Genomic DNA, 57671 nt, shown 5'->3' on the forward strand with positions numbered 1-57671 from the left:
AGTAAAAAGATGGATGGGATGCTGAGCAATCTTCCAGAATCGATCGATACCTATGTTAAGGATAGTTCCAATACAAAGAAAAAAATCGAGGGAAATGAGATATCACCAATAATTCGGTCTAACATAAAGCCAGGTAAAAGACCGTTGTTTTATTTCGGCAATGATGGTGAGCTCACTGGCGAGTTGGAAGAAGAAGTGTTGATGGAGGAGCTTAAGCGCATCCTGATGGGGTTAGCTCCTATCCATGAATACCTTGAAGAAGATCAAAATGAGTCTTTTTATGCTAATAAGATTTTCTCTTTATTTATGGAAGCGAACGAAAGTCGAGAAATATCTGTATTGGGACTAGCTTACCGTCTTGAATACGGAGAAATGGAAAAATATAAAAACCAGGGACACCGTCAGCCTTTTTACCTTTACGATCAAGACCAAATGGTTGTAAAAGGCAATATTCAGTATTTAATATTCTCTGAAAAAGGTTCTCCAACTCATCGCTTGGCTGTAAAAATTGATGGTCATACTCACATATTTGCAAAAGTACGAGAACTTTTAGGAGACGGGAAAAGCAAGTGGTGGATTTCCAAAATGTTCGCAACTCACAAGCTTGATAACCATCAGATTTTACAAGAAGCGTTCAATCATTTGAATAACTTTGGGATTGAAACATCCGATTCTCGTTATTCACCAGCTGTTTATGATAATGAACAAGAACGTTTTGAAGAGGACACAGATGTTGTGAAGTCAAAATTAGTAATGGCTGCGCTGATTTTTGCCCATGTAAGTGAGAAGTTGGTTCTGCCAGAACAAGATGAGGGTACTAAGGGAGACGAACTTGCAGGTGAAGAGTCAGTAGAGCTGGAAGAGACATTTGAAAGCAACTTTGATTTTAATTCAATTTTGGAATTAGTTAATACATCAGGGTTGACTTTCAAAATGCCCGTCATTCGTGATTTTCATCTAAATTTAACGGCATTGGACGATAAGCATTTTGTTTTATTAAGCGGGATATCAGGAACAGGGAAGACGCAATTGGCAAAGTTGTACGCAAATGCAGTGTATGGACTTGATTATGAAGAGGACAACCCTTATTTGTCGATCATCCCAGTGCGTCCTGACTGGATGGACTCCACCGCTTTATTTGGCTATTATAGCTCTTTTGATAAACGGTTTAATACTCCAGAATTTCTGAGGATGGTATTAAAAGCTAGAAAGGAACGGGACAAACCTCACTTTATTCTTTTGGATGAAATGAACTTAGCTCGCGTGGAGTATTATTTGAGTGACTATTTAAGCGCAGTGGAGTCGCAGAAGGCAATCCCCCTTCATGATCGAGATGATATTCATGAGGTGCCACAAACGATTACTATTCCTCCGAATATTTATGTAATTGGAACGGTTAATGTAGATGAAACGACCCATTCTATTTCTGATAAAGTGTTGGACAGAGCTTATGTGATGACGTTATCAGATGTGAACTTTGATCCTTTTTGGGATGCAGTCAATCGTTCTACACAGGATAAACTTCAAGGTGAATTTGAGGTCCTCAAGGAAATTCATAAACTATTACTACCATACGACCTGCACTTTGGATACCGTGCTATGAATGAAATGGTGCGAAAGCTGATGCGCAACTTGGAGCTAGACTATCGTTATCAAATGAATCGTAATGAAGCCTTAGATGTGGTGGTTAGAGAAAAAGTTCTTCCAAAAATTCGTGGTGATGAGCGTATTGCGCCTCTGTTTGATGAAATGAAGGATTTGATCGCGCAGAAAATTGGCAATGAAGCTGGTTCGTTGACTGAACTAAAGAGAATGCAAAAGGAGCTAGACCGTTATGGAGCCACTCAATATTGGCGCTGATGTCTTGATCCGCATCCCTGGAGAGAATTGGCAACCTATTTGTGAAGCATATATGACGGAAGGAACCACCTACGAATGGCTTCTACATAGAACGGATGTCCACAACCTTAGCTTTGCTTCCATCCCTCTTACTTTTAAACGCGCAGACGGTGGAATTCATGGGAATTTAGTCACTCCTTTTCAAAGTGGCGAAGTTAAGTTTAACGTTGATGAGAAGTCTTTCACTACTTTTTTGTATCCTGATTCGAGAAAGATGACCGAATCGCAATATGAACAGATGTTGTCTGATGTATTGGATGAGGCAGCTGTCTGCTATCAGTACTCTGGATCAACACGCGCGCTAGATGTATCCGGCTTTCAAAGAGGCATGTCATGGCCGCAGTGGAAATATATTACCAGTTCGTTTTCCAGTCTGAAAATGATCATAAGTAAACTATCTGACCGGCCTTACCGAATTCTTCATAGTCGAACTGAATTTGTAAAAAGGGAGAAGGTTAAGGTAATGTCTCCCCACGCAGAACGCTGGCTTGAGCAGTCCTATGGAAAAGGAAAAAAAGAGGGGATTCCTGACCAGATTCAGACATCTGTTCGAAAGGAAGCCATCGATGTCTATGAAAACCAGTTCATAAAAAGCCAGCTGAAAGATTTGGAACGATTATTGCTGGGATACTGTGAATGTGGCTATGAACAGGTTGAGTCTGAAGCAAACTGTTTTCTGTCGAGAGTAAGATACTGGTTACGTCATACCTTTCTAAAGGAAGTTAGTAATTTAAAAGGAAACAGAGTGATTACACAGGTAATAAGGAAAAACCCGGTTTACCGGATGACCCACCAGTGGTTCGACCGATTAAATCATCACGGTCAACATAAAATCGGCTTTGCCTACTCCATGCCGTTGAAGGACACCTTTGATTTGTACGAAATGTGGTGTTATTTTCAAATTATTAAATCGTTGAGAAAATACGGATTTATCGAAGACACATCGGCTCTTTATCGATTTGAAAGCGATGGGATTTTCCTTGATTTGAGCGTGAATCACGGAAGTACGGTACGGCTAAAAAATCAATGGAAAGTCTCTTTTCAAAGAGTGTATCAATCCAACTCACCAGCATTTTTTACATATACTCACCGCATGGTCCCGGATATTGTCATCGAAGGGGAAGAGAGTATTGTTATTTTTGACCCGAAGTACCGAGTACCTTCAAACTTGTCGAACGCCCTCGGAGAAATGCATAAGTATCGAGACGGTATTCTAGCAAAACAAACAGAAAAACCTGCTGTAAAAGAAGTATATATCCTGACTCCATGGCAAGAAAATCAAGAACTTCTGAAGTTTTTTGAGTCAGACTACCACCATAGATATCAGATGGGTGCAGTTGCCATGAATCCTGGTGAAAAGCAGGAGTGGCTGGATAGGTGGATAGTAGAAACATTTGGGGAAGCGGGGGCTTTGTGTGAATGAAGCTGAACTGAAACAACGTTTGCAGCAGTTGAATGTGTGGAAAAAGCGCGATCAGAGGGCTCCGCATAAACCTTTGCTTATATTATATACACTAGCAAAATATCAGGTGAAAAAAGAAAAATTGGTTCCTTATGGGGAAGTGAAACCAAGGCTTACTGATTTGCTTATGAATTTTGGGCCAAAACGAAGGTCCTATCACCCGGAGCAAAGGTCCGGAGAGGTATCATGCTAACTAAAGGATACTCTGAATGGGGCATAATCTTTAATAGTTGCTCATATTTTTAGAGTTAAAAATTAAGCCACTCGAAAAATCGTTTCATTTATAAAAAATGAAACGATTTTTTAATGATCTGAAGAACTGCCTTGCTTTCTTGCAAGGTTCTCCCGCATAAAATCTTTTATGTTTTCTTTTCCCCAGGTGTACATGTTTTCAATGATTGGCATTAGGCTTTTTCCGCGTTCTGTCAAAGAGTACTCTACTTTTGGTGGGACTTCGGGGTATACTTCCCGATGCACCAGGCCGTCTTCTTCAAGTTCACGTAGTTGCGAGGTTAGGACTTTGTGTGTGATTTTTGGGAAGAGGTGCTTGATTTCATTAAAACGCATCGTTCCGTCTGTTCCTAAGTAATAGACAATCGTAATTTTCCATTTCCCGCTAATGAGGGAAAGCGTTAATTCTTTTTCACAATTGAAGTAACCGTTTTTTACTTTTTTTAACGTTTCTTTTCTTAAATCATCCATTAAACGCTACTCTCCTTAAAAGTTTCCTTATGGTTACCTTCTTACAAAAAAGTGCATTCTTCCGATGATTAGCTTCTCTTGATAGAGTGGGATTAGGGGAGAAGATTTTGCAGTTTATAAATCTAGTGATTCTTTATCCCGTTCCTTTTTATTTTAATTTACCTTCTATGAAACTTCAACAAAGACACATACGGGCAAAATCGTGTCCAAACCTCAGCCTCTCTTCTCCCCTCCAATAAATCGATATAGGAGGAACAAAAATGGCAGGAAACCGAGCTGTTGCTTATGCAGGTTCCGGGAAAGTGGAAGTTAAAGATACCGCATTTCCTGAACTTATTTTACGGGACGGACCTGGTGTCAATCCGCTTAACGTAGGACGAAGATGTGAACATGGAGTCATTTTAAAAGTAATCACGACAAATATTTGTGGGAGTGATCAGCACATGGTCCGTGGCAGGACAACCGCTCCTGAAGGTTTGATTCTCGGTCATGAAATTACCGGTGAAGTCATGGAAACAGGTCGTGACGTCGAATTTATAAAAAAAGGAGATATTGTTTCTGTTCCATTTAATATTGCCTGTGGACGTTGCCAAAGTTGTCGTGAACAACATACTCACGTCTGTCTTAATGTCAATCCAGACCGTCCTGGGTCGGCTTACGGCTATGTCGATATGGGCGGATGGGTTGGCGGCCAATCCGAATATGTCATGGTTCCTTATGCCGATTTCCAACTCCTGAAATTTCCGAACAAAGATCAAGCGATGGAAAAAATTCTTGACCTCACGATGCTATCTGACATTTTTCCAACCGGATATCACGGCGCATATAGTGCTGGGGTACAACCGGGTTCAACCGTATACGTAGCAGGCGCTGGTCCAGTCGGTTTAGCAGCTGCCCATTCGGCTCAGCTGTTAGGGGCTTCAGTTGTCATCGTCGGAGACCTTATCCCAGAACGACTCGAGCAAGCAAGAAGTTTCGGCTGTGAAACTGTTAATTTGCGGGAGCACGATGATTTAGGCGAACAAATTGAACAGATTCTCGGCATCCCTGAAGTAGACTGTGCGATTGATGCGGTTGGGTTTGAAGCGTCCGGGCACGGACAACATGCAAAAGAAGCCCCTGCTACTGTTTTGAACTCAATTATGGATATTACTCGAGCTGCCGGCAAGCTAGGGATTCCGGGATTGTATGTAACGGAAGATCCAGGAGCCGTGGATGAAGCAGCCAAGCAAGGTTCTCTCAGTATCCGGTTTGGGTTAGGCTGGGCAAAAGCACACACGTTTGTGACCGGACAAACGCCAGTAATGAAGTATCACCGTGCACTTATGAATGCCATTCTGAACGGTAAAGCTAACATCGCCAAAGCTGTCAATGCAACCGTCATTTCTTTAGACGAAGCACCGAAAGGCTACGACGAATTTGATAGTGGCGTAGCGAAAAAATTTGTTATAGATCCACATGGTACGCTGAATTAATAAGTTTTGAAATGGGGGAATATAAATGGTTACATTAACATTAGAAGAAGCCTCGAAAATAATTGAAAGTGCAGAACAAGAAGCGCAAAATTTAGGTGTGTCTATGGTCATTACCGTCGTTGATAGCGGAGGTAATCTGATTGCCAAGCACCGTATGGATGATGCTTGGATCGCAAGTATTGATATTTCCGAGAATAAGGCTTGGACCTCGGTCGCCCTTAAAATGTCAACGTCTACCTTAGCAGAAGCAACCGTACCCAATGCTGAACTGTACGGATTAAACACGACGAATAATGGACGGATCGTTGTTTTCGGAGGTGGCATTCCACTTGAACGAGACGGGAAAGTGATCGGTGCCATTGGTGTCAGCGGCAGTACTGTCCCCCACGATGTCCAAGTGGCTGAAGCTGGGGTTAAAGCGTTTAAGGAATAAAGCTAAATATATATGGTAAAAGGACCCTATTCCTCAAATAAGAGTGAAGGGGTCTTTTTTTGTTTATTTTCTTGGATGGCAATCTTCTTTTCATAGATTGTAAAATATTCCTTAAGGAGACCCGTACAATTGGCAGGGTCTTAGGCATGAACCTGGATATCTGTCAAGGGTTGTTTAATATTGAAAGTACAACAGAACGTTAGAGAAGAAGGTTAAAGTGATAATGGATATAAACATGAACTTACAAACGTTTGCTGCCTATGTGCTTGTAACGATGGGATGACGAAAAAAAGAAGTGGAAAACATATGATTTTCTTCCAGTCATTTACTTTGCTTAAAAGCAGTGGTAGACGTGACCCAGCTAGGTTTTCTTAAAAATGGTCCTCTCCGGTCCCTCTTCTTTTCCATTTTTGAAGACTTATATATATTGTTGAGACTGCAACTCTAATCAGCTTTAATATTTCTTTACTCGTTAGAGATTGGGTTGGCGTTTACCATTATGGTAGACGCCTTTTTTCTTATGAGAAACTGACTAATGTTTGACTAATGTTGCTGGATATCGATTTAGGGAAGTGCCGATTTTTGGTCCGTAGTGGCGGTGATCTCCCTAATATCCTTACACAAACTAATTGAAAGTATCCAGAAATTGGATTCCTATCATAAATAATTTTTATGTTTATCATAAATTTATAATATTGGATTTATTAATTCTGCTATAATAACATTTTAACTAATCTGAAGATTCAGATTCAAAGGATAACAAGGTGAATGACTTTAATTTAGAAGGAGGAATGAAAATGAACAACTTAAAGAGTTCAATTTTTACATTTTTTTTGATAACGCTTTCAATTAGTCTGGTAGCTTGTAACCCGGGCGATGAGACTGCAGCAGGAGAAGATGGGAATTTTTATGATGGTGGGGATATTGAAATGTTAGTACCATTTGGTGCGGGGGGAGGAACGGATGTATTTGCAAGGTTTATATCACCTTATTTATCAGATTATACGGAAGGAAACCCTACCGTTCAGGTTCTAAATGTTCCTGGGGGAGAAAGTATTACCGGGACAAATGAATATGCCAATATGAAAGAGGCAAATGGATTAAATGTTTTGACAAGCAGTGCATCCACTCATACTCCATTTCTATTGAGTCAATCTGCTGTCCAATATGACTTAAATGAAATGGAACCTATCATAGGCTTCCCTACGGGAGGAGTTGTTTACTCTACTCCTGAAATTGCAAATGGTATCCAAAATACCCCGGAATCATTAATATATGCTGGAATAAGTGCAACTGGCTTGGATTTAGTCACTCTCCTTTCGTTTGAAGTATTAGGTCTCGATGTACAAGCAAATATGGGTTATGAAGGCAGGGGGCCTTCTAGAGTTGCATTTGAACAGGGTGAGTCGAATATTGATTATCAGACTACTTCTGCATATAACTCAAGTGTTGAACCACTGATTGATCAAGGAATTGCTGAGCCACTTTATTCATTCGGTCAATTGGAAGGTGGGGAACTTGTAAGAGATCCGGCATTTCCTGACTTACCTACTTTAAAAGAATTTTATGAGGATTTATATGGCGAGGAGCCTTCAGGCGTTGCATGGGATGCTTATAAAACTTTTGTAACTTCTTCTTTTACAATTCAAAAAGTAGTATGGACGCATGGAGATGCACCTGATCAGGCTAAGGAAGAGCTTGAAGCCGGTGCTGAGAGCATGATAGCTGAACCTTCCTTTATGGAGGAAGGAGAGGAAGTGCTCGGGGGATATGAACCTTATATTGGTGAAGGGTTGAATGACTCAATTAGTGAAATGTTAAATGTTCCAAGTGAAGTTACTGACTGGGTGACGCAATTCCTGGAGGAACAGCACGGTGTCACTGTAGAATAGGCAAAATGAAGAAGACCGCATTAAAGGAGGGCCACCATTGATTGAAGCTGGAATAGAAGCATTAATAATGATTTTGGAACCATCTAGACTACTATTTATGCTGTTAGGGATTGGATTAGGATTATCTATTGGTCTTCTTCCTGGCTTAAGCGGTACCGTCGGAATGGCAATCCTCCTACCATTTGTTTACGGAATGGATCCTTATTCCGGAATGGCTCTGCTAATAGGGATGACAGCTGTATTGCATACTGGGGACACGTTCCCATCCGTTTTGTTGGGTGTCCCTGGTTCTTCAGGGTCTCAGGCAACTATTATGGATGGACATCCTTTGGCACAAAGCGGCGAGGCCTCACGAGCCTTAAGTGCTGCGTTTATCGCTTCCATGATTGGTGGTGTTATTGGAGGACTTATTCTCTATTTGTCAATCCCAATCATACGCCCGTTAGTCCTGGCATTTGGTTCGCCGGAATTATTTATGCTAGCGTTACTGGGGCTCAGCATGGTAGGGATATTGGCAGGGAAATTCCCTATTCGTGGAGTTCTTGCTGGACTATTTGGACTGATGCTTGGAAGTATTGGTAGTGCTCCGGCTGTACCGGAATATCGGTATACCTTTGACTTCATTTATTTATCCAATGGAATTCCTCTTGCAGTATTTGCGCTTGGTTTGTTTGCTTTTCCGGTAATGATAGATTTACTAGCGGCCGATCGGAGTATTTCCAAGACAGTCCCCAAATTAGGAGGATGGACAAAAGGTCTAAAGGATATAGTTGCCAATAAGTGGCTGGTGATCCGAAGCTCCACTCTAGGCTCTGTACTCGGATTTATACCGGGGGTTGGGGGAAGTGTCGTTGATTGGATTTCCTATGGTCTTGCAAAACAGACATCTAGGAAGAACCACTTTGGCGAAGGGGACATAAGAGGTGTTATTGCTCCTGAGAGTTCTAATAACGCAAAAGAAGGGGGCTCTTTAATTCCGACATTAATGTTTGGGATTCCAGGAAGTGGGACAACTGCTATTCTGCTTGGGGGACTGACATTATTGGGATTACAGGCCGGTCCTAGTTTGCTGACCACTGATTTATCCTTAACATTATCTATTGTGTGGACCTTGGTGATAGCAAATGTGATTGGGGCTGCAGCTTGTTTGGTTCTGAGCAAACCAATATCCAAGTTAAGTAGTATTCCCGCTAAAAAATTGGTTCCATTCCTATTAATTATCATCCTCCTCGGTACTTATCAAAGTACCTCACACTGGGGAGACTTAATTGCATTTTTTGTAATAGGAATAATAGGATGGTTTATGACATGGCTGGATTGGCCAAGAGCACCGATGCTCATCGGTTTTGTCCTGGCTCCGGCAACGGAACGTTACTTATGGATTTCTATGTCCAGATATGACTTCAACTGGCTTGCAAGACCAGGGGTGATCATAATTGGGGTATTAATCATTCTCATTGTTGCTGCCGGTATATATTTAAAAAGGAAAGAAGACCGGTTAAAGGAAAATGATGGGAGGGCCATGTAATGAGTATAAGTAAATCTAAAATGTCCTTGATATTTACTACCCTACTTACTTTGCTATTTATATGGGGAGCCGTTGAAGCGACAACATTTACTGATAAGGCCAGATTTTTCCCATTGTATATATCCATTATAGCTACCATCTTTGTGATAACAGAGCTGATGCTGACTGTCACCCGGTTAGTAAAAAAAGAAAGTGACTCTTCTTCATTTCACCCTAACTTAATGGAAGCTTTAAAATATATGGGATGGATGCTGTTTTTATTAGGTGCTATTTACTTGGTGGGGTTTAAGGTGGGAGCTGTCGTCTTTCTTGGAGCCTTCCTATACTTCGTGACAGGATTGAAATTGAGGAAAATACTGGTTGTAGTGGCAGTGACTTTTATTTGTATGTACATTTTTGGAGATTACTATATGAATTTGCACTGGCCTGGAAATTTAATGAATTGGTAATTATGAAAGGGAAAAGTCCAGGTCATCAAAAACGTTCTGGTGACCTGGTTATTCATGATTATTTCGTTCCATAATATTCTTCCATAAACTCAATAAAGGTTTTAACGACAGGGAAATTTAAAGAATTTTCTTTGTAAATTAGGCTCGTGTTACGCAAAATAGTTTTGCCAGCGCTATCTTTTATAGGGTGTATAAATAAATCATCCTCGACTTCATTTAGGCCGATACTTGGTATGATTGCATACCCTAGACCATTTAAGACCAAATTGCGGCTCGTTTCAATATTATCCAAATGCATTGTGATATTTGGGGGAACACTGAAGTTCTTTTGCCACCATCTATCAATGAGGCGCTGCAACTCAGAATCTGTTTTGTAAGAGATTCTGGGCAAAGAAGGGAGCTTATCCAGCTCTATGGGAAACTTGGAGATGATGCAAATCGTTTCTTTATCCAGTTTTAATTGTCCCTCGTTCCATTTGTTTTCTCCTCGGACAATACCAACATAAACATCTTCTTCTTCCAACATTCTGACTATTTCTGGGCTTAAGCCAGTATATAAAGAAAATTGGATATTTTTATATTTACTAGTGAAATCTCTTAATATATCGGGGAGGCTAAATCGAGCGAAATTGGACGAAACACCCAATCTAATTGTACCTTCCGTAGAGTTGTTCATGTTGACTACATGATCTTTAACCTTTTGGAGCTCTTTCAGCATCCGTAAGGAATAAGTCACCAAATGTTCTCCTTCTGCACTGAATTTAACACCGCGTTTGTTACGCCACAGGATTGTTATTCCAATATCTTCCTCTAATTGTTTTATTCTATATGTAAGTGCAGGTTGGGAGATGAACAGTTTTTCAGAAGCTCTGGTAATGTTTCTTTCTTCATTTAATGTTTTGAGAATTAACCAATCTTTTTCGTCCAATGAATGCCACCTGCCTTAAAATGTATATTCTCTGAAGATGTACTATCTGTTTAATTATGACTTAATTCTTTTAAAAAGTGAAGAAATGGTTACCTCTTAAGAAGGGAGGGGGGTGACATGGACTACGTATTATTTATATTCTATTCAATGATGGGAGGCTGGCTAGGACAGCGGTTAAAGATTCCCATGGGAGCATTTCTTGGGGCGATGGGAGCAGTAGGTCTGTGGAAAATCTATGCAGAAAGTTTATTTACGGCAGGCGACAGTATCCTATTTATTGCTCAAGTTCTATTGGGGACTATGATAGGCCTGTCCTTTTCTCATTTCGATAAGCAGGAATTAAAAAAAATATTCTCCGGTCTCGTTGTGTTGAGTATCGGAGTTCTCTGCATAATTTTTGGAATAGGTTGGTTACTAAGTTATACATCTAATATATCACCTAAAGTTGCCATTATTGCAGCAGCTCCAGGATCGATTGCTGAAATGGCTACCTTAGCGAATGAAATGAAGCTTGATCCTTTGGTTGTAGTTTCTTTGCATGTTGTTCGGGTAGTGACGGTGGTTTTTCTCTTATCCTTATTTGTAAATTATATGAATAAAAAAAAGAATGCATTAAGGGGGTGAGCTAATGAATGAAAGGTTTGTTTTAGCATCAGCCTCTTTAGCAGGGGGGACAGTTGGCTGGTTTGCAGGGATTCCATTAGGTGTCATGATAGGAGCGATAGTAGCTGTCGCTATTCTGCAGGTTATGTGGAAAAAAATCTCTCCATTAAGACCATCCATTAAAAAGGGTATCCAGTCTTTAATTGGAGGTATAACGGGTTTAAATTTTTCAAGCGATCTCTTTCAAACCCTATCGACTCTCTGGAAACCAGCACTCTTATTGCTGTTCTTTCAGATTGTGGTGACTAGTCTGGTCGTTCTGATTCTGAATCGTTTTCTGAAATGGGACTTGCTCACCGCTGCTTGTAGTGCTGCACCAGCCGGACTTAGTGAAATTGTAGTCATTACAGATGGACTTAATCTTCCAATGACTACGATCATTTCCATACATTTGTTTAGGGTGGTATTAATATTGACGATTGTTCCCATATCGCTAGCATTATTATTTTAAATAAATGAGGAGGAAATTTAATGAAAATATTGGTTTTAGGTGATTATGAAGATGTCTATCATTCATCTGAAGCTGCTCTGCGTTTGAAAAAGAAGGGATATAATATTAGTTCTGTCACCAGGTCGGTAAATACTGAAGAAATTGTTACTTTAGCAGATAAAATGGATGCTATCGTATTGGTTCGTGAGAGGACACCCTTGGATCGTGATACTATTTCCCGTTTTTCTGATGTGAAGATAATATCCCAAACTGGAAAAGGAACAGCACACCTTGATGTGGATGCTATAAATGAATACGGAATTCATCTAACTACTACACCTGGCGGCTCTACACCATCTGTAGTGGAACTAACCATCGGTTTAATGATTGGTGCATCCCGCCAATTCTCCCTTCATCAAAAAATGCTCAAAGATGGCAGGTGGATGCAACATCCTGGTGTGGAGCTACACGGAAAACAGTTGGGAATCCTAGGATATGGCAAGATTGGAAAAGAAGTAGCAAGGGTTGGAAAGGCAATTGGGATGAAGGTGAAAGTGTGGAGACCTACTGGTTCTATGGAAGAAGCTCGAAGAGACAACATAGAAGTGGGGACATTGGAGAATGTTCTTCAAACTTCAGATGTGTTAAGTCTTCATATGAGGTTTTCAATGGAATGGAAAGGTTTTTTAAACAAAGATAGACTTCAGATGCTTAAAGATCAAGCAATTTTCGTTAATACTTCCAGAGGAGGGTTTGTTGATGAAAAGGCACTAGCTGAATTGGTTCGTACCCAACAGTTGAAAGGAGTAGGGATCGATGTATTTAAAGAAGAACCACTTGTTATCAATTCGTTCAAAGATTGTGATAATGCCATCTTGACTCCTCATATTGGTTATATAACTATAGATGCACTTCAGAGATTTGCGGAAGCTGCACTGACCAATATAGAAGATTATTTTGAAAGTAAGTAATACCAATATACTCCGTTAATTACTTCAATAGTGTCCTACCACTCCTCTTTTCATTCTTATCATAAAAAAAACTTATTAAAGATAATAAAATATTGATATTTTAGTTATCGATGAAATTCTCTTATCATTATAGATAGAGAAGGAAACTTGAAGAAAGGGAGTATGCAAATGGGGCGGGACTTTGAAAAAATAAAGGCAGCGATCTTAAGAGGTGGTACTAGTAAAGGTGTGTATCTGATGCACAATGAACTCCCAAATGATGAGAAGCATCGGGAAAAAGTAATACTTTCATTATTTGGAAGCCCAGACGTTCGTCAGATAGATGGGCTAGGGGGAGCAGATCCTTTAACAAGCAAAGTGGCCATCATAAGACCATCTCTTCGCGAAGATGCGGATGTGGATTATACATTTGGTCAGGTATCCATTGACAAAAAACACATTGATTATCGTAGTAACTGTGGGAACATTTCTTCAGGCGTTGGCCCTTTTGCGATTGATGAAGGAATAGTACCTGCAGTTGAACCGGTTACGGTGGTTAGAATATATAATACAAATACCCAAAAGATCATTGAAGCAGAAGTACAGGTGGAAGATGGTAAATCACTGACCATTGGTAATTGCTATATTCCAGGTGTTCCCAATCCTGGAGCAAGAATTATGCTTAACTTTTTGAATTCTGGTGGGTCTAAAACTGGAAAGACACTACCAACAGGTAATCCAAAAGATACCATTACATTAGAGAATGGAAGAATCATTGATGTCAGTATTGTGGATGCTTCAACTCCAGCAGTTTTTGTAAGGGCTTTTGATATTGGTCTGACAGGTATTGAAACTCCTGAACAAATAGAAAGCGATCCCGAACGATTGGAGCTATTAGAAGAAATACGTGCAACTGGGGCATATATGCTAGGGCTGGTAAAAACAAAAAAAGAAGCAAAGCTCATTTCTCAGTCTGTGCCAAAAATCATTTTTGTTTCTCCTCCCCAATCCTATCAAGGGATTAATGGTATGGAAATAGCTGAAGGAAATATTAACTTTAACGCCAGAGCAATGGCAATGGGCAAGATGCATAAGGCATTCGCTGTTACAGGGGGAATTTGTACTTCTACTGCTTCCCTGATAGAAGGAACGGTTGTAAATGAGGTGAGTGAATACAGGCAGGGAGAGGGTATTAAAATCGGTCATCCGACAGGGACCATGGATTTTAGTATAGAAATAGAATACGTTGGTGGTCAATATCATGTAACTCGATCAGCGGTAGCGAGAACATCACGCCGAATAATGGATGGGTTTGCTTATATTCCCGCTAAGGTATTAGGGAATGAGGCTTCTAGTGCACATCAAAAAAAAGAAGAAACTGTATGACTATATACCAAAAGATTTAGAGTTCATAACGGTTTGAAAATATTTGATGGAGGAATCTCTATGCAAAATACAAATGAAAAGTATGACGTGATTGTAGTTGGCGCAGGAAATGCTGCTTTATGTGCAGCGATTTCAGCCAGAGAAAATGGAGCTAAGGTTCTTGTATTAGAGAAAGGACCGAAACATAAAAGAGGTGGTAATTCTTTTTTTACTGATGGGGCAATTCGCTTTGCGTATAAAGATAAAGAAGCACTTGCTGAAATCATTCCAGAGCTCAAAGGAGAAGGTGGGGAGAATATTGGAATCCCCCCCTACGAGAGTAAAGACTTCTACAACGATCTGATGGAAGTGACAGAAGGAAAAAGTGATCCAAAACTTGCAAACCAGCTGGTTTCCAAGTCCTATGAAACAATTAAATGGATGAAACAACAAGGTGTGGAATTTGAGCTAAATGAAAATCAGGTGTTTGAAAAGGATGGAAAGAGACAATTTTGGGGTGGACTTCCAGTTAAAACCTATCGGAAGGGTATTGGCTTAATAGAACGATTAATAGAAAAAGCTAGGGAAATGAACATCGATATTATGTACGAAGCTTGCGCCGTAAAATTGCAAGTGGAAGCGGGTAAAATAGCAGGTCTAACTGTGAAAGAAAAAGGCAAAGAAGAACACACAGTTTCTGCAAACTCAGTAATTTTAGCTTGTGGGGGATTTGAAGCAAATAAAGAAAAGCGTATGAAACACATTGGGGAGCAATGGGAAAATGCTGTTGTTCGCGGAACGGAGTACAATACAGGCGATGGACTTGAAATGGCCTTTGCAATTGGAGCTCAGTCGCGGGGACAATGGGATGGATGTCATGCTCATACCACTGACTATAATGCTCCTACTGTTGGTGATTTTAATAAGCCGGGAGATATTTATAAAAAATCCTCCTATCCGCTTGGCCTCATTATTAACAAAAAAGGTCAGCGTTTTGTAGATGAAGGGGCGGACTTCAGGAATTACACTTATGCCAAGTATGGAAAAGAAACATTGAAGCAGCCAAATCAGTTGGCGTATCAGCTCTTTGACTCGCAAGTCCGTTCTTTGCTACGTAAAGAATATGATCTGGAAGAAGCCACCTGTATTAAAGCTGATACCATCGAAGACTTAGCGGAGAAAATGAACGTGGACAAAAACGAATTTTTAAAGACTATCAAAAACTACAATGCGGCGGTTAATGAAGGAGAATACAATCCAAGTATCAAAGATGGAAAATCGACAACTGGTATTACTCCTCCTAAAACGAATTGGGCACTTCGTTTTGATAAAGGACCTTTTTATGCTTATCCGGTCACATGCGGTATTACGTTTACGTTCGGTGCTCTCCATGTAAATAAATGTAGTGAAGTGTTGAATGAACAAAAGGCAGCTATACCTGGACTATTTGCTGCAGGAGAAATGGTTGGGGGTCTTTTCTATCATAATTACCCGGGAGGATCGGGATTAATGTCAGGAGCAGTGTTTGGGAAGATTGCTGGAGAGTCTGCTACAGATTTTTCAAAAAACAGAACTCCTGAGAAGGTAGAAAAAGTGTTTTAAAATTGGAGGAGTTTTATGGCTAAATACAACATTGCTGTTATGGAAGGAGACGGAATTGGGCCGGAGATCGTAAAAGAGACTATGAAGGTCTTACGGCTTGCAGAAGGATTGTTTGAAGGGTTGGTTATTGACTGTCATTATTTTCCAGTAGGTCTATCTTCATTTAATCAGTACGGGTCTACGCTACCGGATGAAACTATTGCTGGCTTAAAACAATGTGATGCGGGGATATTAGGTCCGTTGACGACTCATGCTTATAATACAAATAATCCAGATATGGTCAATGCTAGTGGGAGGTTAAGAAAACAATTTGATCTGTACGCAAATGTAAGACCGGCAAGAACATTTCCAGGTGTCTCTTCCCGGTTTGAAAATGTAGATTTGGTAATAATCAGAGAAAACACGGAAGGAATGTATGCAGATCGAAATCTATATTATAACACAGGTGAATTCATGACAGATTCTGATACGGTTCTTTCCCTTCGTGTCGTTACTAGAAAAGGGTCGGAAAGATTAGCAAAAGTTGGACTTGATTTGGCTTCAGCACGGCATAAAAAGCTATCGATTGTCCATAAGAAGAATGTATTACGTCAAGGCTGTGGCTTGTTTTATGACAGTTGCCACCAAGTAGGGGCAGACTATCCAAATGTGTATATAGACGATTATCATGTGGATGCGTTTGCTATGCATCTTGTCCAAAAGCCTGAAGACTTTGATGTCATTGTGACAACCAATATGTTTGGAGATATCCTCTCCGATCAAGCCGCTGGCCTAATTGGAGGTTTGGGGTTGGCTCCGGGTCTTAATGTTGGTGATTCGTTTCTCTTGGCACAAGCTACACATGGGTCAGCTCCTGATATATCAGGAAAAAATTTAGCAAATCCTATATCTGAAATCCTATCAGCGAAAATGATGCTGGAATGGCTCAGCATACGGAATAATGATCAATACGCTTTAGATGCAGCCTCATTAATAGAAAACGGAGTAGAAGAAACATTATCTCGTGGTTTTAAAACAAAAGATCTAGGAGGTAATCTTTCGACAGAGGAATTCGGTGACCACCTGATAGAAATCATTAAAGAGGTGAAGACGAATAAAGAAAACGCCATTTCATAAATAATAGTTAAATCACAAGGAATCAGAGCATCACCCTTCTCATTTTGACATGATTTTTATCAATGTGTTTATGTCTATACTAGACAGAAGTGAATTTTTTTTAATATTATTTCAACTTCCAGCGCTGTCCTGTTAAAGGACAGCGCTGTTTTTTTGTGTGCGCCAGGCATGTGCACATTCTCTAGGGTTCGAGTCCCGAATCGTGAAGGCAGTAGTAGCGGTTAGCTTAAGACAAGGGTGAGAGGTCGGGGGTTAGTCACCCCCTCCTACTCGATTTTGGTTTGAAAGTTCTTTTCAAAATTATCTCCCCATTTCCCTCACTTCAACCCTACCTATTAAATGAAGATACTATGAAAATGGAGGGAATAAAATGAGAAAACTGAAAAGGTCGGTGTTAAAAGAAGAGATGTTGGTGTTGACGGGGGACTTCAAACTGGCGATGGTGCTGAACCAGATGATTTACTGGTCGCAGTACATGAATGATTTTGAACATTTCATTGAAGAAGAAAGGAAGCGCAATCAAGATATTAAAATTGAGTCGTTGAATGGATGGATTTTTAAAAAGGCTGAGGAACTCGTGGATGAGACGATGATCAATGTCTCGGGTAATGCCATGAGAAGGTATTTGAAAACATTGGTTAAAGCAGGGTGGCTGGATGAGCGTGATAATCCAAAATACAAATGGGACCACACGAAGCAGTATCGGGTCAATTTGGTTAAAATTCAAGCTGACCTTTTTGAGCATGGCTATTATTTAGCTGGTTACAAAGTGGACCTTACGAGCTTGCAAAAGAAGGGTTCGAACCAACAAAAGATGGATCCAGGTACAAAAACTTCTGTTTCAGGCACAAAAGCGATGTCTTCAGGTGAACAATCTCTTGGAACAATACCAGAGATTACTTCAGAAATTACTTTAGAGATTACTACAGAAAATATACCCTTTGTCGCGATTGTCAATTATTTAAACGAAAAAACTTCAAAGAACTACCGAGCAGAGACGAGAAAGACGAGAGAGTTGATCAAAGCGAGATGGAATGAAAACCACCGACTAGAAGAGTTCAAGAAAGTCATCGATAATAAAACAACTGAATGGCTAGATAATCCAACGATGAATAAATTCCTGCGACCAGCAACGTTGTTTGGTAATAACTTTGAAGCTTACTTAAACCAAAAAGAGGTCAACAGTGAAACGGAGTTTGAGAGATATTTAAAGGAGTTGAAGTAAGGGATGGAGCTTAAAGAGACAGGGCGTTTGCTGCAGGAAATTGATCGTTTTTATCCGGGAAAATTGAAACTTGAACCAGCTACTGTCGAAGCATGGTATCGTGTCATGAAAAAGCAGGATTACAAAAAGGTGATAAGACGCCTCGACCAATTTGTCGTATCTAGCCAATATCCTCCGATGATTTATGACCTGTATGACCGTCCACGACCGGAACACAACAAGGATGTGTTATCACAAATTGCAGAATGGGAGGCGAAGGCAGATGGTGGACCAGTACAATCTTGAAGCAGAAATGCTACTGCTTGGCTGCATTCTTATTGATAACTCGATCATCACCGAGGTGGAAGTCAGGCCAGATCAGCTTTCCATTCACCACCAGCAGCTGTTAAAAACGATGTTTGAAATAAGGAAACAGGACGAGGAGATTAACAATGCGACCCTCACTGAGCGGCTCGGATCTGCTCATATGAGTCAGCTTAACATCGGGGATATGATCGGAGCTGTTCCGTCTCCGGAGTCATTTAAAATGTATGAACGAATTCTGCTACGGACTTGGAAAAAGAGTCAGGTGCGTAAGCAGGCTCAGCAATTTTTGTCCAAAACCGAAGAGGTAACAGATGAGGAAGCTGTAGAAAGCTTTTTGCGGGAACTAAAAAGCATTGAAGAAACCGGAATGCAACACGTTGATTTCGTATTGAAGGAGAAATTGATAGAAGTCTATGATCAGGCACTCAATGGCGTATCCAATCGCGGTTTGCATACGGGGTTTCACCAATACGATATGCTCACGAACGGACACGGGAATGGACAGTTGATTATCGTTGCAGCGAGGCCGTCCGTGGGAAAAACCGCTTTCGCCATCAACATGGCGATGGGACACATGGATGAGAACGCATATGGCCATTTATATTCCCTTGAGATGAGCAGTGAACAGTTTCTCAATCGGATGATCGCAGCGAAAGGTCGGATTGACTCTCAGAAAATGCGTTATCCTAAGAGACGATTCGACTCTAATGATTGGGACCGCTATTCGCTTTCCATTAGCGAATTGTCTGAGAAGAATCTGTACTTGTGTGACCAATCGTCAGTGAAAATTACAGAGATGTACGCAAACACGAGAAAACTGATCCGACAGTACCCCAATAAGCAACACTTCATTGTAGTGGATTATCTTCAGCTTCTGCAGCCCATTTCTAATAAAGGGAATCGTCAGGAACAAGTTACTGAGATTTCCCGCGCGCTTAAAACCATCGCTCGCGATTTAAATATCCCGGTGATTGCCTTATCCCAGCTATCAAGAGGCGTCGAATCACGTCAGAATAAACGCCCGACGCTCGCTGACTTGCGTGAGTCCGGTAGTCTCGAGCAAGATGCAGACATCGTTTCGTTTCTTTACCGCGATGACTATTACGATCAGGAGACGGAGCGGAAAAATATCATGGAAATTATCATTGCTAAACAGCGAGAAGGTCCAGTTGGCACCATAGAGCTTGGGTTTGAAAAGCAGCACAATTTGTTCGTAAATCTTGGTGAGGAGGCGGTGGCCAATGACTATCCGGCAAGTATATAACGAAGCGGTTGCTGGGGGGTACACAAGTCTCATTTATTTAATCGAATGGTTGGTCTATGAAAAGAAAGCCGTATCGATGGACGGGGATGCTAGAAATATCGAGTATGTATGTGAAAAATACGGCACGGCACTGAATCCGCATATTGCAGGTTACAAGCGGAGGGTGGAACAGAGGAGAAGAGTAAGCCTCCAGAAACCCATTTAGGAGTTATTCACTTAGCATACCTCACCTTTTACTAGAAAAAATCCAAATTTACTAAACAGGGACTATAGACACAGTCGGTTATTTATGACGAAAAGCTACAGGGATCGGGAGTAATGACCATTTTCACAAATATTTCGAGACTGTACTTAGATGTCATTTCATAGCTTTTTTTGTCATTTTCCGAGGAAAGTGTGTAATTGGTTACTTTAAAACTACTTCTATCGTTTCAAGGAAAATAGAATCATAAAGAGGAAGTGGTTTATAGATTGAGAAGAGTATCTATTTTTTGGGGGGAAATTAGGAGGTTTTAAAATATCTTAATTGGGAGGAAAGGGTATGTTAAAAAAATCAATGGCTTGCACACTTACTATCTTGTTGGTAGTTTCATTCCTGGTTTATCCGAAAACTCATGCATCAGGAAATGGTCCAAACAATAATTCAAATCAAGAGAACAAGATTGAAAGGTTTACAAGCTACGAGGAATTAAGAAGTAAGTTGACCAAGGCAGAAGAACAGTCAGATCTACTAGAAGTTGAGGTATTTGGGCAGTCCGTACAGGGACGGGATCTAAACCTTGTTAAGTTCGGTAATAACCCTGATAATCCTACAATCCTTTATATTACTCAAAAACACGGAACGGCGGCAATTCCAACTGAATCGGCTTTACGGTTCATCCAGTATTTATCCTCAAATAGCAAGGAAGTCCGTGATCTTAGTGAACAAGTAAACATTCTGATTGTTCCTCGTTTGAATCCTGACGGAGCAGAGGGGGATGTGAATTGGGATACGTCAAATTTAATAGATCCCAACGGGCCAACACGAAACAATGCTAACGGAATTGATTTAAACCGTACACATAACAGCCTGTCACAGCCTGAAACAGAGGCACTGCATGAAAACGTACTTAGGGAGTATGATATTGATTTTGCCATCGATTTTCACACACAATCAGCGAATCGAGCTATCGGAGACGATGAACTCGTTTCTGGCTCAATGCTATATCCTACAAATTCGAATGTTAAGGAAGACGTCGTTGAGCAATCTAAGAAATTAGGGAGTGTGATTTACGATGCGTTAGAAAACAGAGGACATGCTAATATTGCTAAGTATGAAAGTGGCAGTACCGTTACCTCTAATGCTCGAAACCACTTTCCAGTCTATTATGAAATCCCTACTTTGTTGCTTGAACTAAGAGGGGTTACGAATTCACCTGACAACCCGTCGATTCTTGGACAAAAAAGCAATGGTCATTTAATCGAGCAAGGTTTGATTTCTATGAAAGAAGCCACCTCAGCAGTAGCAGACAGCTCAATCCACGAAGCTGATACAAGCTTTTGGGACACACTTGAGGAGCAATATACGTTGACTATCGAGGATATTTTAGCTTCTTCAAATCTACAGCTTAGTGGTCCTCAAGTAACACCGCATCAGGCGATAAAAACTGAACGTTTTACAAGTAACGAAGAACTCAAGGACGCTTTGATCAAGGCAGATGATCAATCGGATTTACTGGAAGTAGACGTATTTGGTCAGTCGGTCCAGGGGCGTGATCTTCATCTTGTTAAATTTGGTAATAATCCAGACAATCCGACTCTGCTTTATATCACTCAAAAACATGGTAATGAAGCACTACCTACAGAATCAGCTTTACGTCTGATTCAGCGGTTGTCAGCAAATAGCAAGGAAGTCCGTGAACTTAGCGAGCAAGTCAACCTCCTTATCGTACCGCGTTTAAATCCTGATGGGGCAGAGGGTGATGTGAATTGGGATACGTCAAATTTATTAGACCCAAATGGACCAACAAGAAACAATGCGAATGGCATTGACTTGAATCGTACGCACAACAGTCTTTCCCAGCCTGAAACGAGAGCATTGCATGAAAATATTTTACAGGAGTATGAAATTGATTTTGCGATAGATTTTCATACGCAAACAGCTGATCGTGCTGTAGGAGACAATGAATTAGTATCAGGATCAATTCTTTACCCTACAAACTCAGGTGTAAAGGAAAATGTGCTCTATCAATCTAAACAAATAGGATCGGTCCTTTACCATTCATTAGAGAATAAAGGCTATGCCAATATAGCTAAATACGATAGTGAAGGAACAGCAACTTCAAATGCTAGAAACCACCTTCCTGCAAATTATGATATCCCGACCTTATTATTTGAGATGAGAGGCTTTACTAACTCTCCTTACCATACGTCAATATCAGGCCAAAAAAGTAACGGGAACCTAATTGAACAAGGCGTTGTAGCAATGAAGTCTGTGCTTGAAGCATCTGCTAATAAATCAATATATGAGGCGGATATCAGTTTTTGGGATGCCCTTGAGGTACAATACAAACTTTACTAAGTGAAACAAACCCGGAGAATTTTCTCTGGGTTTGTTTTATTTGAAGCATGGGAACTGTTTTCATGCTGCTTTTTTGAATTATCTCATCCCCTTTAAGTTTTCCTCTCGAGTTTCAAAAATTTCCTCTTTCTAAATTAGCTCTTCGAATGAATTTCATCATTCTGAGCCCGGGCAGCTCAACGGTTTGTGTTTAAAAGCTCCCTTAATAAAAAAGATCTTCTGCGAAGTAGGCCGTAATCTGTAAGGCTCCTGCGGAAAAACGGACCAGCCGAGACCCCGCAGGGCGCATTTCCCCGAGGAGGCTTGGCGGTTCGTCCGCGGAAAGCGAGCAGATGGAGGCCAACGGAGCTTAATAAAGCTACTCTTAATTTAACAGCAAGCAAGTTGGAGACCGTACCCAAGTTGAAATGTGTCTAAAAAGTCCCTTAATAAAAAAGATCTTCTGCGAAGTAGGCCGTAATCTGTAAGGCTCCTGCGGAAAAACGGACCAGCCGAAACCCCGCAGGGCGCATTTCCCCGAGGAGGCTTGGCGGTTCGTCCGCGGAAAGCGAGCAGATGGAGGCCAACGGAGCTTAATAAAGTTACTCTTAATTTAACAGCAAGCAAGTTGGAGACCGTAGCAAGTCAAAGGAAGTCTCGGGGACTCACTTACATAATTTCACTCCAGTGCCACATGCTAAGTAGATGAACGAAATTATACTGGATTAGTGAGGTGTCCCATGGAAGCTAGTTGGCTATCGATCATCCCTTTTTTATTGGTTATTCCTATAGCGATGTATACGAGACAAGTATTGCCCGGTCTAATTGTTGGTTTGCTAGTTGGTTCTTACCTTGCTAATCCGAGTCTTCTGGGTGGCATCCAAACAATGCTTACTTATGTAGTTGAAGCATTGATTGATGAAAACAATATTAAAATCATTGTGTTTCTTTATGCTTTTTCTGGCCTTGTTGGCATCATTAAAACGAGTGGTGGCATTAAAGGGTTTGTTGAAGCTGCGTCTGAGAAGGTTGTGAATAAAAAACAAGCGCTTATTCTTACATATATTTCTACGATCGGTACCTTTAGTGCTCCAACTTTTCGGTTTGTTACCATTGCTCCTATTATGAAAGCGCTCTTGAAAAAAGTAAAAATGTCTACGAAAGAGCTTGGATTTGTGATTGAAACAACAGCAACACCTGTCATTGTTTTAATACCTGTTGCAACGGCCTTTGTTGGATATATGGTATCGGTTATTCAAATTTCGGTGGAGAATGAGGGGAGCTCACTAGACCCGTATGATTTATTCATTCGAAGTATTCCGTTTAACTTTTTTGCCTTTGTGATTATTTTGCTTGGAATCTACTTGAGTTTCTTTCACCATTCCCAAACAGACGCGCCAACAGAAATAAAAGATGAGGAGCCAGAAGAAGATTGGCATAATTGTCATCCATCCGTATCGTTGGATTTACCGAATAAACCTTGGAATTTAATTATCCCGATTATATTGGTCATTAGCCTCACGTTATTTTTAACGTGGTGGGATGGCAGGGGAGAAGGTGTGAATTTTTTTCAAGCGTTTATTAAGGCTGATGTATTGCAAGCGATGGTGGTTGCCTTGGTAATTACTGTTTTGTTGAGTATGATCTTCTTTTTATTTCAGCGTTTTGAACTGTCAAATTTGATAGACAGTTTTATTCTGGGTGGAAATGAATTAATGTCGGTCATTGTCCTATTATCCGTTGTTTGGGGATTATCTTCCGTGACGGATGATTTAGGTTTATCCAGCTTTGTTACGGAAAATATAGGATGGATCCCTCATATGTTTCTCACACCTTTACTGTTCTTGTTCGGGGCTGCTATATCTTACTTTATCGGATCGGCATGGGGAGCGTGGGGGATATTAATGCCTCTAGGTGTTTCTCTTTCCTTTGCTGCAGACGTAAATCTCCCCTTAGTGATTGGAGCCGTGTTTGCTAGTGGCTCTTTCGGGGCGTTTTCTTCTCCATTAAGTGATGACACAAATACAATTGCAAAAATACTCGGGCTAACTGTCATTGACTACGCACACTTTAAGTTAAAACCTGCGCTGATTGCCGCTGCCATTACTGCCGTTCTCTATACTGTTATTCCGTTTTTGTTATGATGAACAAAAAGAGCAGTCAGCGATAACTGCTCACCTTAGCGATTCGTATTTTTTCCGGTAGTTGGATAATGCGAGAAGGGGCCAAATATAGTTGTAGCTATGATAATAGATATAAAAATGACCGGGAATCGCGGCACCTGTCGGGTAGTTGGTCGTCCAATCATTTCGGTGAAGGTTCTCGATTAAATAGGTGACGCCGCGCTGGATGGCCTCTGTCGGTTTGTCAAAAGCAGCCACTAAGGCATCGATGGCCCAGGCGGTTTGAGACAACGTACTGGCACCGAGTGGCACATAGACTTTGCGGATATCGCTGTAACACGATTCCCCCCAGCCCCCGTCATTATTTTGGATCGAACGTAGCCAGTTCACTCCGCGTTTGATGGAAGCGTGGCTTGAATCGATGCCAATGGCTTTCATCCCTGTCAGAGCAGCCCACGTACCGTAAATGTAACAAATGCCCCACCGACCGTACCATGAACCGTCTGTTTCCTGATTCTTCACAAGCCACCGAAACGCGTCTTCCATTTGCGGGTGGGGCAAAAGAATGTTCGCTTCGTTTCCTAAAAACTCAAGAGCCCTGCCGGTTAAATCGGTTGTAGAAGGGTCAAGGAGGATGCGTCCAGCGTTTGGAAAAGGAAGTAGCGTGATCCGTTTTTTCGTTGTATTTTTCTCAAATGCGGCCCATCCTCCGTCCTTGTTTTGCATTGACATTACCCAGTCAAGTCCCCTGTTCCAGGCATTTCGATACTGCGGATGTTCAAGGACCGTCTGTTTGACCGCCCGTAACGAAGCGGCCGTATCGTCGACGTCAGGGAGAAATGTATTAATGTCTGAAAACCCCCAGCCCCCGGGCAAGGTGCTTGGATTATTAAATGCCCAGTCCCCGTAAAGGACATGTTGGCGTGAAAGTAAATAATGATTAGCTTTTACGACCATCTCATCTGCTGACGGGACACCGGCTTGTTGGAGGGCGTGGGATAGTTGTGAAGTATCCCAAATCGTGGACGTGGCAAATTCAATATGATAAAAGCGAGTCGTTAGGCAAACTTGGTTTTTAATCCCGTTAACTGCCTTCGTGATAAGTGGATGTTTTTTCGAGTAGCCAAGGGCTAGAAGGGCGAACACCATGAACACGGTGGCGCTAACATAACTAAAGTGTAATCCGTCAGGCTCAATCCGCTCAAGGAGAAGCCGTTCCGCTTTTTTTAATGCGTCCTTTCGCAGCTGTTTAGGTGCGTCTAGCAACTTTTTAATTTCGTTTTTAATTGTTTGCAAGATTAATCTCGATTCCTCGGTATCAAACTCCGCATTATTTGGAACACGTGATGAAATGAGACTTGATAGGTCGGGTGTTTGTTTAGTTTTCCGGCTATAGTCGAGGGTGGATGGAATAAGAACAGCCGTGAGGTGCACACGAGAGTAGCTGACAATATCGTAAACATTCACCGGTGAAGAACGAGGAAGAAGGAGAAGTTCAATAGGAACTTTAAACAGCTTGGGCCAGCGAATTTGTTCGTTTAATGCGAGCATGGCTTGTGTAAAGGGGCCAGTGCCAGTCAACCCACCGTGCTTCAAAATAAACGCTTTTGCTCTTTTCATATTGTTCGAATGTTCTTTTACGTACCCGGAATAAAGTAAAGCAAAATACGCCTCTACGGTAACGGAGAGGTGGCCTTCTTTTTCATCACGGAACAGTTTCCATGCGCCATTTTTTTCTTGTTTATGAAGGAGTCGTTCCACCAGTTGCTTTATGAGCCATTCTTCTCCCTCGTATTCGAGAGTTCTTAAAAGAATGATCGTATACGCGTCTGTCATCGGGCCTGTTTCAAAACAAAACCGCCATGACCCGTCATTTACCTGCATAGCCCGCAGCTCTTGGACTAACGTATCGATCGTTTTCGTTACATCCTTGTTCAAGCGATCCCCCCCAATTGCTACTTCCATTTGATTCGCGTACATACTTCCTCCGAAAAGAAGTATATGTGTGTGCCTGCTTAATTAGAACGGGTTTTGTAGTGCTGTGACTTGTCGAACTATCGCAATGTACCATATAAAAAAGTGCTAAAGCATTCGTGCCTAGCCACTTGGTAAAGTGACCAGGCACGTTTTTTTACGGCTTATTCATTCATTTACATCTTTACTTTTGAGAGTCTGAGTCTGGACTGTCGTCCCAGCTTTCTACATTCTTTAATCCTTTGAAGCTGTTTCGGTAAAAGGCAGGGTCTTTGCCTTCACGAAGCTGCGCTTGGTAATCTCTTAAGGCGCGTACAGCAACCTTGGTCAAGAGGGCAATCGCGATAAGGTTAACGACTGCCATCATTCCCATAAATAAGTCTGCCATCTCCCAGATGATCGCTAACTCACTAGTGGCTCCTACCATGACCATGATGAGAAAAGCGACACGGAAGATCGTGAGGTAAATCTTCTTTTCTGAAATAAATTCGATGTTCGTTTGACCATAATAGTAATTTCCGAGCAATGAGCTAAAGGCAAAAAAGAAAATGGCAACCGTGACGAAGATGCTTGCCCAATCACCCAAATGGGCAGTCATTGCATTTTGGGTAAGCTGAATTCCTTCTATTTCTCCAACTGTGTAAACATCCGTTAGCAAAATCAAGAATGCAGTGGCGCTACAAATGATGATCGTATCAATTAAGACGCTTAACGATTGGACAAGGCCTTGTTTAACAGGGTGAGAGACATAAACCGTTGCTGCGGCATTTGGAGCACTTCCCATTCCGGCTTCATTTGAGAAAAGCCCGCGTTGAATACCGTTCATAATAGCAGCCCCAAATCCACCGCCAACGACCTCTTGAATACCAAATGCATTGCTTAAAATCAATGAAAACACGGCAGGTACTTCGGTAACATTTAATATCATTACTATAAGAGCAATGATAATGTAGCTGGTGGCAAACACCGGCACAATCACTTCTGCTACCACCGCGATTCGTCTTATACCTCCGAAAATAATAATGCCAATGAGAACGGCGATAATTGCGCCAATGACAGCAGGATTGATATCGTAGGCGCCAACAAAGGCATCCGCAATCGTATTCGTTTGAACCGCGTTAAAAATGAGACCGAAACAAAGGGTGATGAGTACCGCGAACAGTAATCCTAGCCAACGAGATCCAAGGCCTTTTTCCATATAGTATGCGGGTCCCCCTCGAAACCCGTTTTTATCTTTCACTTTATAAATTTGAGCCAAGGTACTCTCGATAAAGCCGGTTGCTGCTCCGATAAGAGCAATGAGCCACATCCAGAAAATCGCTCCTGGACCTCCAAGAGAGATCGCTACAGCTACACCAGCAAGGTTACCGGTTCCAACACGTGCGGCTGTACTAATTGAAAATGCTTGAAAAGGTGTCGTTCCTTTTCCCTCTTTAAAAGCCTTCCGATCAGCTTTGAAAAGCTGGCGCACCATGTCCCCCAATAACCGAAACTGAACAACTCTTGTTACAAAGGTAAAGTAAAAACCTAATACAAGGAGAAGACCAATGAGTATGTACGTCCAGATCAGGTCATTTCCTAATGCTACGAAATCTCCAAACCAGTTTTCCATCCAATCAATCCTTTCGCAAAATAATGATGTTTTACTAAAGGGTCAATAGCTGAAATCAAGTGATATACAAGTGGAGTTGTACAAATTATCTGATACTTGTAGGGAAATTTCAAACATTGTTCACATTAGGAAACGATCTCTCCGTATTCTCGAAGTATTGAAAATGAATGAGAATATTCCGTTTTTATAAAGAATTCTAACTATGGTATGATTCTAGTAAACTTTTTATTGCGAGAGGGGAAGCATCAATGAAAAAACAGGTGTTTTTAGAGCAGTTACGTGAGGTGGCGTCGATACAAGGAACACCAGGTCAAGAGATGAACGTTGTAAAATCATTAGTCGATTTGTTTACGCCGGTTGCTGATGAAATTGATGTCGATCATATGGGGAACATTTATGCTTATCTTCATGGAAATAAGCCAGGCCCTAAAATGATGGTTTCGGCACACTCAGATGAAATTGGTTGTGTTGTCCGTGATGTTGATGAAAGAGGGTTTATCAAAATAGAGCGAACAGGGGGAATGATTGAGTCATTGCTCGTCGGACGAAAAGTGAATGTGAACGGTCATTTTGGCGTTGTTGGTGTCAAAGCAGGACACCTTCAAACAGCTGAGGAAAGAAAATCGATTCCATCGATTCACGAGCTTTATATTGATGTTGGCGCCTCGTCAAAAGAAGAAGTACATACCATGGGAATCCAAATCGGTGATTCCATATCCTACATAAGTGAGATTGAACAATTTACAAATCCAGATTTAGTCTGTGGAAAAGCGATTGATAATCGCTCTTGCTGTGTTCTTCTATTGGAGTTATTTAAAGACCTTTTCAATGAGAAAGATTTTTCGGGAACATTAGTTGGGGTGATTGCGGTTCAAGAAGAGGTGGGTCTGCGTGGAGCGAAGGTGGCAACTTATAAAGTAAACCCGGACTTTGCCTTGGTTTTAGATACTATCCCTTGTGCTGATACCCCTGATAGCATAAATAGCGGTTATCCGGTTGGTATTGGAAAAGGTCCCGTGTTCCCGGCTTTGGCTGGAGGCTCTGTTCGCGGGAATATAATGTCCCCGCAGGTTAAAAATATCCTGATTCGCTATGCTAAAGAATTAGATATGCCGTATCAGCTGGCGGTAATGACAGGGGCAACAACAGATTTGGCAGCCGTTCACTTAGAACGAGAAGGCGTGTTAGCAGGCGCTGTTACTTTTGCAAGACGTTACTCACACTCACCAGTAGAGGTTGCGGATTTACGTGATTTCGAGTTAGGATTTGCCTTATTAAAACGAGTCATCACGGATGTAGATAGCTGGGGAGATCTTAGTTTTATCAAATAAAGGTCCATGAAATAGGATTTTTTCCAAACAAAAAGATGAGCGAGTAGTAAAGGTATCTCGCTCATCTAGCTTTATTCGAAAAATAACCAAAATTTGTTTATTAATATACCTTATCACCGTTAAAGATTGAATTTTTCACAACGACATAATCAACATTACGGATCGAATCGAGCTTGTTTCCGCCCGCATAAGAAATAGCGGATTGAAGGTCTTGCTGCATTTCTGTCAACGTGTCCATTAAAGACCCTTTGTGCTCGACATACATTTTCTTGCCTTCTACATTTTTCTTCTCGCCTTTTTGAAATTCCGAAGCAGAACCGAAGTATTCTTTATACAGCTTTCCGTCTTTCTCCGTTGTTTCTCCTGGAGATTCTTCATGTCCGGCAAATAATGAACCAATCATGACCATCGTTGCACCGAATCGAATAGACTTTGCGACATCACCATGTGTACGAATGCCTCCGTCAGCAATAATCGGTTTACTTGCGGCCTTTGCACACCAACGCAGTGCAGCTAATTGCCAACCCCCAGTACCAAATCCGGTTTTTATTTTCGTAATACATACCTTTCCTGGTCCGATGCCTACTTTTGTCGCATCTGCACCTGCATGTTCTAATTCTCTTACGGCTTCTGGAGTTCCGACATTTCCTGCAATAACAAAACTTTGAGGCAAGTGTTTCTTAATATGCCGAACCATCTCGATCACCGCATTAGAATGACCATGTGCAATATCAATCGTAATAAATTCCGGTGTAAGACCGTCATTTGCTAATTGCTCAATGAAGCCATACTCCTCCTCTTTTACGCCCACACTAATTGAAGCGATTAACCCACGAGAGTGCATATCTTGGATAAAAGAGACTCGCTTCTCTGGTTCAAAACGATGCATCACATAGAAGTAACCGTTTTCTGCTAAGAAAGTGGCAATTTTTTCGTCTATAATCGTCTGCATATTTGCAGGCACCACCGGTAGTTTAAAGGTATGTCCGCCTAAGGTTACCGTTGTATCACATTCAGATCGGCTATTTACTACACATTTTGCTGGAATCAGTTGAATATCTTCGTAATCAAATACATTTTCCATGATTAACACCCCTAAAAACGAATATTAAATTCTACTGTGTGTATAAATGTTCGTACATTAGGTAATTTACATCATTTTTTTCATTATGTCAAAGTTTTGTGTTTTATATGTATTAAATATTCGTTTGTGATTTGAAGCCCCTCTGGGTGCGGAGCTGAAGTGCAGAATGATTTTCAGTTTAGCAGTATGTTCGGTGCTTATTGCAGAATCGCTTCATCTTTTAATCTATCTACTACTTTAGTAACAAAAACTAGGTGTTTAGTATTTACATGTACGAGCCCATGTATTATGATAAGAATTAATTGTTAGAAAATTATGACAAAACAACAAGGGGGAAAGGATATGAAAAGAAAGTGGAACATGCGGATTGGAGTCGCAATGATGAGCTTTGCCTTGTTAGCGGCATGTGGTTCTGAAGACGATGTTGATGGTAACGAAAATGCTAATGAAGACGAAAGTGACAATTCAGAAGAAGTGAATGCCAATACTGAAGATGATGGTGAGTTACTCCATATCGGCGCCACGCAAATCGTTGAACACCCGTCATTAGATGCAGCTTTTGAAGGATTTAAAGAAGGTTTAGCGGATAATGGTTTTGTAGAAGGAGAGCAAGTCACCTATGACTTTCAAAATGCTCAAGGTGACCAAAACAATACATCGACAATCGCAAACAACTTTGTCTCCGATGATGTTGACTTAATTTTTGCAAACTCCACACCTAGTGCACAAGGTGCATTGCAAGCAACCGATGATATTCCGATCATATTCACGTCGGTGACGGATGCTGTAGGGGCCGGATTAATTGAGTCATTTGATCAACCAGGCGATAACATTACTGGCGTCGTTGATCTCCATCCGGAATCGGTCGAAGAAACAGTCGCATTTATCGACGAATACTTCAGTGATTCAACAGTTGGGTTGATCTATAACTCAGGGGAACAAAATTCCGTTGCCCAGATTGAGGCTGTTGAAGCAGCGGTAGAAGGGACTACTCTTGAAGCCACTACCCGTAGTGTCTCCACGTCAGCAGAAGTTCAACAAGCGGCAGAGTCTCTTATCGATACAGCTGATGTGTTTTTCATTATTACCGATAATACCGTTGTATCTGCGCTTGAAGTCGTTGTATCTGCTGCGAATGACTATGGTATCCCGCTTATTGTAGGTGAACCAGATTCCCTTGAAAGAGGTGGTTTTGCTACATTCGGCATTGATTATCACTCGATTGGCTACCGTACTGGTGAAATGGCTGCTGAAGTTCTTAGTGGTGATAAAACAACCGCAGATATTCCTGCTGAATATCCAGAAAATATGCAGTTAATTATCAATAAAGGTGCAGCAGATGCCCAATCTGTTGAATGGCATGATGATTGGGACGAACTTGCCGAACTGTTTGAATAAGAAAACCTAACGCTCAAAAAATAGCAACAATCTCTTAGAAAACACCCGTTATAAAAGTGCTTTTAATATCTATTCATCTTACTTCTTAGAGTTTGAGCACGTGCAAGATGCAGATGCTTTTGCACGTGCTTCCCTTATTTAAAAAATTATAGAGGGTGTTCAAAAAATCCAGGAAAAATAGCTGTCGAACTTCTGCGTTGGTCCACAAAGGGAGTATAGCTTTCTATCTCTTTAAAGCTCCGAAGCGCCTCGGCCCTTGACAATGATGGGAGTGGCGATTCCTTGAACTTTTCGACTCTTTTTCCTCCTTTTTATACGGTGACTAGTGTCTTTAGACCTAGTTATCATACCTTGTGGTGTCTGATAAGACATGGAAGTTTTGAACACACACTTATAGTGAGAAAGGCATGGTATGGTATGTTTATTTCGACATTTGGAGCAGTTGAATCAGGTATTATCTATGCGTTAATGGCGCTCGGTGTTTACCTCTCCTTTCGGGTGCTAGACTTCCCTGACTTAACAGTTGACGGAAGTTTTGTCACAGGGGCAGCAGTCGCAGCCGTAATGATCGTTTCCGGACAGCCCCCGATTCTAGCAACGATGGTAGCGATTGTCGCGGGATTTGCCGCAGGTTGTGTTACTGGGGTATTACATACTAAAGGTAAAGTGAACCCTTTACTATCAGGGATTTTAATGATGATAGCCTTGTACTCGATTAATCTCCGGATCATGGGACAATCAAATGTCCCCTTATTAAATGAGACCACCCTATTCACCCAAATTCGTTCTTCGTGGGAATCCATAGGTATAGATAGTTTCTTAAACGGGATACTCGCATTTATGGGAATGGAGCTATTTCCACGGACGTGGGGGATCCTCCTCTTTGGAATAATCCTCGTCTTGGTCGTGAAAGCACTGACTGATTATTTTTTGAAAACAGAATTGGGACTGGCACTCAGAGCAACGGGTGATAACAAAAAAATGATCCGGAGTTTTTCAGCAAATACAGACGCGCTCTACATCTTCGGTCTAGGGTTGTCTAACGCACTTGTTGCATTTTCTGGTGCGCTCATCGCCCAACTGGGTGGTTTTGCCGATGTGGGTATGGGGATTGGAATGATTATCATTGGGCTTGCCTCCGTCATTATCGGGGAAGCACTTTTTGGTACAAAAACAATCGCAAGGATTACGCTCGCCGTTATTGGAGGAGCGATTGTTTATCGAATCGTTGTTACGTTAGCCCTTCGCGTCGACTTTTTAGACACTGGGGATATGAAATTAATTACGGCCATCATCGTCATAGCTGCACTCGTTACCCCGAAAATCATTGATGCACGAAAAGAAAAGCGCAGACGTCTAAAAAAACGAGCAGCATTGTCAAAATTACAAGCGGGTAGTAATGGAGGCGATAGCAATGTTACAACTTAATCACATAAACCTTACGTTTAATGAAGGGACCCTCGATGAAAAAAATGCACTAAAAAACATTAATCTTTCATTAACATCCGGTGAGTTCTTAACGATCATCGGTAGTAATGGTGCTGGTAAATCAACGATGATGAATGTCGTATCAGGTAGTTTACTCCCTGATGTTGGGGATGTCATCATTGACAAAAAGACTGTGACCCACCTCCCTGAATATAAAAGGTCTAAAATGATCGGTCGTGTGTTTCAGGACCCAATGGCTGGTACGGCCCCATCGATGACGATCGAAGAGAATCTAGCGATGGCTTATGCCCGAAATAAACAACGGACGTTTAAAGCGGGTGTGACGAAAAAGCGTAAAACGTTGTTTCGTGAGTATTTAGAGACGTTAAACCTTGGACTTGAGGACCGTCTTTCGGCCAAAGTCGGGCTATTATCTGGTGGAGAGCGTCAAGCACTCTCTTTATTAATGGCGACATTTACAGAGCCGAAGTTACTGTTACTCGATGAGCATACAGCAGCCCTTGATCCTGCAAGAGCAGAGTTGATCACAAATCTAACCTCTGAGATCGTAAAAAAATTCAACCTTACTACACTCATGGTCACCCATAACATGCAGCAAGCACTTGATCTTGGAAACCGCTTGATCATGATGGATAAAGGTCAAGTCATATTAGACGTTGCAGGAGAAGACAAGCAAAGTTTAACGATTGAAAAACTATTAGAAGAATTCCAACAGATCCGCGGTGAAAAAATGGCAAATGACAAAGCCGTTTTAGGTTAGATATTGAGGCTCACCTAGATATAGAAGTGTTAAACAATGAATTGGCACGTCATTCCCTTTGGGGGAACCGCGAGTAGCGAAAGCAAATAGGAATGCAGCATAGAATCGAGGACTCGGTCCTCGATGAGAATAAGAGTCCCAAAGTCATTCCGGTGTAGCCGAGAGATCGGTGATTCCAAGCTTAGAAATGACAGGCCAATCCTTGGGATCGCCATCTCGAAAAAGGTCTTCTTTAAGATTAGGAGAATTGAAAAAATAAGGCTCAAGAAAAACCTTGAGCCACAATACTCGGTAAATGCCGATAGTCTATTAACTTTGTAAAAGAGGGTACCAATATGAGTCTTGGAAACGAGTATTTGAAAGTTGTTCAAGAAAGGTTTCAAAGTATTAAAGGTCTTGGAGATAAGACAATAAGTCAATTATCAGAAGACGATATTCATTGGATATTAAATGAAGAGTCAAATAGTGTTGCAGTTATCGTAAAGCATTTAAGTGGAAATATGGTCTCTAGATGGTCTGATTTATTAACTTCCGATGGAGAAAAGCCTTATAGGAATCGCGAGCAAGAATTTGAAAATACGATATCATCGAAGCAAGAATTGGTTACAGTTTGGGAAAAAGGATGGAATACTCTTTTTAAAACATTGAGTCATTTAAGTGAACAAGATTTATTAAAGACAATATATATTCGTAGTGAAGGTCATACGGTACTTGAAGCGATAGAGAGACAGATGGCTCATTATGCTTATCATATAGGGCAAATTGTTTATATTGGAAAGCAGCTGAAAGATGAGGATTGGGAAAGCTTGAGTATCCCGAAAGGCAAATCAGAAGAATACCTACAACAAATGCGGAAAAGGCATTCTTCTCACAAAAAGTATAAGTGAGGAAAGATTCTGCAAAGGTGCTTTTTTAGTACGGTGGAGTATTGTATACCAAAAATTAAACAACCTAAGGGACAGGTACGTCGTCCCGGAAACAACGCGAGGAACAAATGTATGACTTGAAAGCCTGTCTCACTCTTACACGCAAAAAAAGTTTAACAGAAGTATACTGGCACTCGTTTATCTTATTCATTCAGTATAATCAGAAATGGATAAAGGGAGTATTGACCTGAAAGGAAACTTGAAAAGCGATCTATACAGGAAGAGGTTTTATATAAGGCTGTTCCCTCGCCATCAATCGAAGCTGCTTTAATTTCTCTGCTTTAAAAGCCGGCAACCTCTCTTTCATTCCATACAACTTTTTACCATATATACTCCTGATCAGATAGCCTCCCAGCCCTTTCAGACCGATATTGGTAATTTTCGCAGACAAATGGAAAGCTCCTTTTTATTGGGGTGAAAAATAATGAACTTTTTCGATAAGGTGTTAAAAACGAGGATATTCTAACATTACGGCAAAAACGCCGCTCGCATTCAAGCTCATGTCCACATATCACTTAATTCGATCAAAAACATTTTTCGAGATTCCGGTAACCCGTGCAATTTGACGGATGGATACCTAATCTCTTCATAAAATCCGAAATGCTCTCCTTCGTCTCCTTCACCAACAAGTGTACATGGTTATCCATCAAACAGTAGCCATAAAGTTTTATGCAGCTTTTCTTCTTGTATCTTGCAAGTGTCTGTAAAAACTTTCTCTTATCCTCATCATCTTCAAAAATAGTCTGGCGGTTAATGCCGCGAAACACAATATGATAGACTCCGGTGCTGCTTTTCTTTCTTGCTTTTCTGGGCAAATAAACATCACCTCTAAAAATTTCTTAGCATAGTAATACGGAAAATCGAGAAAAAAATGGTGGGAAGTATAAGAAGGGAACATCAAGCAAACGAAGGTCATGGAGACTAGACTAAAAGGGGACAAAAAAGGAAGGTTCAACTAAAAACTGCATCACTCCTGAAATATATTTCACATAACTACGAAGAACCCTTCAAGAAAAAACTCAAAAGAGGGACATGGTACCTGTCCCCCTGTCCCACCCTACTCCATTTTAATGGTGACTCTTCTCGTAACGGTTCGAATCATCCATAAGCCAAGCCCCAGCAAAATGAGGGTTCCGGTCAACGAGACGGGAATGGCCAGTTCTGACAGGTTTAGATTAATGAATCCAGCTAATGGATGGGATATTTCGGATTCCCACAATATATCGGCGACAGTCATAAAGGTAATGGCTAAGGCAATAAAACCTAGGCCTCCCAAGCCTCCAAAGCGGTAAAAACCGATGCCGATCATCCATCCTGCTAAATAGTAGACGAGAATGATCAAGCTAAGAGCGAGAATAGGTACAATCCAATCAGATTGCGTATTTAAAAAGGTCGACGTCGTCATATCTGAAAATAGAGGTGTAAAATTACCGATGAACATCAGGATCCCTGCAATCAATGCGGATATAATGATCATCGTAAAAGCCAACCAAACTCCTGCGATTGCCATCCCTGCAAAGAAATCTTTACGAGTGACTCCTTGTTTGATGAATAAGGTGAAGAAAGCAAAAATTACAATCATCCCACAGATGAGCATAAAGATTTTAGTCGGTTGGAAAGTGAACATTAAATAGCTAAGATCTCTTATTTCTGGTTCAGGAACAAGGATGAGAAGAGCAAATTGAACAACTAAGACAATAGGGAGAAACCACAGGGCCCATTTCATTTGAATTTTATATAAATCTGCTCCTATCTTCAACGCAGTATTTGACATCTTGTTAATCCTCCTCATTTGTTAAATGAATAAATAAGTCTTGAAGCGACACGGGGCCAATTTCCAGGCCCATCTGTTCTGCTTTGAATTGTTGTTCATTTGACAGCTCACCGTAAACCATCACGGATTTGGTATCTGCGAGTTGTTGGGTATTCAGCTGCTTCATCCCACTCACAAACTCATCGACGCTCTTTGAGGACCCGGTTACCGATGCCCCTTTGGAAATGATCTCTTCAAACGGTTCGTGAAGTAATAGTCTGCCTTTATCAATCATCAAAACGTCATCAAACAAGTACTCCATTTCCGACACAAGGTGGGTCGATAAAATCATGATCCGCGGGTAGCGAGATTGCTCATCCAACAGCTCTTTATAAAAGAGGTCACGTGTTGGCGCGTCCATACCGAGATAAGCCTCGTCAAAAATCGTAACAGGAGAACGGCTAGCCAGGCCGATGGTAACATTAAGTGCTGATTGCATGCCGTTGGAAAGCTTTTTAATAGGTTTATCTAACGGCAGCTTAAAGAGGTGGGCAAGCCTCTCAGCATATCCCCTGTCAAAGTTCGGGCGGTAGCGTTCAATAGCTTCGAGATATTTTTTTGCCGGTTCGTATTCATCTTTGTAATCTGTTTCATAAATAAATGACACGTGTGGCATGATGTTTCTGTTCTCGAATGGATTTTCTCCCCCCATTTTGATCGTTCCCGATGTTGGTTCCATATAGGAAGCGAGTAACGACAGGAGGGTCGTTTTTCCTGCTCCGTTTCTTCCGATTAAGCCATATATTTTTCCGTTTTCAAGGGTAAATGTAATGTCCTTTAGTGCTTCGAATTGTTTATATTTCAAAGTTATTTGATTAACTTCCACATCAAACATCATTGATCACGTCCTTTTATTTCTTTGATTAAGGCGGTTATGTCCTTTTCTGATAGGTTTAATTTGTCGGCTTCTTGTATCATCGGCAACACAAACTCACCGGCAAACGCCTCTTTTCGTTGTTGGAACAGCTTCTCTTTTGCTCCTTCAGCCACAAACATACCTACACCCCTCTTTTTGTAAATAATACCTTCATCAACAAGCAAGGTAATCCCCTTGGATACCGTAATATGGTTCACTTTGTAAAAGTGGACGAGTTGGTTCGTTGACGGAATCTGATCATGCTCTTTCAACTGATCGTTAACAATCTGATCTGCGATCTTCTCTTTAATCTGCAAAAATATAGGTTTTTTATCATGAAATGATTTACTCAAGCAGAGATCACCACCTTTTCTCTTGCAAGTGCTATATGGTTATATAGTTATGTATATAACAATAATAGGTGACGATTTATTTGTCAAGATTTTCTCTAGTTTTGTTAAAATGATGGTCTGTTCTTCTCTTCACACTTTCTATCAGAAGACGTGTTGATGAATGATTATAAAACGATGAAGATAGATTGGTGGCTGGACCAAGAGAAGCTTATCTTAACGCGAAGCACCTTAATATAAACCGCTTGTAACAGTTCCACCATTTTTTTGTAGAAACAGAAAAATTCTAGTTAATACGCCCTGGTCCAGATCATCATTTGGAGTGGCTTTTTCTTTTTAAGAGTCAGTTTTAATAGAAATAGGGTATGAAGTGAATGAGTAATAGGTACTATTATCCTATATGTATACATGTGAGTAAATTTTTATACAGGAAGAAAGTACCTTATATGAGGATTGTTAGATAAATTCCTTACGATACTCGGAATATTCTGCTAATATTTAATTAATGTGGATGATAAAACTAATAAAGAGTAGAGAGGCGGGTAAATCTATGAAAAAACTTTCAATAGGATGGTTAGCGGTTGTCATGGTGCTAACTTTGGTATTTCCTTCTTCGTTAGCTGTTACGGAAAGTGGCAAAGTACAAGCTGACGAAGGAACGGAACTGGAAGTAAGCAGATCGACCTTTTCGCTAACAGAAACACGTACAGTGGAAGTTCGAGCTGACTTCGGTGAAGAGGTTGACCTAAATGAACTAGCATTCGAGTTTGACGGAAAAAACCTTTCTGAATGGAAGAAATGGAGCGGAGGCAGTAATTATGACGGGGAGCCGTTTATTAACGTTATCGAAGAACCTTCGTTTGTTGACGACACGACCGAAGTAACAGCTACGTTAGAGTTTGGTTTACCTTATGATACTACAAATCTATCAAACCGAACGAATCGTACACAGTACCAGCAGTTTATCGGTGACTATGAATTAGCCTTGATTGACTCTGAGAGTGGTTCAAAGGCTGCCACAAACGTTAAGCTTAATGTTTACGATGAGTTTTTATTTTATGATGAGCTAAAGCCGGCGATTGATGAGGTTTTTGCAGAAGCTGAGGAAGACGGGGAAAACAACCGTTATCTTGAATATCAAAAGGTTGGTGAATCCGCCGAAGGAAGAGACATCCACTTTGTTATTTTGGCGAGAGATGAAGCTGCCGTGGACAAATACTTAGATGAAACATTGCCAGCTGCACTTGAAGATCCTGAAAGTTTACTAGAAAAGCTGGAAAATGACACAATGGGAGATTACCAGGTTCCGATTTGGTTTAACAATATTCACCCCGATGAAGTTGAAGGTGTCGATGCCCAGGTTGAGCTGTTGAAAAAGTTCGCACTTGAAGAAGAGGTCACCTTTACGAATACGGATGAAAATAATCAGGAATCTCCAGTAACGTTGGATGTCGATGAAGTTCTTGATGATACGATTTTCTTATACATGTTGACTAGTAACCCTGACGGTAGAGTCGCAAATACGAGAGCGAATGCAGAAGGATTTGACCTAAATCGTGATAACGCTTATCAAACGCAGGTAGAAACACAGCAAGTAAATGAAATCATTTCGAAATGGACGCCATTGTCATTCATTGATATGCATGGTTATGTAAACGGCTTTTTAATTGAGCCGACTACTCCGCCGCATAATCCAAACTTTGAGTATGACTTACTCATTGGAAACATGTTGGATCAAGCCCATTCCATGGGAAGAGCAGGTGTCGGAAATTCTGATTTAACGTCGTATTTTATTGCTAAGCTTGAGTGGGAAGACGGATGGGATGATATGTCGCCAGCCTATACAGCAATGTATGCCATGCTTCACGGATCTCTTGGTCATACGATAGAAGTTCCGACATTAAGTCAGGATTCCTTACATGCGATGGTAGGCACCGGCTTAGGAGCGACGAAGTTTGTTACAGAAAATAAGGATGAATTATTCCAAGAACAGCTAGAGATATTTAAACGCGGCGTGAATGGAGAAGACAACCGCGCAGTGGATGAGCACTTTGTTAATGCCGCAGGAGAATCGATTGGCCGTGTTCGCGGGGATCACGATAGCTTTTTCCCAGATTATTATGTCATCCCTGCAGATGAAAAAGGACAGAAAAATATCCTTGAAGCACACAAAATGGCAGATTATTTGCTGCGAAATGGTGTGAAGGTAGAAGAAACAACAAGACCAGTGAAAGTTGATGGAACAACCTATCCAAAAGGGACCTATGTCGTACCGATGAATCAGGCAAAACGAGGATTAGCGAATGCGGTTCTTTACGAAGGTGACGATGTGTCTGACTGGAGTGCGATGTATGACCCAATCGTTGTCAACTTCCCTGATCTAAGAGGCTTTGATTCCATTGATGTTCGTGATGAAGGTTTGTTTAATGGAAAGACAGCGGAAGTGAATGAAGTCACGATCCCGACGGGTGATATCACTGGAAATTCACCAAAGCAGCTACTCGATAACTCATCAAATGATACGATAAAAGTGGTCAACGCCCTGCTTGCAGACGGGAAAACAGTCGAAGTGGCGGCAGAAAATAAAGCCCAAGCAACAAAAGGTGATTATATTGTTGAACTGAAGGATTTGCGTGCATATGAAGACACGTATTATTTTGAGTCACAACCATTCGGAAACGGAAAGAATGTGAAAACGAGCAAGCTTACAAAACCTCAAGTAGCAGTCACCGGTTCCTCGCAATTACGTTTTTCACTGGAGCAGCTTGGCTTTGACCTTGTTGATCAAGCCGACGCTGATGTGATTATTAGTGATGGAAGTTCGTTTAACAGTGAACACGTATCTGGAAAATCCTATATCGGGATTGGCGTCTATGCGTTAAATGCTGTAAGAAACAGTGGGTTACTTCCTGGATTTACCTTCGACTATACTAGAGCCAATCATGAAGGGCTTGTTAAGGCTAATGTCAATGACCACCAGTTAACGGCAGGCTATGAGGAAGAAGAACTGCTTTATGTCACGACAGGGTCATGGATCTCAGGTGTACCTGAAGATGCAGAAGTATTGGCAACCTTCGGAGATACCGAGGATTTTTACACTGCCGGCTGGTGGCCTGGTAACCAAGGGGCAAAAGGGCAGACGATGGCCTTTACGCAAGAGACAGAAGACACAACCTTTACAATGTTTGCAAATGACCTAGCATTCAGGGCTCATACTGAACACAGCTATCGATTGCTAGCGAACAGCATCTTTAGTTCTGTTACAGAAGATTCTGAGTCTAACGGTAATCCAAAAGCGAACCGAGGCGAGAAGAACGAAGTGATCGTTGATAACGATAAAGTGAAAGTCGAAAGAACAACGGATGAGAATGGAAGAAATAAAGTAAATGCTACAGTTGAGAAAGACGAGATTGTAAATGCAGGAAACGCGAATCAACAGGTAGACCGCGTAACGATCGCTTCAGATCGTGGTGGAAGTGATAACGCACTAGAAGTGAATATACCTTCTAGCGCCATCGAGGAGCTTAAGGAAACACAGCCAGATGCAAAAATCGAATTGCAATTCGGAGATTCCTCTTATCTATTGCCACTTTCGGACATCAATCTTGATCACGCACCTGGTTTACAAGACAAAGATTTCACTGTATCTATTGAAGTCACGATGACAGAGGAAAGGTACGAAGGAAGAGAAATTGAGGACCGGGTACTCAATGTCAGCGACGTGAAAGTAAAGGGCAAGTCAGCAAATAAAACAGAAGAAATTACAAGATTTAAAACGTTTGAGGAAGAGTAAATAGAAGTAGAGTACGGAATCGCCGGGATTATCGCAATCCCGGCGGTTTTTTACAAAGATTTTTAAAAAATTTTGTAAGCACTAAGAGCTTGGAAGGATTTTCTCCATTTATATTGAAGGTGTACCTTATAGAACCTTTATTGAATTTAATGAATTTCATAATTCTGAGCCCAGGCAGCTCAACGGGTCTAAGACATGAAAAAAGAAGCACATCCCCCAATGTCGAATTTAGAAGTGACCAAACAAACGAAGTGAAATGGGAGGAAACCCCTCATGTCTATTGTACGATCAGAGAGTCTTTTTAGCCCCCAACGAAGCTACATAAAGTTACTCTTAAATTAACAAAAGCAAGTTGGAGACCGTAGCCAAGCTGAATTGAAGTGCTTATAAAGCTCCCTTAATAAAAAAGATCTTCTGCGCAGTTGGCCGTAATCTGCGAGAATCCTGCCGTAATCTGCAAGACTCCTGCGGAAAAACAGACCAGCCAAGACCCCGCAGGACGCTTTCCCAGGAGGCTTGGCGGTTCGTCCGCGGAAAGCGAGCAGATGGAGGCCAACGAAGCTACATTAAGTTACTATTATATGAAAGTGATTCAATTATGAGGAGGATAAGGATGAGCGAAGATGTATTGTACAAAAAGTCGTATTTTAACCGAATTGGTGAACTAGAAAAACTTGCACCGGAGGCATTTAAAGCCTTTATTAATTTCGACCAAAAAGCATTAGCCCCTGGAGCATTGTCAGGTAAAATAAAAGAATTGATTGCCGTAGCTGTAGCACATACTACTGGCTGCCCTTATTGTATAGAAGTACATATCGAGAATGTCAAAAAACAAGAGGCATCTAAAGAAGAAGTAACGGAAGCGATCATGGTCGCCACAGCACTGAAGGCAGGGTCAGCTATTGCTCATGGCGTGAACGCCCTAAACAGTTATGATGGTGAAGGTCAAGATGAACTTTATAAGGGTGCTTATTTTAAAAGAATGAGAGAATTTTCGGAATTAAATGGCGATATGTTTAAGTCATTCATTTCGTTTGATCAAGAAGCCATGAAACCGGGATTACTAACTTCCAAAGAAAAAGAACTGGTTGCGGTTGCTGTTGCCCACACAACAGGCTGTCCTTATTGCATTGAAGTCCATACAAAAGGAGCGCAAAAAGAGGGTGCAAGCTTAGAAGAGATTGCTGAATCAGTGTTTGTCTCCACAGCATTAAAAGCAGGGTCAGCAATTGCCCATAGCGTGAATGCGCTAAATGCATATGAACGTAACTCTCTATAAATCTTCACGTTGGAGGTTTACATCAGAGGTGTAAACGAGTAAATCACAAGCTAACCCGCCCCACAAAAAAACCAAACCGTGGGTTAGCTGAATAAGGGGGAGTGACAGAGTTCTGTCATAGACGGAAAGTTGATTCCTAAATAAAAAAAGCCAACGATTAAGGTTAAGTAAAACATTATGTGACCTCCAAATATCTGTTGGGAATTAAACCCTTCAATAGAGGAAAATGTAAAAATGAAGGTGATCAATCGATTTTATAAAAAGAGAATAAGGTGGAGTGTAAATTGAAGGTGGAAACATTTATTGGATTTACTGAAAAAGGCTTAAGCAAGAAAGTAAATAAGCTTTTAGATGACAACTCTGTAGAAGTGGTGGATATAAAATTTTCATCCTCTCTATTTTATCTGGGTGCCATGGTTATTTATAAGCACACACAATAAAGAATAATATGAGTATGTCATTAGCTCAGAAATCATTCATATGAGAAGCATATTATACTTCCGTAGAAGTGTCGTGGTGTCTTCGGGCCTTGATAAGTAACGCTGTTTTCTAAAAGATTGTTGTTCTTGACACAAAATATATAAACTGCGACATAGAAGTAGATTGATTTCCGCTCCGGACAGTCGCTTTCCACGGGAGTCGACTGCCCTTCGCTCCAATCATCCATTATAAAAATGAATAGCCATTGTTTGACTTCATCAATGTGATGAATTTACAAAGCACTATACCAGCGAAGGAAATACACGTAGACTCCAGCGGAAAAACGGACTAGCCGAGACCCCGCAGGACGCATTTCCCGAGGAGGCTTGGCGGTTCGTCCGCGGAAAGCGAGCAGATGGAGGTCAACGGAGCTAAATAAAGCTCCTCTTAATTTAACACCAAGCAATGCCTCCATCCTGTTGGACAAGGATTAACTTTGAAATAATATACCTAACCTTATTGGTTAAACACAAAAGGCTTAGAAGTTCTCTAAGCCTTTGAATCATGACCCTAACTAAGCCACGCCTTCTTTTTGCTTCTCATGTCTTTTTTCGATCGCTTTGATATCTAGACGAATCAAAATAGAAAGTACGGAAGCGATGACAATTAATCCTGTGAAAACGTAGAACACAGGGATGTAGCTGTCTGTTATTGCCCTAATTTGAGTGACTAGGAAGGGTCCTATAATTCCACCAAGAGACCATGTAGTCAACATATAACCATGAATAGCACCAAGCTGTTTTGTCCCAAATAAATCGCCAATGTAGGCTGGGAGATTTGAGAATCCACCACCGTAACAACTCACAACGATTAATATAAGCGCTTGGAACAATAAGACATTGGTTACATTAGGAAGCATCAAGAATGCAATTAACTGAAGAATAAAGAAAATCATGAATATCGCAGGGCGACCAATGTAGTCAGAAATGGCTGCCCAAGCAAGTCTACCTCCACCATTAAAAATTCCCATGATCCCTACCATGGTAGCGGCAGCTGCAGCTGTCAATCCGACGACTTCTTGAGCCATTGGCGAAGCGACTGAAATCATCATAATTCCTGCACTCGTGTTAATTAACATCATCGTCCACAGCATCCAGAAACGTCTTGTTTTAACAGCTTCTTTTGCCGTCAGTTGCGACAAATCTTTTTTAACGATTTTTTTACCAGAGGCAATATCTTTTTTCATCCCATCTGGCATCCAACCTTCAGGAGGAGGTGCGATATAAGAAGCACCTAGGATGATAAGGAGAAAATAACTCGTACCTAAAACATAGAATGTGGTTGTAATCCCGATCGAATTCATTAGGTTAGCTGCAATTGGAGCTGTAATAAGTGCTCCGGCACCAAAGCCCATTACTGCCATACCTGTGGCTAAGCCTCTACGGTCAGGGAACCATTTAACGAGCGTAGAAACGGGAGCGATGTAACCTAGTCCCAATCCAAGCCCGCTTGCTAATCCATATGTAAGAAGAAAAAGTACTAAGGAATCAACGGCAACGGCAACGCCAGCGCCTGCTTGTCCTAAACCGAATAATATAGCGGATAGTATCGCTGATTTTCTAGGACCATTTCTTTCAACAAAACTTCCAAAGAATGCGGCTGATAGTCCTGCAAGGGCCATCATAATCGTAAAGGCAAATGTTATGCCTGCTGTTGACCAGCCCATTGTGTCATGAATCGGATTCGTATAGACGCTGTAGGCATATGCGGCACCAATGGAGAGGTGAATAGCAATAGCTGATAAAGCAATGAGCCACCTATTTTTAGTTGTTTTCATTTTGTCCTCCTTCTGTGTCATGATAATATGATGTATCAGAATGTTACCATAATTTTTACACAAATCAAATAATTTAGAAAAGAGAAATTTTTTCGGGTGTGGTATTTTAATTATAAGCGCAGCAATAATAGTAGATTGGTCCTTGTTAGAAACAATTCTACATAAAACAAGCTTTTCTCTACACAAAAGAAAGTTAATTCTACACAAAAATGATTTATTTCTACATCAAGGCACTTTTTTAAAAATAATGTTGCTTTTTGAGCCAAAAGAACGCTAACAAAAGTAGATTGGTTTCTGTTAGAAACAATTCTACATAAAACAGGCTTTTTTCTACACAAAAGAAAGTTGATTCAACACAAAATTGATATATTTCGACATCAAGGCTCTTTTTTTTATATAATGTTGCTACATGAGCCAAAAGAACGCTAACAAAAGGAGATTGGTCCTTGTTAGAAACAACTCTACATAACAGGCTTTTTTCTACACAAAAGAAAGTTGATTCAACACAAAATTGATTTATTTCGACATCAAGGCTCTTTTTTTTAAATAATGTTGCTACTTGAGCCAAAAGAACGCTAACAAAAGTAGATTGGTTATTGTTAGAAACAATTCTACACAAAAACCCACTGATTCATAATTGAAAAGTAAAGGACGTTTCATATGTACAATTGCGGGCTCGTATTAGAAGGTGGCGGAATGAAAGGGTTATATACAGCTGGAGTTCTTGAATACTTCCTCGAAAAAGAGTTGTTTTTCAACTATGTAATCGGAGTTTCTGCCGGTGCTTGTATGGGAGCTTCTTATTTATCAAGACAAAAGGGGCGGAATAAAGAGGTCAATATCGGTCTTGTTCATGATTCAAGGTATTTATCTTGGCGTAATTTCATCTTAAAAAGAGAACTTTTTGGCATGGATTTTTTATTTGATGAAATTCCAAATCACATTGTTCCTTTTGATTTCACAACGTTTGGAACGGGTAAAGAGCAGTTTTTAATCGGTACAATCGATTGTCACACAGGTGTTGCTCGTTATTACAATAAACATGAACATGGTAAAGATATTTTAAAAATTATAAGGGCTTCAAGCTCCCTGCCTTTTATCGCTAAGCCCGTTGAATATGAAGGGAAAATGCTGCTTGATGGAGGTCTCGTTGACCCGATTCCCATAAAAAAAGCCAACGAAGACGGCAGTCAAAAAAACGTGGTGATCATGACAAAAGCCAATAATCAACGGTTAAAGCCAAGCAGAGCTTCTACGTTTATGAAGCTACTTTATCGGAAACACCCCGCAGTGGCCAACTCATTGCAAAAACGACGGGCAACCTATAACGAAACCTTATCCTTCATAGAATCTGAGCAGGAAAAAGGAAACGTATTTTTGATCCAGCCGAGTGTGGACCTTCCTGTTAGCAGTTTCGAGCGGAATCAAAAAAGGCTGCTTCACTTGTACGAGCTAGGGTACCAGGATGCAAAGGTTCAATATGAACAGTTAAAGCAGTGGTTAGGAAAATAATCTTGCGTGCTAGTAAAAAGAAAAGTACATCAAACAAGAGGTGAAGTGAATGGACAGGGTAACAAAATCATACTTTGAAAATCTAGAATCTAACGATAAAAACGTTCAATACGAAGCATATAAGAATATTCTAGCAGCTACAGAAGAAAAGGTAGCGTGGAGCTATGAAGTGTGGGATGAATTGAAGGAAGGTCTAACTCATCCTGATCATCATAAAAGATCAAGGTCCGCGCAATTCCTTTCCAATTTGGCAATAAGTGATCCTGAGAAAAGAATGTTAAAAGATTTCCCCTCATTATGGGAAGTAACGAAAGATCAAAAATTCGTCACTGCAAGACATAGCATACAATCCGTGTGGAGAGTAGGTCTAGCTGGATATGAGCAAAAAGAACTGGTGTTCACTCACCTGGTTGATCGCTTTAAAAACTGCGTTGAAGAGAAGAACTATACTTTGATTCGCTATGATATTCTTCAAGGTCTAAGAAACTTATATGATGAAGGAAAAGATGAAGATATCAAACAAAACGCCTTAGCTTTGATTGAAACTGAAGAAGAAAGCAAGTATCAGAAGAAGTATTTGTCTTTGTGGAGGAACTAGATTTAACATCTCCAGCTGCTTTTAGAACAACAATAACCATACCAAGACTTAAACAACTGCTCATTTAAAGAGGGCAGTTGTTTTTTACGTTCTGTTTTCACTCGAGTATGTTAAGCCTTTGAAGAATACAATATCAGACTCGAGACGGATAAAATATCCATCTTAAGTAAGTTTTATATACTGAATTTTTCAAATATAATAAGAGCTAGTAATATGGATAATTGTTATTTTTTGTGTGGGAGAGAGGATGAGTTTTTTGGAAAAGATTATAGAAGTTCAAGCCATTAAAAAGAAGTATGTGAAAAGAAAAACGAAAGAAACGATTACCGCTGTTAACGATGTCTCCTTTGATGTGCACCGTGGAGAGGTTCTTGGGTTATTGGGTCCAAATGGTGCGGGGAAAACATCGACGATTAAGATGATTTGTGGTTTGCTGCAAAGTGATGCTGGCTCGATCCACATCAATGGCTTTAGTATCCGTAAAAACAGACTGAAAGCGTTGCGTCATATTAGCGCCGTTTTAGAGGGAAATCGAAATTTGTACTGGCGGTTAACCGTTCGGGAAAACCTTGAATACTTTGCTGGCAATCGCGGTTACTCGAAAATACAAGTATCCGATCGAGTGGAAAAGCTGTTGGAGCAATTTCGTCTTAAAGAAAAAGAAAATGAACTCGTTAATGGATTGTCTCGCGGAATGCAGCAAAAGCTGGCCATCGCTGTCGCTTTATTAGCAAATACGGAAGTTATCTTGCTGGACGAACCAACTCTCGGGCTAGATGTTGAAATTAGTTATGAACTGCGTGAAATTTTGAAGATGATTGTAAAGGAAGAAAAACGCACAATCATTATCAGCTCACATGATATGCCAGTCGTCCAAGAGCTGTGTGATCGAACGATTATTATTAATAAAGGTGAAGTCGTGATCGACGAAAAGGTGGAGAATTTGCTCAAGCTTTTTGAAACAAGGGCTTATTCGATTAAACTCGGTGAAGAATTAAGCGTAAAGCAGGAGAAGGAGCTGTTAATGAAGTTCCCTTTAAGTACGTATAAAGCGGGATCTCATCAAACGATTGTTGAAGTGAATTTAGAGCGGAGTGAAGATATTTATGAGCTGATCGATATCTTCAAAGCGGAAGGAACAATGGTTGAAAGCATCGATCGCACATCTATTGATTTTGAACAAGTGTTTATGCAGATCGTGAAGGGAGAAAAGAAGTATGAAATGGCTTAATTTAATGAATGCCAATATACGTAAGGAATATATTGAGATGAAACGTTACTTGCCGAACACGCTTGCGTTATTAGCGACGTTCTATATTATTTTTCTGGCGTCATTTTTTGGGATTATGTTCATAGGAGATCCAGCCAGTTTTGATGCGAATGTGCAATATTCGATTGTAAGTGTCGTCTTTTGGAGCTTAACGATGATGACGATGAACTTTATTGGCTTTTCAGTCGTAACAGAGGCGATGCGGGGGACACTTGAGCAATTATACATGTCTCCGATGGGGGTATGGAAAATCATGCTTACTCGTATCATCGGACAATTTGCACTGCAATCGATTATTATGGTGATCTTACTTTTCGCGGCAATGCTCACCTCGGGGCAGTGGCTGAATCTAAACCCTACGACGACGATCCCAATTATTTTAGTAACGATGGTAAGCATGGTTGGCGTTAGCTTTATGATTGCAGGGTTAGCGGTTATAGTAAAGCAAATTCAAGCCTTTTTACAAATTTTCCAGTTCGTTTTAATGGGTCTCGTCTTTGTCCCGTTATCTGTAGCGCCGTTTCTTGCCTTCGCTCCATTTGTCCAAGGGGTGAATATGGTAAGAACGGTGATGATTGAGAACCTGACTTTAACTCAGCTACCTTGGTCCGACTATGGAATCTTACTTTTAAATTCCCTCGTTTATTTAGTCTTAGGATTAATTGTCTTTCACCGCTGTGAGAAAATTGCAATGAAGAAGGGGCTGTTGGGGCAGTACTAGAATGTACTTGCTCTTTTATATGGAATGTAACAACAGATTCTTTAGTCGTGTTTTGTTGACTAAATTTTAAAAAGCGTATTTTTTTGCAGCTCCGTTGGCCTCCATCTGCTTGTTTTCCGCGGACGAACCGCCAAGCCTCCTTGGGAAAAAGCGCCCTGCGGGGTCTTGGCTGGCCCGTTTTTCCGCAGGAGTCTCGCAGATTCCGGCCTACTACGCAGAAGATCTTTTTATTAAGAGACCTTTTAAACACATTTCAACTTGGCTACGGTCTCCAATTTGCTTGGTGTTAAAATAAGAGTAACTTTATGGAGCTCCGGACTTTTCACATATCGTTTTCCCCGTAAATTGGAAAGAACTCTTAGAAACATTCAATAACAAAGGGTTCTATTAAAAAGCCTGTATCCTTAGTAATCAATGATACAGGCTTTTTGGATAACCATAGTTGAACTAGCGCTCGCCTAACGCGCAGTAAAAAATAGCAACAACCTTTTAGAAAAGAGCCTTAATAAAAGACCTCTAAGCAGTTTCTCTTACTATTTCTCGATTATGTCATTTCCTATGTGAAACCCATGTTTGCAGCTCTGGAAAATTGTACTCAATATTACTCTTGAAAAATCCAATTTTATCAATCTAGCATACTATTCTTCATTTTAACAAAATCATGTTAAAATAGATGGGTAAACATGAAAATGGAGGCGTGTGAATGGGTAAACGTGTTTTGTTTTTTATATTAACAAACATTCTTGTCATGACAACGATCGTAATCGTCTGGTCGCTAATTACGACTTTTACAGACATCAGTGGTACGTTTGAGACGGGAGGTCCCGGCTTAGGGATTGATTATGCATCGTTAATGGTATTCAGCTTACTTGTAGGTTTTATAGGGTCATTTATCTCACTAGCGATGTCACGTTGGATGGCAAAGAAAATGATGAAGGTCAAAGTGCTTGATCCTGATGGTCCATTATCAACACATGAACGGGCTGTAGTTGAGAAGGTTCACCGCTTTTCACGTGCAGCTGGGTTAATGCATATGCCAGAGGTTGGGATTTATCAGTCAGCCGAGGTGAATGCATTCGCTACAGGTCCTTCGAAAAAACGGTCACTTGTGGCTGTTTCTTCAGGCTTATTAAACTCGATGGATGACGATGCGGTTGAAGGCGTTATCGCCCATGAAGTGGCACACGTGTCAAATGGTGACATGGTCACGATGACGTTATTGCAAGGTGTCGTGAACACCTTTGTTGTCTTTTTCTCAAGAATCGCAGCAATCCTCGTATCGCGATTAGTGCGTTCAGAAATGCAAGTGATTGTCCGTTTTGCTGCCATTATAATTTTCCAAATTTTATTCTCGATCCTTGGAAGTATAGTCGTAAGTGCTTACTCGCGTCACCGGGAATTTCATGCTGACCGTGGAGGCGGAGACTTAGCGGGTCGTGATAAAATGGCCCATGCGCTACGTTCTTTGAAAGCACACGTCGCTCGTGCCAATGTCGATGACCGCACAGACGACTCAGCGATCCAGACAATGAAGATCAGTGGAAAAGGCGGAATGATGAAGCTATTCTCCTCACACCCTGATTTAGATGAACGAATTGCCCGCTTAGAACAACGTTAAATAGTAAGAATAAAGCAACTGCTCTAATTAATTAGGGCAGTTGTTTTTTAGTTAGGTACAATTCTACATAAAACAGGCTTTTTTCTACACAAAAGCCGGCTTATTCTACATAAAAGAAAGTTGATTCTACACAAAGGTAATTTATTTCAACATCAAGGCACTTTTTTTATGATTTTACTACTTGAGGCAATAGAACACTCAAACAGCAACAATAGTAGATTGGTTTTTATTAGGAACAATTCTACATATAACAGGCATTTCTCTACACAAAAGCCATCTTATTCTACATAAAAGAAAGTTAATTTAACACAAAATTGATTTATTTCTATACCATTGACTAAATGGTCAAAACTAACATTTTGGGACACTTACTATCACTAATGGCAGGGGTAACTTAGTTGTCTTGCTGTTGATTAAGTAATTTTATTATCTCATTATTTTGTTCATTTGCTTTACTTAATTTACGCTCTATTGCAAATAACGTGGACATTAGGAGGGCAAAAGCAATAATCCAAAATAAAAACATATTCTCACTCCTTCAAGATAAAATTAAGTTTTTCAAGGTCAGTCAGCATAAAAACCTATTACTAGCTGTATTCCTGAAGACGATTAGGCGGATGAGCCTAATCGTTGCATAACCTAGATTTAGGCTGACCATCTTTTTGGGTAACCTCATTTTAAAATACGACATTCGCCATCTGATATAGCCTGACTAGAGAGACAACGAGCCCAATGCCGATAATCCCAAGAAACACGTAACGGAACTTGTACATCCATCGGTATTTGTACTTGGAAGGGTCATTCAACTTGCTTTTATCTCTATTGAGGTAATAGACGACTAGAAAAATTGCGGGGACAAATACACTGATTAGTAAAATAATGAAACCGATCTGATTATAGCGGTCTAAAAGCACTTCGTTGACACCGACATTCTGTAAAAGCATGCCTACAATAACAAATAAGAACACAGGTAGTGAAAATACGCCTGTAACGGTGGAACGAAACAGATCTTTTCGCTCATCTTTATTTGCCCCCCGGTACCTACGGATGTTACGTACTGTAAAAAATAAAATGGCGATCCAGCTGATAGCAAAAATCGCGAATGTAACCATGTTTTATTCCTCCCAAGATTGTGTTTTATGTAAGCAGAGACGGTTTGATTTCGGGAAGTCTAGTGATATTGACTCGAGAGAGAATTTTAATTTTATCAGGATAATTGTAAATATATTAGGGTTTCATTATTTTCGAGTGGATACGAAAATAAAATGTAATTTAAAATGCTACAAGAGCCACGAATAAGCCAGCTAAATAAGGATACGGAGATTGAAGCCACAAAAATAGCAACGTAGATAAAACAAAGAAACCAACGCCAACAATGAGAGAAACTTTCTTCATTACGTAGCCCCTTAAATAATAACATCCCATTAAACTTAATACCTTTTTCCTTTTATTTGGGTGTGAATAGGAAATAAACGTTCCTCTTATTGAAGAAAAGATCTTAGCTAGAGCTGTCAAGCAAATCCATTAATATGCTAATTTTATTCTAACTTACAACAATACCAGATTTAAAGCTTCGGAGGTGAAAAAATGAAATTAAAGAATATTAATGTAAAAAAATACACTTTATTATGGATAAGTTTGATACTGCCCTTTAGTAGATTGGTTCTTGTTAGAAACAATTCTACATAAAATAGGCTTTTTTCTACAGAAAAGCCATTTTATTCTACATCAAAGAAAGTTAATTCAACACAAAAGTGATTTATTTCAACATCAAGGCACTTTTTTAAAAATAATTTTGCTATTTGAGCCAAAAGGACGCTTAAACAGCAACAATAGTAGATTGGTTTTTATTAGGAACAATCCTACATAAAATAGGCTTTTCTCTACACAAAAGCTCGCTTATTCTACATCAAAGAAAGTTAATTCAACACAAAAGTGATTTATTTCAACATCAAGGCACTTTTTTTTATGATTTTGCTACTTGAGGCAATAGAACACTCAAACAGCAACAATAGTAGATTGGTTTTTATTAGGAACAATCGTACATAAAACAGGCATTTCTCTACACAAAAGCCATCTTATTCTACATCAAAGAAAGTTAATTCAACACAAAAGTGATTTATTTCAACATCAAGGCACTTTTTTTATTGATTGTTGCTACTTGAGCCAAAAGAACACTCAAATAGCAACAATCAATAAAAAACAGCATTCCTTAAGAAAAAAATCCCCTCAGAATCATTTCTTGAGGGGATCGTCTTTTTTAAAAAGTATAAGCGGACAGCTATCTTCACGCCGCTCGTCTCAAGGGAAATGCATCCTTGAGACTTTAAAGACCGCTAAGCAGTTTTTCTTACACATTCATGCTCATTTTTTCAAACGCTTGCTCAACAGAAACGTACTCATAACCAAGATCTTTGGCGACTGCTTCATACGTAAGATGACCCGCAACAGTGTTGACACCTAGTTTAAGGTGAGTGTTATCAGTAACGGCTTTTTCGACACCTTTATTTGCAATTTGCAATGCATACGGTACCGTCACGTTTGTAAGCGCAATTGTAGACGTTCTTGGCACCGCGCCAGGCATATTTGCCACAGCATAGTGCACAACACCATGTTTATCATACGTTGGGTTGTCATGAGTGGTAATGCGGTCAACCGTTTCAAAAATACCGCCTTGGTCAATGGCAACGTCGACAATGACAGATCCTGGTGTCATCGCTTTAATCATGTCTTCTGTTACGAGCTTTGGTGCTTTTGCTCCTGGGATTAATACGGCACCAATGACTAAATCAGACTCTGCAACCGCTTGAGCGATATTTAATGGATTGGACATTAACGTTTGGATTTCGTTACCGAAAATATCATCTAGTTCGCGAAGGCGTTCAGGGTTTAGGTCAATGATCGTGACATTCGCACCGAGTCCCATCGCGATTTTTGCTGCGTTAGTACCGACAACTCCGCCACCAATGACTGTGACTTTTCCACGTTGAACACCAGGAACTCCGGCTAAGAGAACGCCTTTTCCACCGTTGGATTTTTGTAAAAACTGTGCGCCGATTTGCGTTGACATACGACCGGCAACTTCACTCATTGGTGTAAGGAGTGGCAGTGTACGGTTGACTTCAACCGTTTCGTAAGCAATCGCTGTTACGCCTTTTTCAGTTAACGCTTTGGCAAGTGCCGGTTCGGCGGCTAAGTGTAAATACGTAAATAAAATAAGACCTTCACGGAAGTAGTCATACTCTTCTGGTAGTGGCTCTTTAACTTTCATAACCATTTCAGCAGACCAAGCATCCGCAGCTGTATCAACGATTTTTGCTCCCGCATCAACGTAGTCCGTATCCTCGAAACCGCTTCCAATTCCAGCGCTAGTTTCAATGTAAACGTGATGTCCGACTTTAACTAATGCGTCAACGCCTGCTGGTGTGAGCGCAATCCGATTTTCGTTATTTTTAATTTCTTTTGGGACTCCGATAATCATGATAAATTCCTCCTCCAAAAAAATAATCCTCTGTTAATCAGAGTATAAGCATTAAAAACCCTCTTTGCTTTGTTTGGAAAAGAGAAAAAAAAAGAGGCCTTTTGTGAAAATCTACAAACGGCCGTTCTTTTTTAATTTATTAAGTTTGATATCCAAATACAACGTCATTTTTTCATTCGGGCTTCTTAAGTTGATATCCCCTACATCTGAGATGCGTTTGAGTCGATAATTTAACGTATTATTATGGACATTCAACTCTTTAGCTGCCTCATTGACATTATCTTTATTTAAAAACACTTCAAGGGTCGCTAATAGTTGTGTTTTGTGAAGGGTGTCGTAGTCGGTTAGTTTTTGCAGCGACGTGTTTTCATAACCATCCTCCTCATTCTTTTGAAGAAGGACATCGAGGTACCGGTAAATTCCTAATTGCTGATAGCTATTCGTGTCGCCTACCTCTTTAGGGAATTGATTCTTGACCTGTAAAACAGTGAGTGCCTCTTGGTAGCTCGCTTCAATCCTTTGATAATTTTCATAGATATTGCCGCAACTACCCTGGATTTGACTAATATTAAACCGATGATTCATTTGAGTAATAAAATCGTCGATAAACTCAGATGCATCTAGCTTTCCTTTTGTCATTGGGGGAGGTGAACATAGTAAAATTAATTCGTTGCCATCGATCACGTGAAAGGTGACACTTAGTTTTTGAGTGGTTGTAATCATATAGGAAATATACCGCTCGATTTTCGGGTTAATGTCATGTTGAAATTGGAAGACAATAACGGAGACCGGAAAAGGAGCGCGAATATTTAACTGTTCAAAGCTTTCATTAATTTCTTCATGCGATTTTAGGTGGCCCGTGAGAAGCTGCCAAAAGAACTCCTGATGCCCTTTTTCCCGCTTTAGTTTGCGTCCTTTAAGCTGTAACAATTGGTTTTTCGCAGCTTGAGCAGCCTTTTTTAACAGCGCTAACTCTTCATCTAACAGGTGATTATCGATTTCAAGTGCCCAAATATAGCCTAAAATTTCATTTTTCCTTCGAATGGTGATCGCGATTCGATCACCAAGCCCGACTTCGGTTATTTCTGAAATACGTACAGGCTCTTCACTCTGAATGAGCTTTGGCATAATGCCGTCTCTCCACAAACTATTGATAACTTTTTCGGGTACTCTCCTTCCCATAATGGTCGCAATTCTTGCAGAATCCGTTCGTTCATCATGAGAACTATAGGCTAACAGGCGGTGGTTAGCATCCTCTATTGTGACAGGACATTTCAACACATCACTGATTTTGTCGACTAAATTCTCTAAACTTCCAAAAGACCCTTGAAAAGGATTCTTATTTAAGGTGTTGTCGTTCATAAAAAAACCCCTCTAGATTTGAAAAATTCTGGCGCACCGGCGTGACCATTCGTCATTAAATACCTACATATATTCTATTCTTAAATACAGCTAATAGACAAGTATATAGGAAAGAACTTTGTCATTGACATGTTTTTAGGCAAAATCACCTCTTTGGATAACGTGAAGTTTTCAATTAATTCTCACTTTTTTAGTTAGAGGTCATTATTTGAAAATAATTGTATTTCACTACTCTTTGGAATTCTTTAGTCATTTGTTTTCTTTGACAAACGTGATATATTATATTTGGATAATTTCACAACTATAATTGTTTTCATAAATGTTAAAATGACGCTATGCCTTTGAAAGCGTTATCATCCAAAGGGGGATTTTTTTTGGATTTACTATCTATATTAGACAGAATTAATGGTGTTTTATGGGGAACACCGAGTTTAATTTTACTATTCGGGACAGGCCTACTGTTAACTGTTATGTTAAGGGGCCTTCAGTTTAGACGATTACTCTACGCCTTTAAGCTTGCTTTTACGAAAGAAGGCAAAAGCGACTCAAAAGATGAAGGCGATGTCAGTAATTTTAAAGCGCTAATGACCGCTCTAGCTGGAACGATTGGAAATGGTAATATTGCCGGAGTAGCAACAGCCATTACGTTAGGTGGTCCGGGAGCGATTTTTTGGATGTGGATTGTAGGTCTATTAGGGATGGCAACGAAATATGCCGAGGCTCTATTGGCCATGAAATATCGTGTAAAAAATGCAAAAGGTGAATATTCCAGTGGGCCAATGTATTACGTTGAACGCGGCTTAGGAAAGAAGTTTAAATGGTTAGCCATTGCATTTGCTATTTTTGGTGCCTTTGCAGCATTAGGGATTGGAAACAGTGTCCAATCCAATACGATTGCCGGCGTGATGGAAACGTCTTTTGGCGTTAATAATATCACGACCGCCATTGTCCTTTCTGCATTAGCTGCCTTAATTATTTTTGGTGGTTTACAACGTATTAGTGCTGTAGCGGGCTTTTTCGTACCGATTATGGCGGTATTTTATATCTTAGGATCACTACTCATTTTAGCTATTAACTTTGATCAAATTATTCCTGCTTTTCAATTGATTTTCCATTATGCATTTAATCCCGTTGCCGCAACAGGCGGGTTCGTTGGAGTCCTTGTATCTGAAGCGATCCGAAACGGTGTTGCTCGTGGAATTTTCTCAAACGAAGCTGGTTTAGGTACAGCTGCACTGATTGCAGGGAATGCCAAAACAGATCATCCTGTTAAACAAGCACTTGTAGCGATGACAGGAACGTTTATTGTTACGATCATTGTCTGTACGATGACCGGGCTAGTCCTTGTTATTACAGGTTTTTGGGATCCAACTGGTGGTCAACTCTCAGGAGTCACTCACGAAGCAGGCTTGGAAGGCGGCGCATTAACCGGGGCAGCATTCGCATCAGTTTTAGGTGGTGTTGGTGAATATATCGTTGCCTTTTCAGTTATTTTCTTTGGTTTCTCAACGATTGTTGGTTGGTATGTCTACGGAGAAAAATGCTTCGAGTATATCGCTGGAACCAAGGGGATTTCAGGGTATCGCGCCATTTACATTGCGGCCTGTGCAATTGGTGCCGTAGCCAATTTAACAACGATTTGGGCTTTCGCTGATATGGCCAATGCATTAATGATGATCCCGAACTTAGTTGCCCTTATCTTATTAAGTAAAGTGGTCGTTCGAGAAACAAATGACTACTTTAACAATCACTACCAAGCAGCAGATAAGGCGATCAAAAAAGCAAGTTAAGCTGGCTATTTTAATGCGGAACCTGGTAAAGAAATGAATAACTCTAGAACAATGAACTGAGCATCGTCAAAGGTGCTCAGTTTTTT

The 57671-nt window shown here is 40.6% G+C and carries 48 protein-coding genes and 1 pseudogene (1 of these 49 cut by a window edge); 34 read left to right on the forward strand and 15 right to left on the reverse strand.

Features of this window, described 5'->3' with window-relative positions; all coding sequences use genetic code 11:
• The 3 genes and pseudogenes from CDZ94_RS16900 to CDZ94_RS16910 form a co-directional block, all read left to right on the forward strand.
• Positions 1–1860, forward strand: the 3' portion of a protein-coding gene (locus CDZ94_RS16900) for an McrB family protein (protein ID WP_096439041.1). It extends 384 nt beyond the left edge of the window; only the last 1860 of its 2244 coding nucleotides appear in the window; the start codon falls outside the window, past its left edge; its stop codon occupies positions 1858–1860.
• Positions 1835–3322 (forward strand): DUF2357 domain-containing protein, encoded by a 1488-nt coding sequence (locus CDZ94_RS16905; protein ID WP_096439043.1) that lies wholly within the window; start codon positions 1835–1837, stop codon positions 3320–3322. Before CDZ94_RS16900 ends, CDZ94_RS16905 begins: the two co-directional genes overlap by 26 nt.
• Positions 3315–3530 (forward strand): annotated as a pseudogene (locus CDZ94_RS16910) (phosphorothioated DNA-binding restriction endonuclease family protein); the annotation flags it as partial. The gene CDZ94_RS16905 and the pseudogene CDZ94_RS16910, both read left to right, overlap by 8 nt.
• Before the next feature lie 134 nt (positions 3531–3664).
• Here CDZ94_RS16910 and CDZ94_RS16915 read toward each other — a convergent pair.
• Positions 3665–4063 (reverse strand): winged helix-turn-helix transcriptional regulator, encoded by a 399-nt coding sequence (locus tag CDZ94_RS16915; RefSeq protein WP_096439047.1) that lies wholly within the window; start codon positions 4061–4063, stop codon positions 3665–3667.
• Positions 4064–4323: 260 nt separating this feature from the next.
• On the opposite strand from CDZ94_RS16915, the gene fdhA reads away from it, so the two are divergent.
• From fdhA to CDZ94_RS16940, 5 genes are all read left to right on the forward strand, one after another.
• Positions 4324–5538: a formaldehyde dehydrogenase, glutathione-independent gene (gene fdhA / locus CDZ94_RS16920; protein WP_096439049.1), complete on the forward strand. Its 1215-nt coding sequence runs from the start codon at positions 4324–4326 to the stop codon at positions 5536–5538.
• Between the two features lie 25 nt (positions 5539–5563).
• The gene (locus CDZ94_RS16925) at positions 5564–5971 is read left to right on the forward strand and encodes a GlcG/HbpS family heme-binding protein (protein WP_096439051.1); all 408 of its coding nucleotides are present in this window, start codon (positions 5564–5566) and stop codon (positions 5969–5971) included.
• Positions 5972–6768: 797 nt separating this feature from the next.
• Positions 6769–7863 (forward strand): type 2 periplasmic-binding domain-containing protein, encoded by a 1095-nt coding sequence (locus CDZ94_RS16930; protein WP_096439053.1) that lies wholly within the window; start codon positions 6769–6771, stop codon positions 7861–7863.
• 37 nt (positions 7864–7900) lie between these two features.
• The gene (locus tag CDZ94_RS16935; protein ID WP_096439055.1) at positions 7901–9391 is read left to right on the forward strand and encodes a tripartite tricarboxylate transporter permease; all 1491 of its coding nucleotides are present in this window, start codon (positions 7901–7903) and stop codon (positions 9389–9391) included.
• Complete coding sequence (locus CDZ94_RS16940; RefSeq protein ID WP_096439057.1) at positions 9391–9840, forward strand: tripartite tricarboxylate transporter TctB family protein; 450 nt, start codon at positions 9391–9393, stop codon at positions 9838–9840. Before CDZ94_RS16935 ends, CDZ94_RS16940 begins: the two co-directional genes overlap by 1 nt.
• Positions 9841–9898: 58 nt before the next feature.
• On the opposite strand, the gene CDZ94_RS16945 is transcribed toward CDZ94_RS16940, so the two are convergent.
• On the reverse strand, positions 9899–10768 hold the full coding sequence (locus CDZ94_RS16945) for a LysR family transcriptional regulator (protein ID WP_096439059.1): 870 nt from the start codon (positions 10766–10768) through the stop codon (positions 9899–9901).
• Positions 10769–10885: 117 nt separating this feature from the next.
• On the opposite strand from CDZ94_RS16945, the gene CDZ94_RS16950 reads away from it, so the two are divergent.
• The 12 genes from CDZ94_RS16950 (at position 10886) to CDZ94_RS17005 (ending at position 24372) form a co-directional block, all read left to right on the forward strand.
• Positions 10886–11392 (forward strand): AbrB family transcriptional regulator, encoded by a 507-nt coding sequence (locus CDZ94_RS16950; RefSeq protein ID WP_096439061.1) that lies wholly within the window; start codon positions 10886–10888, stop codon positions 11390–11392.
• 4 nt (positions 11393–11396) lie between these two features.
• The gene (locus CDZ94_RS16955; protein WP_096439063.1) at positions 11397–11882 is read left to right on the forward strand and encodes an AbrB family transcriptional regulator; all 486 of its coding nucleotides are present in this window, start codon (positions 11397–11399) and stop codon (positions 11880–11882) included.
• Between the two features lie 20 nt (positions 11883–11902).
• The gene (locus CDZ94_RS16960; RefSeq protein WP_096439065.1) at positions 11903–12832 is read left to right on the forward strand and encodes a 2-hydroxyacid dehydrogenase; all 930 of its coding nucleotides are present in this window, start codon (positions 11903–11905) and stop codon (positions 12830–12832) included.
• A gap of 168 nt (positions 12833–13000) precedes the next feature.
• Complete coding sequence (locus CDZ94_RS16965; RefSeq protein ID WP_096439067.1) at positions 13001–14197, forward strand: 2-methylaconitate cis-trans isomerase PrpF family protein; 1197 nt, start codon at positions 13001–13003, stop codon at positions 14195–14197.
• Positions 14198–14257: 60 nt separating this feature from the next.
• Positions 14258–15778, forward strand: coding sequence for an FAD-dependent tricarballylate dehydrogenase TcuA (gene tcuA / locus CDZ94_RS16970; protein WP_096439069.1), 1521 nt, complete (start codon positions 14258–14260; stop codon positions 15776–15778).
• Positions 15779–15793: 15 nt separating this feature from the next.
• Positions 15794–16894 carry an isocitrate/isopropylmalate dehydrogenase family protein gene (locus CDZ94_RS16975; RefSeq protein ID WP_096439071.1) on the forward strand — a complete coding sequence of 367 codons (1101 nt, stop codon included), beginning with the start codon at positions 15794–15796 and terminating at the stop codon, positions 16892–16894.
• Between the two features lie 370 nt (positions 16895–17264).
• Positions 17265–18119, forward strand: a complete 855-nt coding sequence (locus CDZ94_RS16980; RefSeq protein WP_245415751.1) for a conserved phage C-terminal domain-containing protein — start codon at positions 17265–17267, stop codon at positions 18117–18119.
• A gap of 3 nt (positions 18120–18122) precedes the next feature.
• The gene (locus tag CDZ94_RS16985) at positions 18123–18404 is read left to right on the forward strand and encodes a replicative helicase loader/inhibitor (protein ID WP_096439073.1); all 282 of its coding nucleotides are present in this window, start codon (positions 18123–18125) and stop codon (positions 18402–18404) included.
• Complete coding sequence (locus tag CDZ94_RS16990; protein WP_198546734.1) at positions 18382–19689, forward strand: replicative DNA helicase; 1308 nt, start codon at positions 18382–18384, stop codon at positions 19687–19689. Before CDZ94_RS16985 ends, CDZ94_RS16990 begins: the two co-directional genes overlap by 23 nt.
• On the forward strand, positions 19667–19894 hold the full coding sequence (locus CDZ94_RS16995) for a hypothetical protein (protein ID WP_096439077.1): 228 nt from the start codon (positions 19667–19669) through the stop codon (positions 19892–19894). The genes CDZ94_RS16990 and CDZ94_RS16995 overlap by 23 nt, the downstream gene beginning before the upstream one ends.
• 336 nt (positions 19895–20230) lie before the next feature.
• The gene (locus CDZ94_RS17000; protein ID WP_096439079.1) at positions 20231–22249 is read left to right on the forward strand and encodes a M14 family zinc carboxypeptidase; all 2019 of its coding nucleotides are present in this window, start codon (positions 20231–20233) and stop codon (positions 22247–22249) included.
• 719 nt (positions 22250–22968) lie between these two features.
• A complete protein-coding gene (locus CDZ94_RS17005; RefSeq protein ID WP_096439081.1) occupies positions 22969–24372 on the forward strand; it encodes a Na+/H+ antiporter NhaC family protein in 1404 nt (467 codons plus the stop codon).
• 30 nt (positions 24373–24402) lie between these two features.
• Here CDZ94_RS17005 and shc read toward each other — a convergent pair whose 3' ends face one another.
• Together shc and CDZ94_RS17015 are read right to left on the reverse strand one after the other, a co-directional pair.
• Complete coding sequence (shc, locus tag CDZ94_RS17010; protein ID WP_232735640.1) at positions 24403–26331, reverse strand: squalene--hopene cyclase; 1929 nt, start codon at positions 26329–26331, stop codon at positions 24403–24405.
• A gap of 178 nt (positions 26332–26509) precedes the next feature.
• Positions 26510–27946: an alanine/glycine:cation symporter family protein gene (locus tag CDZ94_RS17015; RefSeq protein ID WP_425352569.1), complete on the reverse strand. Its 1437-nt coding sequence runs from the start codon at positions 27944–27946 to the stop codon at positions 26510–26512.
• 239 nt (positions 27947–28185) lie between these two features.
• Here CDZ94_RS17015 and CDZ94_RS17020 point away from each other — a divergent pair, with 239 nt between their 5' ends.
• Positions 28186–29268, forward strand: coding sequence for a M42 family metallopeptidase (locus CDZ94_RS17020; protein ID WP_096439085.1), 1083 nt, complete (start codon positions 28186–28188; stop codon positions 29266–29268).
• 100 nt (positions 29269–29368) lie between these two features.
• Here the strand turns inward: CDZ94_RS17020 and guaC are convergent, their stop codons facing one another.
• On the reverse strand, positions 29369–30352 hold the full coding sequence (gene guaC, locus CDZ94_RS17025; RefSeq protein ID WP_096439087.1) for a GMP reductase: 984 nt from the start codon (positions 30350–30352) through the stop codon (positions 29369–29371).
• Between the two features lie 342 nt (positions 30353–30694).
• Between guaC and CDZ94_RS17030 the strand changes: the two genes are divergently transcribed.
• From CDZ94_RS17030 to CDZ94_RS17045, 4 genes are all read left to right on the forward strand, one after another.
• Positions 30695–31750, forward strand: a complete 1056-nt coding sequence (locus tag CDZ94_RS17030; RefSeq protein WP_096439090.1) for an ABC transporter substrate-binding protein — start codon at positions 30695–30697, stop codon at positions 31748–31750.
• A gap of 417 nt (positions 31751–32167) precedes the next feature.
• Positions 32168–33178 (forward strand): ABC transporter permease, encoded by a 1011-nt coding sequence (locus tag CDZ94_RS17035; protein ID WP_096439092.1) that lies wholly within the window; start codon positions 32168–32170, stop codon positions 33176–33178.
• Positions 33165–33959, forward strand: a complete 795-nt coding sequence (locus CDZ94_RS17040; protein ID WP_096439094.1) for an ABC transporter ATP-binding protein — start codon at positions 33165–33167, stop codon at positions 33957–33959. Before CDZ94_RS17035 ends, CDZ94_RS17040 begins: the two co-directional genes overlap by 14 nt.
• A gap of 335 nt (positions 33960–34294) precedes the next feature.
• Positions 34295–34846 (forward strand): DUF1572 domain-containing protein, encoded by a 552-nt coding sequence (locus CDZ94_RS17045; RefSeq protein ID WP_096439096.1) that lies wholly within the window; start codon positions 34295–34297, stop codon positions 34844–34846.
• A gap of 250 nt (positions 34847–35096) precedes the next feature.
• On the opposite strand, the gene CDZ94_RS17050 is transcribed toward CDZ94_RS17045, so the two are convergent.
• The 5 genes from CDZ94_RS17050 to CDZ94_RS17070 all read right to left on the reverse strand — a co-directional run bounded on the left by CDZ94_RS17050 (position 35097) and on the right by CDZ94_RS17070 (position 37907).
• Complete coding sequence (locus tag CDZ94_RS17050) at positions 35097–35276, reverse strand: hypothetical protein (RefSeq protein ID WP_096439098.1); 180 nt, start codon at positions 35274–35276, stop codon at positions 35097–35099.
• Between the two features lie 133 nt (positions 35277–35409).
• Positions 35410–35700: a transposase gene (locus CDZ94_RS17055; RefSeq protein WP_425352545.1), complete on the reverse strand. Its 291-nt coding sequence runs from the start codon at positions 35698–35700 to the stop codon at positions 35410–35412.
• A gap of 242 nt (positions 35701–35942) precedes the next feature.
• Complete coding sequence (locus tag CDZ94_RS17060; RefSeq protein ID WP_096439100.1) at positions 35943–36659, reverse strand: hypothetical protein; 717 nt, start codon at positions 36657–36659, stop codon at positions 35943–35945.
• Positions 36660–36663: 4 nt separating this feature from the next.
• Positions 36664–37536: an ATP-binding cassette domain-containing protein gene (locus CDZ94_RS17065; RefSeq protein WP_096439102.1), complete on the reverse strand. Its 873-nt coding sequence runs from the start codon at positions 37534–37536 to the stop codon at positions 36664–36666.
• Positions 37533–37907, reverse strand: coding sequence for a GntR family transcriptional regulator (locus CDZ94_RS17070; protein ID WP_096439104.1), 375 nt, complete (start codon positions 37905–37907; stop codon positions 37533–37535). The genes CDZ94_RS17065 and CDZ94_RS17070 overlap by 4 nt, the downstream gene beginning before the upstream one ends.
• Before the next feature lie 547 nt (positions 37908–38454).
• Between CDZ94_RS17070 and CDZ94_RS17075 the strand changes: the two genes are divergently transcribed.
• From CDZ94_RS17075 to CDZ94_RS21585, 3 genes are all read left to right on the forward strand, one after another.
• Positions 38455–41697, forward strand: a complete 3243-nt coding sequence (locus CDZ94_RS17075; RefSeq protein ID WP_096439106.1) for a M14 family metallopeptidase — start codon at positions 38455–38457, stop codon at positions 41695–41697.
• A gap of 613 nt (positions 41698–42310) precedes the next feature.
• Positions 42311–42976, forward strand: coding sequence for a carboxymuconolactone decarboxylase family protein (locus CDZ94_RS17080; protein WP_096439108.1), 666 nt, complete (start codon positions 42311–42313; stop codon positions 42974–42976).
• Positions 42977–43260: 284 nt separating this feature from the next.
• Positions 43261–43416 (forward strand): hypothetical protein, encoded by a 156-nt coding sequence (locus CDZ94_RS21585; RefSeq protein WP_198520761.1) that lies wholly within the window; start codon positions 43261–43263, stop codon positions 43414–43416.
• Between the two features lie 554 nt (positions 43417–43970).
• Here the strand turns inward: CDZ94_RS21585 and CDZ94_RS17085 are convergent.
• A complete protein-coding gene (locus CDZ94_RS17085) occupies positions 43971–45233 on the reverse strand; it encodes an L-lactate MFS transporter (RefSeq protein WP_096439110.1) in 1263 nt (420 codons plus the stop codon).
• Positions 45234–45893: 660 nt separating this feature from the next.
• Between CDZ94_RS17085 and CDZ94_RS17090 the strand changes: the two genes are divergently transcribed.
• From CDZ94_RS17090 to htpX, 5 genes are all read left to right on the forward strand, one after another.
• Positions 45894–46745: a patatin-like phospholipase family protein gene (locus CDZ94_RS17090; RefSeq protein WP_096439112.1), complete on the forward strand. Its 852-nt coding sequence runs from the start codon at positions 45894–45896 to the stop codon at positions 46743–46745.
• A 49-nt stretch (positions 46746–46794) separates the two neighbouring features.
• Positions 46795–47343, forward strand: coding sequence for a hypothetical protein (locus CDZ94_RS17095; protein ID WP_096439114.1), 549 nt, complete (start codon positions 46795–46797; stop codon positions 47341–47343).
• 256 nt (positions 47344–47599) lie between these two features.
• Entirely contained in the window at positions 47600–48574 is a 975-nt protein-coding gene (locus tag CDZ94_RS17100; protein WP_096440962.1) for an ABC transporter ATP-binding protein, read from the forward strand.
• Entirely contained in the window at positions 48561–49334 is a 774-nt protein-coding gene (locus CDZ94_RS17105; RefSeq protein WP_096439116.1) for an ABC transporter permease, read from the forward strand. The genes CDZ94_RS17100 and CDZ94_RS17105 overlap by 14 nt, the downstream gene beginning before the upstream one ends.
• A 703-nt stretch (positions 49335–50037) precedes the next feature.
• Positions 50038–50952, forward strand: a complete 915-nt coding sequence (htpX, locus tag CDZ94_RS17110; RefSeq protein ID WP_096439118.1) for a protease HtpX — start codon at positions 50038–50040, stop codon at positions 50950–50952.
• A gap of 677 nt (positions 50953–51629) precedes the next feature.
• Here htpX and CDZ94_RS17115 read toward each other — a convergent pair.
• The 4 genes from CDZ94_RS17115 to CDZ94_RS17125 all read right to left on the reverse strand — a co-directional run bounded on the left by CDZ94_RS17115 (position 51630) and on the right by CDZ94_RS17125 (position 55795).
• A complete protein-coding gene (locus tag CDZ94_RS17115) occupies positions 51630–52064 on the reverse strand; it encodes a hypothetical protein (protein WP_096439120.1) in 435 nt (144 codons plus the stop codon).
• A gap of 160 nt (positions 52065–52224) precedes the next feature.
• On the reverse strand, positions 52225–52347 hold the full coding sequence (locus tag CDZ94_RS21875) for a hypothetical protein (RefSeq protein ID WP_280951865.1): 123 nt from the start codon (positions 52345–52347) through the stop codon (positions 52225–52227).
• Positions 52348–53302: 955 nt separating this feature from the next.
• Entirely contained in the window at positions 53303–54433 is a 1131-nt protein-coding gene (gene ald, locus CDZ94_RS17120) for an alanine dehydrogenase (protein WP_096439122.1), read from the reverse strand.
• Between the two features lie 111 nt (positions 54434–54544).
• Positions 54545–55795, reverse strand: a complete 1251-nt coding sequence (locus CDZ94_RS17125; protein ID WP_096439124.1) for a PucR family transcriptional regulator — start codon at positions 55793–55795, stop codon at positions 54545–54547.
• A gap of 335 nt (positions 55796–56130) precedes the next feature.
• On the opposite strand from CDZ94_RS17125, the gene CDZ94_RS17130 reads away from it, so the two are divergent.
• Entirely contained in the window at positions 56131–57585 is a 1455-nt protein-coding gene (locus CDZ94_RS17130; RefSeq protein WP_096439126.1) for an alanine/glycine:cation symporter family protein, read from the forward strand.
• Positions 57586–57671: the final 86 nt, after the last annotated feature.

The sequence above is a fragment of the Alteribacter populi genome (genome assembly GCF_002352765.1).
GTDB classification, from domain to species: domain Bacteria; phylum Bacillota; class Bacilli; order Bacillales; family Salisediminibacteriaceae; genus Alteribacter; species Alteribacter populi.

Coding starts and splice junctions, on each gene's coding strand:
- CDZ94_RS16905 (WP_096439043.1), top strand. CDS start 1,835: ATGGAGCCACTCAATATTGGCGCTGATGTCTTGATCCGCATCCCTGGA.
- CDZ94_RS16915 (WP_096439047.1), bottom strand. CDS start 4,063: ATGGATGATTTAAGAAAAGAAACGTTAAAAAAAGTAAAAAACGGTTAC.
- fdhA (WP_096439049.1), top strand. CDS start 4,324: ATGGCAGGAAACCGAGCTGTTGCTTATGCAGGTTCCGGGAAAGTGGAA.
- CDZ94_RS16925 (WP_096439051.1), top strand. CDS start 5,564: ATGGTTACATTAACATTAGAAGAAGCCTCGAAAATAATTGAAAGTGCA.
- CDZ94_RS16930 (WP_096439053.1), top strand. CDS start 6,769: ATGAACAACTTAAAGAGTTCAATTTTTACATTTTTTTTGATAACGCTT.
- CDZ94_RS16940 (WP_096439057.1), top strand. CDS start 9,391: ATGAGTATAAGTAAATCTAAAATGTCCTTGATATTTACTACCCTACTT.
- CDZ94_RS16950 (WP_096439061.1), top strand. CDS start 10,886: ATGGACTACGTATTATTTATATTCTATTCAATGATGGGAGGCTGGCTA.
- CDZ94_RS16955 (WP_096439063.1), top strand. CDS start 11,397: ATGAATGAAAGGTTTGTTTTAGCATCAGCCTCTTTAGCAGGGGGGACA.
- CDZ94_RS16960 (WP_096439065.1), top strand. CDS start 11,903: ATGAAAATATTGGTTTTAGGTGATTATGAAGATGTCTATCATTCATCT.
- CDZ94_RS16965 (WP_096439067.1), top strand. CDS start 13,001: ATGGGGCGGGACTTTGAAAAAATAAAGGCAGCGATCTTAAGAGGTGGT.
- tcuA (WP_096439069.1), top strand. CDS start 14,258: ATGCAAAATACAAATGAAAAGTATGACGTGATTGTAGTTGGCGCAGGA.
- CDZ94_RS16975 (WP_096439071.1), top strand. CDS start 15,794: ATGGCTAAATACAACATTGCTGTTATGGAAGGAGACGGAATTGGGCCG.
- CDZ94_RS16980 (WP_245415751.1), top strand. CDS start 17,265: ATGAGAAAACTGAAAAGGTCGGTGTTAAAAGAAGAGATGTTGGTGTTG.
- CDZ94_RS16985 (WP_096439073.1), top strand. CDS start 18,123: ATGGAGCTTAAAGAGACAGGGCGTTTGCTGCAGGAAATTGATCGTTTT.
- CDZ94_RS16990 (WP_198546734.1), top strand. CDS start 18,382: ATGGTGGACCAGTACAATCTTGAAGCAGAAATGCTACTGCTTGGCTGC.
- CDZ94_RS16995 (WP_096439077.1), top strand. CDS start 19,667: ATGACTATCCGGCAAGTATATAACGAAGCGGTTGCTGGGGGGTACACA.
- CDZ94_RS17000 (WP_096439079.1), top strand. CDS start 20,231: ATGTTAAAAAAATCAATGGCTTGCACACTTACTATCTTGTTGGTAGTT.
- CDZ94_RS17005 (WP_096439081.1), top strand. CDS start 22,969: ATGGAAGCTAGTTGGCTATCGATCATCCCTTTTTTATTGGTTATTCCT.
- shc (WP_232735640.1), bottom strand. CDS start 26,331: ATGTACGCGAATCAAATGGAAGTAGCAATTGGGGGGGATCGCTTGAAC.
- CDZ94_RS17020 (WP_096439085.1), top strand. CDS start 28,186: ATGAAAAAACAGGTGTTTTTAGAGCAGTTACGTGAGGTGGCGTCGATA.
- guaC (WP_096439087.1), bottom strand. CDS start 30,352: ATGGAAAATGTATTTGATTACGAAGATATTCAACTGATTCCAGCAAAA.
- CDZ94_RS17030 (WP_096439090.1), top strand. CDS start 30,695: ATGAAAAGAAAGTGGAACATGCGGATTGGAGTCGCAATGATGAGCTTT.
- CDZ94_RS17035 (WP_096439092.1), top strand. CDS start 32,168: ATGTTTATTTCGACATTTGGAGCAGTTGAATCAGGTATTATCTATGCG.
- CDZ94_RS17040 (WP_096439094.1), top strand. CDS start 33,165: ATGTTACAACTTAATCACATAAACCTTACGTTTAATGAAGGGACCCTC.
- CDZ94_RS17045 (WP_096439096.1), top strand. CDS start 34,295: ATGAGTCTTGGAAACGAGTATTTGAAAGTTGTTCAAGAAAGGTTTCAA.
- CDZ94_RS17060 (WP_096439100.1), bottom strand. CDS start 36,659: ATGTCAAATACTGCGTTGAAGATAGGAGCAGATTTATATAAAATTCAA.
- CDZ94_RS17065 (WP_096439102.1), bottom strand. CDS start 37,536: ATGATGTTTGATGTGGAAGTTAATCAAATAACTTTGAAATATAAACAA.
- CDZ94_RS17075 (WP_096439106.1), top strand. CDS start 38,455: ATGAAAAAACTTTCAATAGGATGGTTAGCGGTTGTCATGGTGCTAACT.
- CDZ94_RS17080 (WP_096439108.1), top strand. CDS start 42,311: ATGAGCGAAGATGTATTGTACAAAAAGTCGTATTTTAACCGAATTGGT.
- CDZ94_RS17085 (WP_096439110.1), bottom strand. CDS start 45,233: ATGAAAACAACTAAAAATAGGTGGCTCATTGCTTTATCAGCTATTGCT.
- CDZ94_RS17090 (WP_096439112.1), top strand. CDS start 45,894: ATGTACAATTGCGGGCTCGTATTAGAAGGTGGCGGAATGAAAGGGTTA.
- CDZ94_RS17095 (WP_096439114.1), top strand. CDS start 46,795: ATGGACAGGGTAACAAAATCATACTTTGAAAATCTAGAATCTAACGAT.
- CDZ94_RS17105 (WP_096439116.1), top strand. CDS start 48,561: ATGAAATGGCTTAATTTAATGAATGCCAATATACGTAAGGAATATATT.
- htpX (WP_096439118.1), top strand. CDS start 50,038: ATGGGTAAACGTGTTTTGTTTTTTATATTAACAAACATTCTTGTCATG.
- CDZ94_RS17115 (WP_096439120.1), bottom strand. CDS start 52,064: ATGGTTACATTCGCGATTTTTGCTATCAGCTGGATCGCCATTTTATTT.
- CDZ94_RS21875 (WP_280951865.1), bottom strand. CDS start 52,347: ATGAAGAAAGTTTCTCTCATTGTTGGCGTTGGTTTCTTTGTTTTATCT.
- ald (WP_096439122.1), bottom strand. CDS start 54,433: ATGATTATCGGAGTCCCAAAAGAAATTAAAAATAACGAAAATCGGATT.
- CDZ94_RS17125 (WP_096439124.1), bottom strand. CDS start 55,795: ATGAACGACAACACCTTAAATAAGAATCCTTTTCAAGGGTCTTTTGGA.
- CDZ94_RS17130 (WP_096439126.1), top strand. CDS start 56,131: ATGCCTTTGAAAGCGTTATCATCCAAAGGGGGATTTTTTTTGGATTTA.